This is a genomic window from Micromonospora sp. WMMC273, assembly GCF_027460285.1.
Lineage (GTDB): Bacteria > Actinomycetota > Actinomycetes > Mycobacteriales > Micromonosporaceae > Micromonospora > Micromonospora aurantiaca.
Genome location: NZ_JAPZBE010000001.1, coordinates 1928542 through 1977500 on the forward strand (window position 1 = coordinate 1928542; position 48959 = coordinate 1977500).

At 73.4% G+C, this 48959-nt stretch carries 50 protein-coding genes, 1 pseudogene and 1 riboswitch (1 of these 52 running past the window's edge); of the genes and pseudogenes, 35 read left to right on the forward strand and 16 right to left on the reverse strand.

The window, feature by feature from the left end:
* The 17 genes and pseudogenes from O7611_RS09180 to O7611_RS09260 form a co-directional block, all read left to right on the forward strand.
* A protein-coding gene (locus O7611_RS09180) for a GGDEF domain-containing response regulator (protein ID WP_194802855.1) crosses the window boundary here: on the forward strand, positions 1 to 410 show its final stretch. It extends 547 nt beyond the left edge of the window; 410 of the gene's 957 nt are visible here — the last part of the coding sequence; its start codon lies off the left edge, out of view; the stop codon is at positions 408 to 410.
* Positions 411 to 484: 74 nt separating this feature from the next.
* Positions 485 to 657: riboswitch (FMN riboswitch) on the forward strand.
* Between the two features lie 166 nt (positions 658 to 823).
* Positions 824 to 1885, forward strand: a complete 1062-nt coding sequence (gene ribD, locus O7611_RS09185) for a bifunctional diaminohydroxyphosphoribosylaminopyrimidine deaminase/5-amino-6-(5-phosphoribosylamino)uracil reductase RibD (protein ID WP_269696566.1) — start codon at positions 824 to 826, stop codon at positions 1883 to 1885.
* Position 1886: 1 nt separating this feature from the next.
* A pseudogene (locus O7611_RS09190) lies at positions 1887 to 2652 on the forward strand (riboflavin synthase).
* Complete coding sequence (gene pnuC, locus O7611_RS09195; protein ID WP_442929389.1) at positions 2552 to 3193, forward strand: nicotinamide riboside transporter PnuC; 642 nt, start codon at positions 2552 to 2554, stop codon at positions 3191 to 3193. Before O7611_RS09190 ends, pnuC begins: the two are co-directional and overlap by 101 nt.
* The gene (locus O7611_RS09200; RefSeq protein ID WP_194802851.1) at positions 3190 to 4455 is read left to right on the forward strand and encodes a bifunctional 3,4-dihydroxy-2-butanone-4-phosphate synthase/GTP cyclohydrolase II; all 1266 of its coding nucleotides are present in this window, start codon (positions 3190 to 3192) and stop codon (positions 4453 to 4455) included. Before pnuC ends, O7611_RS09200 begins: the two co-directional genes overlap by 4 nt.
* Before the next feature lie 4 nt (positions 4456 to 4459).
* Positions 4460 to 4957 carry a 6,7-dimethyl-8-ribityllumazine synthase gene (ribH, locus tag O7611_RS09205; RefSeq protein ID WP_091424378.1) on the forward strand — a complete coding sequence of 166 codons (498 nt, stop codon included), beginning with the start codon at positions 4460 to 4462 and terminating at the stop codon, positions 4955 to 4957.
* A gap of 123 nt (positions 4958 to 5080) precedes the next feature.
* Entirely contained in the window at positions 5081 to 5773 is a 693-nt protein-coding gene (locus O7611_RS09210; RefSeq protein ID WP_269696567.1) for an alpha/beta fold hydrolase, read from the forward strand.
* 64 nt (positions 5774 to 5837) lie between these two features.
* The gene (locus O7611_RS09215; protein WP_013285536.1) at positions 5838 to 6101 is read left to right on the forward strand and encodes a phosphoribosyl-ATP diphosphatase; all 264 of its coding nucleotides are present in this window, start codon (positions 5838 to 5840) and stop codon (positions 6099 to 6101) included.
* A gap of 43 nt (positions 6102 to 6144) precedes the next feature.
* Positions 6145 to 6990, forward strand: coding sequence for an ATP phosphoribosyltransferase (gene hisG, locus O7611_RS09220; protein WP_194802850.1), 846 nt, complete (start codon positions 6145 to 6147; stop codon positions 6988 to 6990).
* A complete protein-coding gene (locus tag O7611_RS09225; protein WP_194802849.1) occupies positions 6987 to 7949 on the forward strand; it encodes a DMT family transporter in 963 nt (320 codons plus the stop codon). The genes hisG and O7611_RS09225 overlap by 4 nt, the downstream gene beginning before the upstream one ends.
* Positions 7946 to 8419 (forward strand): PH domain-containing protein, encoded by a 474-nt coding sequence (locus O7611_RS09230; protein WP_194802848.1) that lies wholly within the window; start codon positions 7946 to 7948, stop codon positions 8417 to 8419. Before O7611_RS09225 ends, O7611_RS09230 begins: the two co-directional genes overlap by 4 nt.
* Positions 8420 to 8744: 325 nt before the next feature.
* Positions 8745 to 9392: a translation initiation factor IF-3 gene (gene infC / locus O7611_RS09235; RefSeq protein WP_043324929.1), complete on the forward strand. Its 648-nt coding sequence runs from the start codon at positions 8745 to 8747 to the stop codon at positions 9390 to 9392.
* Positions 9393 to 9411: 19 nt separating this feature from the next.
* Positions 9412 to 9606 (forward strand): 50S ribosomal protein L35, encoded by a 195-nt coding sequence (rpmI, locus tag O7611_RS09240; protein ID WP_007075851.1) that lies wholly within the window; start codon positions 9412 to 9414, stop codon positions 9604 to 9606.
* Positions 9607 to 9638: 32 nt separating this feature from the next.
* Positions 9639 to 10031: a 50S ribosomal protein L20 gene (gene rplT, locus O7611_RS09245; RefSeq protein ID WP_043324928.1), complete on the forward strand. Its 393-nt coding sequence runs from the start codon at positions 9639 to 9641 to the stop codon at positions 10029 to 10031.
* Positions 10032 to 10065: 34 nt separating this feature from the next.
* The gene (locus tag O7611_RS09250; protein ID WP_194802847.1) at positions 10066 to 10950 is read left to right on the forward strand and encodes a TrmH family RNA methyltransferase; all 885 of its coding nucleotides are present in this window, start codon (positions 10066 to 10068) and stop codon (positions 10948 to 10950) included.
* 167 nt (positions 10951 to 11117) lie between these two features.
* On the forward strand, positions 11118 to 12179 hold the full coding sequence (pheS, locus tag O7611_RS09255; protein WP_013474913.1) for a phenylalanine--tRNA ligase subunit alpha: 1062 nt from the start codon (positions 11118 to 11120) through the stop codon (positions 12177 to 12179).
* 26 nt (positions 12180 to 12205) lie between these two features.
* Complete coding sequence (locus O7611_RS09260) at positions 12206 to 14764, forward strand: phenylalanine--tRNA ligase subunit beta (RefSeq protein ID WP_194802846.1); 2559 nt, start codon at positions 12206 to 12208, stop codon at positions 14762 to 14764.
* Positions 14765 to 14834: 70 nt separating this feature from the next.
* Here the strand turns inward: O7611_RS09260 and O7611_RS09265 are convergent, their stop codons facing one another.
* Complete coding sequence (locus tag O7611_RS09265) at positions 14835 to 15719, reverse strand: Crp/Fnr family transcriptional regulator (protein WP_269696568.1); 885 nt, start codon at positions 15717 to 15719, stop codon at positions 14835 to 14837.
* Positions 15720 to 15915: 196 nt separating this feature from the next.
* On the opposite strand from O7611_RS09265, the gene O7611_RS09270 reads away from it, so the two are divergent.
* The 11 genes from O7611_RS09270 (at position 15916) to argH (ending at position 28310) form a co-directional block, all read left to right on the forward strand.
* A complete protein-coding gene (locus tag O7611_RS09270; protein ID WP_269696569.1) occupies positions 15916 to 16698 on the forward strand; it encodes a hypothetical protein in 783 nt (260 codons plus the stop codon).
* Complete coding sequence (locus tag O7611_RS09275; protein ID WP_269696570.1) at positions 16695 to 18935, forward strand: hypothetical protein; 2241 nt, start codon at positions 16695 to 16697, stop codon at positions 18933 to 18935. Before O7611_RS09270 ends, O7611_RS09275 begins: the two co-directional genes overlap by 4 nt.
* Complete coding sequence (locus O7611_RS09280; RefSeq protein ID WP_269696571.1) at positions 18932 to 19750, forward strand: hypothetical protein; 819 nt, start codon at positions 18932 to 18934, stop codon at positions 19748 to 19750. The genes O7611_RS09275 and O7611_RS09280 overlap by 4 nt, the downstream gene beginning before the upstream one ends.
* Before the next feature lie 134 nt (positions 19751 to 19884).
* On the forward strand, positions 19885 to 20886 hold the full coding sequence (gene argC / locus O7611_RS09285; RefSeq protein ID WP_269696572.1) for an N-acetyl-gamma-glutamyl-phosphate reductase: 1002 nt from the start codon (positions 19885 to 19887) through the stop codon (positions 20884 to 20886).
* The gene (gene argJ / locus O7611_RS09290; RefSeq protein WP_194802844.1) at positions 20883 to 22055 is read left to right on the forward strand and encodes a bifunctional glutamate N-acetyltransferase/amino-acid acetyltransferase ArgJ; all 1173 of its coding nucleotides are present in this window, start codon (positions 20883 to 20885) and stop codon (positions 22053 to 22055) included. The genes argC and argJ overlap by 4 nt, the downstream gene beginning before the upstream one ends.
* On the forward strand, positions 22052 to 22939 hold the full coding sequence (gene argB / locus O7611_RS09295; RefSeq protein ID WP_269696573.1) for an acetylglutamate kinase: 888 nt from the start codon (positions 22052 to 22054) through the stop codon (positions 22937 to 22939). Before argJ ends, argB begins: the two co-directional genes overlap by 4 nt.
* Positions 22936 to 24198, forward strand: coding sequence for an acetylornithine transaminase (locus O7611_RS09300; protein WP_269696574.1), 1263 nt, complete (start codon positions 22936 to 22938; stop codon positions 24196 to 24198). Before argB ends, O7611_RS09300 begins: the two co-directional genes overlap by 4 nt.
* Positions 24195 to 25121: an ornithine carbamoyltransferase gene (gene argF / locus O7611_RS09305; RefSeq protein ID WP_269696575.1), complete on the forward strand. Its 927-nt coding sequence runs from the start codon at positions 24195 to 24197 to the stop codon at positions 25119 to 25121. Before O7611_RS09300 ends, argF begins: the two co-directional genes overlap by 4 nt.
* A complete protein-coding gene (locus O7611_RS09310) occupies positions 25118 to 25630 on the forward strand; it encodes an arginine repressor (protein ID WP_071095704.1) in 513 nt (170 codons plus the stop codon). Before argF ends, O7611_RS09310 begins: the two co-directional genes overlap by 4 nt.
* Positions 25627 to 26832 (forward strand): argininosuccinate synthase, encoded by a 1206-nt coding sequence (locus tag O7611_RS09315; protein WP_194802841.1) that lies wholly within the window; start codon positions 25627 to 25629, stop codon positions 26830 to 26832. Before O7611_RS09310 ends, O7611_RS09315 begins: the two co-directional genes overlap by 4 nt.
* Positions 26833 to 26846: 14 nt before the next feature.
* Complete coding sequence (gene argH, locus O7611_RS09320) at positions 26847 to 28310, forward strand: argininosuccinate lyase (protein WP_269698072.1); 1464 nt, start codon at positions 26847 to 26849, stop codon at positions 28308 to 28310.
* A gap of 181 nt (positions 28311 to 28491) precedes the next feature.
* Here the strand turns inward: argH and O7611_RS09325 are convergent, their stop codons facing one another.
* The 3 genes from O7611_RS09325 to O7611_RS09335 all read right to left on the reverse strand — a co-directional run bounded on the left by O7611_RS09325 (position 28492) and on the right by O7611_RS09335 (position 30127).
* On the reverse strand, positions 28492 to 28845 hold the full coding sequence (locus O7611_RS09325) for an MmcQ/YjbR family DNA-binding protein (protein ID WP_194802840.1): 354 nt from the start codon (positions 28843 to 28845) through the stop codon (positions 28492 to 28494).
* 63 nt (positions 28846 to 28908) lie between these two features.
* On the reverse strand, positions 28909 to 29343 hold the full coding sequence (locus tag O7611_RS09330) for a DNA-binding protein (protein WP_225853232.1): 435 nt from the start codon (positions 29341 to 29343) through the stop codon (positions 28909 to 28911).
* Positions 29344 to 29488: 145 nt separating this feature from the next.
* The gene (locus O7611_RS09335) at positions 29489 to 30127 is read right to left on the reverse strand and encodes a DNA-3-methyladenine glycosylase (protein WP_194802839.1); all 639 of its coding nucleotides are present in this window, start codon (positions 30125 to 30127) and stop codon (positions 29489 to 29491) included.
* A 139-nt stretch (positions 30128 to 30266) separates the two neighbouring features.
* On the opposite strand from O7611_RS09335, the gene O7611_RS09340 reads away from it, so the two are divergent.
* Positions 30267 to 31364, forward strand: a complete 1098-nt coding sequence (locus tag O7611_RS09340) for an LLM class flavin-dependent oxidoreductase (RefSeq protein WP_194802838.1) — start codon at positions 30267 to 30269, stop codon at positions 31362 to 31364.
* Positions 31361 to 31987: a CE1759 family FMN reductase gene (locus O7611_RS09345; RefSeq protein ID WP_269696576.1), complete on the forward strand. Its 627-nt coding sequence runs from the start codon at positions 31361 to 31363 to the stop codon at positions 31985 to 31987. Before O7611_RS09340 ends, O7611_RS09345 begins: the two co-directional genes overlap by 4 nt.
* A gap of 50 nt (positions 31988 to 32037) precedes the next feature.
* On the opposite strand, the gene O7611_RS09350 is transcribed toward O7611_RS09345, so the two are convergent.
* Positions 32038 to 32922, reverse strand: coding sequence for a universal stress protein (locus O7611_RS09350; protein WP_269696577.1), 885 nt, complete (start codon positions 32920 to 32922; stop codon positions 32038 to 32040).
* 70 nt (positions 32923 to 32992) lie between these two features.
* A complete protein-coding gene (locus O7611_RS09355) occupies positions 32993 to 33901 on the reverse strand; it encodes a universal stress protein (RefSeq protein WP_269696578.1) in 909 nt (302 codons plus the stop codon).
* Positions 33902 to 34060: 159 nt separating this feature from the next.
* Between O7611_RS09355 and O7611_RS09360 the strand changes: the two genes are divergently transcribed.
* Positions 34061 to 34531, forward strand: coding sequence for a cyclic nucleotide-binding domain-containing protein (locus O7611_RS09360; protein ID WP_013285560.1), 471 nt, complete (start codon positions 34061 to 34063; stop codon positions 34529 to 34531).
* A 3-nt stretch (positions 34532 to 34534) separates the two neighbouring features.
* Here the strand turns inward: O7611_RS09360 and O7611_RS09365 are convergent, their stop codons facing one another.
* The 6 genes from O7611_RS09365 to ppdK form a co-directional block, all read right to left on the reverse strand.
* On the reverse strand, positions 34535 to 34819 hold the full coding sequence (locus tag O7611_RS09365; RefSeq protein ID WP_194802834.1) for a hypothetical protein: 285 nt from the start codon (positions 34817 to 34819) through the stop codon (positions 34535 to 34537).
* A gap of 32 nt (positions 34820 to 34851) precedes the next feature.
* Positions 34852 to 35637 carry a pyruvate formate-lyase-activating protein gene (pflA, locus tag O7611_RS09370; RefSeq protein WP_194802833.1) on the reverse strand — a complete coding sequence of 262 codons (786 nt, stop codon included), beginning with the start codon at positions 35635 to 35637 and terminating at the stop codon, positions 34852 to 34854.
* A complete protein-coding gene (pflB, locus tag O7611_RS09375; protein WP_269696579.1) occupies positions 35634 to 37877 on the reverse strand; it encodes a formate C-acetyltransferase in 2244 nt (747 codons plus the stop codon). The genes pflA and pflB overlap by 4 nt, the downstream gene beginning before the upstream one ends.
* Before the next feature lie 64 nt (positions 37878 to 37941).
* Complete coding sequence (gene adhP, locus O7611_RS09380; protein WP_194802831.1) at positions 37942 to 38952, reverse strand: alcohol dehydrogenase AdhP; 1011 nt, start codon at positions 38950 to 38952, stop codon at positions 37942 to 37944.
* Positions 38953 to 39113: 161 nt separating this feature from the next.
* Entirely contained in the window at positions 39114 to 39569 is a 456-nt protein-coding gene (locus O7611_RS09385) for a hypothetical protein (protein ID WP_194802830.1), read from the reverse strand.
* A 12-nt stretch (positions 39570 to 39581) separates the two neighbouring features.
* The gene (ppdK, locus tag O7611_RS09390; protein WP_194802829.1) at positions 39582 to 42242 is read right to left on the reverse strand and encodes a pyruvate, phosphate dikinase; all 2661 of its coding nucleotides are present in this window, start codon (positions 42240 to 42242) and stop codon (positions 39582 to 39584) included.
* 133 nt (positions 42243 to 42375) lie between these two features.
* Between ppdK and O7611_RS09395 the strand changes: the two genes are divergently transcribed.
* The 3 genes from O7611_RS09395 to O7611_RS09405 all read left to right on the forward strand — a co-directional run bounded on the left by O7611_RS09395 (position 42376) and on the right by O7611_RS09405 (position 45041).
* Positions 42376 to 42879 (forward strand): GNAT family N-acetyltransferase, encoded by a 504-nt coding sequence (locus O7611_RS09395; RefSeq protein ID WP_269696580.1) that lies wholly within the window; start codon positions 42376 to 42378, stop codon positions 42877 to 42879.
* A gap of 9 nt (positions 42880 to 42888) precedes the next feature.
* On the forward strand, positions 42889 to 43524 hold the full coding sequence (locus tag O7611_RS09400) for a hypothetical protein (protein WP_194802827.1): 636 nt from the start codon (positions 42889 to 42891) through the stop codon (positions 43522 to 43524).
* Positions 43525 to 43670: 146 nt separating this feature from the next.
* Complete coding sequence (locus tag O7611_RS09405) at positions 43671 to 45041, forward strand: hemolysin family protein (protein ID WP_194802826.1); 1371 nt, start codon at positions 43671 to 43673, stop codon at positions 45039 to 45041.
* An 86-nt stretch (positions 45042 to 45127) separates the two neighbouring features.
* Here O7611_RS09405 and O7611_RS09410 read toward each other — a convergent pair whose 3' ends face one another.
* The 4 genes from O7611_RS09410 to O7611_RS09425 all read right to left on the reverse strand — a co-directional run bounded on the left by O7611_RS09410 (position 45128) and on the right by O7611_RS09425 (position 47490).
* Complete coding sequence (locus tag O7611_RS09410) at positions 45128 to 45445, reverse strand: PRC-barrel domain containing protein (protein ID WP_194802825.1); 318 nt, start codon at positions 45443 to 45445, stop codon at positions 45128 to 45130.
* Positions 45432 to 45812 carry a hypothetical protein gene (locus O7611_RS09415; RefSeq protein WP_194802824.1) on the reverse strand — a complete coding sequence of 127 codons (381 nt, stop codon included), beginning with the start codon at positions 45810 to 45812 and terminating at the stop codon, positions 45432 to 45434. Before O7611_RS09415 ends, O7611_RS09410 begins: the two co-directional genes overlap by 14 nt.
* Positions 45809 to 47035 (reverse strand): NRAMP family divalent metal transporter, encoded by a 1227-nt coding sequence (locus tag O7611_RS09420; RefSeq protein WP_269696581.1) that lies wholly within the window; start codon positions 47033 to 47035, stop codon positions 45809 to 45811. The genes O7611_RS09415 and O7611_RS09420 overlap by 4 nt, the downstream gene beginning before the upstream one ends.
* A gap of 71 nt (positions 47036 to 47106) precedes the next feature.
* Complete coding sequence (locus O7611_RS09425; protein ID WP_194802933.1) at positions 47107 to 47490, reverse strand: PaaI family thioesterase; 384 nt, start codon at positions 47488 to 47490, stop codon at positions 47107 to 47109.
* Positions 47491 to 47598: 108 nt separating this feature from the next.
* Between O7611_RS09425 and tyrS the strand changes: the two genes are divergently transcribed.
* Positions 47599 to 48882 (forward strand): tyrosine--tRNA ligase, encoded by a 1284-nt coding sequence (gene tyrS, locus O7611_RS09430; protein ID WP_269698074.1) that lies wholly within the window; start codon positions 47599 to 47601, stop codon positions 48880 to 48882.
* Positions 48883 to 48959 lie beyond the last annotated feature (77 nt).

Below are 48959 nucleotides of genomic sequence, written 5' to 3' on the forward strand. Positions count from 1 at the left end.
GCGACGAGTTCATCTCGGCGCTGGCCCGCAGCCTGCACCGCGCGGTGGTGTCGATCGGGATGCCGCCGGCGTTCCTCGGCCACGTCGGCGGCGACGACTTCGTCATCGTCTGCGCCCCCAGCCAGGTCCGGCCGCTGACCAGCCGGGCCGTCGTCGACTTCGAGAAGGCCGCGGACGCGCTGTACGACGCCACCGACCGGGAACGCGGCTTCGTCGAGCTGAAGGACCGGCGCGGCAACATCCGCCGCGCCGCGCTGGTGACGCTCTCCATCGGCGTGTCGCTGTCCGATTCCGGCAAGCGGTTCACCGACCCGCTGGAGGCGATCGCGGTGGCCTCGGAGATGAAGACGGTGGCCAAGAGCCAGCCAGGCTCGTACGTGGCGGTGGACCGCCGGCGCGGCGTCACCTGAGGCGGTCCTGTGAGGTAGCTCGCCTCTGTGGCGCACGCCCGGGCGGAACGTGTAAGACTTCCCGTATACCCACCACGCGCTGGCGGGGCTCGGTGAAATTCCGAACCGGCGGTGATCCACGGTCCGACCGTGGTAAGCCCGCGACCCGGACGGCTTCGGCCGGACGGTGGACCTGGTGAGAATCCGGGGCCGACGGTTGGGGTGCGGCTCGTCCGCCCCCAGAAAGTCCGGATGGGAGACAGCGCGCGGAACGGGGGAGGCCCCTGCCGGCCGCTGAGCACCCTCAGCCGCCGCGTGGGCTCCCCGGGGTCGGCGTCGCCGTCCCCGGGTTCCCGCCGCCGCGTGTCCGCGGCTTTCCTGCCGCTGTTCCCGAACCGCCCGCGCGCGACCGGCGAGCGGGAGGACAGGCGGCCATGGCGAGCGTCTCCGTCGACGAGGCGATGCGTCGTGCCATCGAACTGGCCGCGCGCGGCCTCGGCACCACCAGCCCCAACCCGGTGGTCGGCTGCGTGCTGCTCGACACCGAGGGCGAGGTCGTCGGCGAGGGCTTCCACGCGTACGCCGGTGGCCCGCACGCGGAGATCGTCGCGCTGGCCCAGGCCGGCACGCGCGCCCGCGGCGGCACCGCTGTGGTCACCCTGGAACCCTGCGACCACACCGGCCGCACCGGCCCCTGCAGCCACGCGCTCATCGCCGCCGGGGTGTCCCGCGTGGTGATCGCCGTGCCCGACCCCAACCCGGTCGCCTCCGGCGGCGCCGCCACGCTGCGCGCCGCCGGGGTCCAGGTCGCTCTCGGGGTACGCGCCCAGGAGGCCGAGGCCGGCAACGTGGCCTGGCTCACCTCGATGCGCCGCGGCTGGCCGTACGTGATCTGGAAGTACGCGGCCACGCTCGACGGGCGTTCCGCCGCCGCCGACGGCACCAGCATGTGGATCACCTCGGAGGCGGCCCGGGTCGACGTGCACGCGCTGCGCGGCACCGTCGACGCGGTGCTCGCCGGCGTGGGCACCGTGCTCACCGACGACCCCCGGCTGACCGCCCGCAACCTGCGCGACGGCACGCTCGCCATCCGGCAGCCGCTGCGGGTGGTGGTGGACAGCTCGGGGCGTACCCCGGCCGACGCCCGGGTCCGCGACGGCGCCGCCCGCACCTGGGTGGCCACCGCCGCGGAGGTCGGCGCCGGCCCGGACGGCCGGGTCGACCTGGCGGCGCTGCTGGCGGAGCTGCACCACCGTGGCGTGCGGGCCGCGCTGCTGGAGGGCGGGCCGACGCTGGCCGGCGCGTTCCTCGCCGCCGGCCTGATCGACAGGATCGTCGGGTACGTGGCGCCGAAGCTGCTCGGCGCCGGTCCGACCGCGCTGCTCGACGCCGGCGTGAGCACCATCGCCGACGCCATCGATCTGGAGATCACCGACGTTACGCGGGTCGGTCCCGACCTGCGGATCACCGCGCTGCCCCGGAAGAGGGAGGGCTGACATGTTCACCGGCATCGTCGAGGAACTGGGCGAGATCGTCCGGAGCACCGAGACCGGCGACGACTCCGCGCTGGTCGCCATCCGTGGCCCGCTCGTCACCTCGGACGCCCGGCACGGCGACTCCATCGCCGTCAACGGCGTCTGCCTCACCGTTGTCGACGTCGACGGCGGCGTGTTCACCGCCGACGTGATGGGCGAGACGCTGCGCCGTACCGCGCTCGGCGCGCTGCGCCCCGGCGACCCGGTCAACCTGGAACGGGCCGCCGTGCTGAACAGCCGCCTCGGCGGCCACCTGGTGCAGGGCCACGTCGACGGCGTCGGCGAGATCGTCGCCCGGGAGCCCGCAGCGCAGTGGGAGACGGTCCGGTTCCGGCTGCCCGACGGGCTGGCCCGGTACGTGGTGGAGAAGGGCTCGATCACCGTCGACGGCGTGTCCCTGACCGTCGCCGAGGCGGGCGACGACTGGTTCTCGGTCGGTCTGATCCCCACCACGCTGAAGCTCACGGTGCTCGGCACGAAGCAGGTCGGCGACCCGGTCAACCTGGAGGTCGACGTGCTGGCCAAGTACGTCGAGCGGCTGCTCGGCGACCGGAGCGTGGGGGGTGCCCGGTGATGGGCCCGCTCGGCTGGCTGCTCGACGCCCAGGTGCACGTGGCCGGCTCGCCGGTGCTGGTCCGGGAGATCGTCGGCAACGTCTTCGGGCTCGGCTCGGCGCTGCTCGGGCTGCGCCGCGTGGTCTGGGCCTGGCCGGTCGGCATGATCGGTAACGCGCTGCTGCTCACCGTGTTCCTCGGCGGCGTCTTCGTCACCCCGCAGGCGCACGACCTCTACGGCCAGGCCGGCCGGCAGGTCTTCTTCTTCGCCGTCAGCGTGTACGGCTGGTGGCGCTGGTCGCGCAACCGGCGCGCCGGTGGCGGGGACGAGCCGGCCGTGGTGCCGCGCTGGGCCACCTGGCCGGAGCGGCTCGGCCTGCTCGTCGCGGCCGTCGCCGGCACCGCCGCCGCGTACCCGGTGCTCGCCGCGCTCGGTTCGTGGGGGCCGCTGCCCGATGCCTGGATCCTGGTCGGCAGCCTGCTCGCCACGTACGGCATGGCCCGCGGCTGGGTCGAGTTCTGGCTGATCTGGATCGCCGTCGACGCGGTCGGCGTACCGCTGCTGCTGCGCGGCGGCTTCTACCCGTCGGCCGCCATGTACCTGGTCTACGGCGCGTTCTGCGCGGCCGGCCTGTACAGCTGGTGGCGCACCTCCCGGGCCGTCGCGACCGCGCCCGCCCCGATCCCGGCGACGTACTCGGAGGCCGTGGCATGAGCACGTTCGGTTCGATCGAGCAGGCGGTGGCGGACATCGCCGCCGGGCGTCCGGTGGTAGTGGTCGACGACGAGGACCGCGAGAACGAGGGCGACCTGATCTTCGCGGCCGAGCTGGCCACCCCGGAACTGGTCGCGTTCATGGTCCGCTACACCTCCGGCTACATCTGCGTGCCGCTGACCGAGGACGAGTGCGACCGGCTCGACCTGCCGCCGATGCACCACACGAACCAGGACCGGCGCGGCACCGCGTACACGGTGACGGTGGACGCCCGGGAGGGCGTCAGCACCGGCATCTCGGCCGCCGACCGGTCGCACACCATCCGGCTGCTCGCCGACGCCGCCACCGGCCCGACCGACCTGGCCCGGCCCGGCCACGTGGTGCCGCTGCGCGCCCGCGCCGGCGGGGTGCTGCGCCGCCCCGGGCACACCGAGGCGGCGGTGGACCTGACCCGGATGGCCGGGCTGCGCCCGGCCGGGGTGCTCTGCGAGCTGGTGAACGACGACGGCACCATGATGCGCCTGCCGGACCTGGAGAAGTTCTGCGCCGAGCACGGGCTCACGCTCGTCACCATCGCGGACCTGATCGCACACCGGCGGCGTACCGAGAAGCAGGTCGAGCTGGCCGCCGAGGCCCGGATGCCCACCCCGTACGGCGTGTTCAAGGCGCTCGGCTACCGCGCCGAGCACGACCCGGCCGAGCACGTCGCGCTGGTCATGGGCGACCTCGGCGACGGGCGGGACGTGCTGGTGCGGGTGCACTCCGAGTGCCTCACCGGCGACGTGTTCGGCTCGCTGCGCTGCGACTGCGGGCCGCAGTTGCAGGCGTCGCTGGCCCGGGTCGCCCAGGAGGGCCGAGGCGTGGTCCTCTACGTGCGCGGGCACGAGGGCCGGGGCATCGGCCTGCTGCACAAGCTGCAGGCGTACCAGCTCCAGGACCAGGGCCGCGACACCGTGGACGCGAACCTCGACCTCGGGCTGCCGGCCGACGCCCGCGACTACGGCACCGGCGCGCAGATCCTCTACGACCTGGGCGTCCGGTCGATGCGGCTGCTGACGAACAACCCGGCCAAGCGGGCCGGGCTGGAGGGGTACGGCCTCACCGTGACCGGCCGGGAGGGGCTGCCCGTGCGGTCCAACCCGGAGAACGTGCGCTACCTGCGCACCAAGCGGGACCGGATGGGGCACCTGCTGGACGGACTGGACGAGGTGACCGAGGCGCCGATGGGCCGCCCGGTCGCCGGTGACGAGATCGGAGCGTAGGGCGATGGCGGGTTTCGGTGAGCCGGGCGTGACCGCGGTGGACGCCGCCGGGATGACCGTCGGCGTGGTGGCCGCCCGGTGGCACGGCGACCTGACCGACCACATGACCGAGCGGGCCGTGGCCGCCGCGCAGGCCTGCGGGGCGCGGGCCGTGGTGGCCCGGGTGGCCGGTTCGGTGGAGCTGCCGGTGGTGGCCCAGGCGATGGCCCGCCGCTTCGACGTGGTGGTCGCGCTCGGCGTGGTGGTACGCGGCGCAACGGCGCACTTCGACTACGTCTGCCAGTCGGTCACCGAAGGGCTGACCCGGGTGGCGCTGGACGAGGGCAAGCCGGTGGCGCACGGTGTGCTCACGGTCGACACCATCGAGCAGGCCCGGGATCGGGCCGGGCTGCCCGGCTCGGCCGAGGACAAGGGCTGGTCGGCGACGGTCGCCGCGCTGGACGCCGCGCTTGCCGTCCGCGCGCTGGACGCCCAGTCCGCCCACCGGGTCGGCTTCGCCTGACCCACCGGCGTCCCGGAGCGCGCGCCCAGCCCGGCGATCATGAAGTTGACGGAGACAAAAAGGACAGCGATTGCCGCCAACTTCATGATCGGCGCGTGGCGGGGAGGACGGGGAGGCAGCGCGGTGACGGAGATCGGGTACGCGGACCTGCCGGGGCTGCGGATGGCGTACCGGATCTGGGGCCCCGCCGACGGCCGCCCGCTCGTGGCACTGCACGGCGGCACGGGATCGGGGGAGAGCTGGGCCGCCCTCGCGGCCGCGCTCCGCGCCACCACCCGCACGTACGCCCCCGACCTGCGCGGCTACGGGGCCACCGGGCCTGCCGACGCGTACTCGCTGGAACTGGTCCGCGACGACGTACGAGGACTGCTCGACGCGCTGGCGCTGACCCGGGTCACGGTGCTGGGCCACTCCTCCGGCGCGGTGGCCGCCCACCTGCTCGCCCGGGCGTCTCCGGACCGGGTGGCGGCGCTGGTGCTCGTCGAACCGCCGCCACCGGTGCCGCTCGGCCTGCGGCTGCCACCTCGGCCGGCCGGCCCGCTGCCCTATGACTGGGCCGCCCGCGAAGCGGTCGTCGCGGAACTCAACGCCCCGCCTCCCACGTGGTGGGAGGAGTTGACCGAGATCACTGCGCCCACCCTGGTGGTGGCCGGTGGTCCCGCCAGCCACCTGCCGCAGCACGAGCTGGCGCGGATGGCGGCCCGGATCCCCGCCGCCCGCCTGGTGACAGTCGAGGCCGGTCACGCGGTGCCGGCCGCGCGCCCCGCCGAGCTCGCCACCGTGGTGCGGGACTTCCTCGCCGCGCTGCCCGGGTGAGCCGGACGACGCGGGTGGACCCGGTGGGCGTGCTCACCCGGGGCGGCTGGAAGAATCGCCTTCCGTGAAGACGTTCGAGGAGTTGTTCGCCGAGCTGCAGGCCAAGGCCGCCGCCGGCACCCCGGGCTCGGGCACTGTCGAGGCGCTCGCCAAGGGCGTGCACTTCATCGGCAAGAAGGTCGTCGAGGAGGCGGCCGAGTCGTGGATGGCCGCCGAGCACGAGGGCCCGGAGCGGGCCGCCGAGGAGATCTCCCAGCTGCTCTACCAGGCGCAGGTGCTGATGCTCGCCACCGGCCTGGAGCTGAAGGACGTCTACCGACATCTCTGAGTGCCCGTCCGCTGATCATCCGATCGAACGAAGGAGCACTCCCATGCTGCGTGTCGCAGTACCCAACAAGGGCGCCCTGGCCGAGTCGGCCGCCGGGATGCTGCGCGAGGCGGGCTACCGCCAGCGCACCGACCCGAAGGACCTGGTCTGCCGGGACGAGGCCAACGACATCGAGTTCTTCTACCTGCGTCCCAAGGACATCGCCACCTACGTCGGCTCCGGCGACCTGGACGTCGGCATCACCGGCCGTGACCTGCTGATCGACTCCGGCGCGCCGGCCGAGGAGATCGTCGACCTCGACTTCGGGCGGGCCACCTTCCGGTTCGCCGCCCGGCCCGACGACGTGGCGTCGGTCCAGCAGCTCGGCGGGCACCGCATCGCCACCGCGTACCCGGGTCTGGTCGAGCGGCACCTGGCCGAGCTGGGCGTCAAGGCCGACGTGATCCGCCTGGACGGCGCGGTGGAGAACGCCATCCGCCTCGGCGTGGCCGACGTGGTCGCCGACGTGGTGGAGACCGGCGCGACGCTGCGTCAGGCCGGCCTGGTGGTGTTCGGCGAGCCGCTGCTGCGCTCCTCGGCGGTGCTGGTCCGCCGCGCGGGTGCGCCCGGTGGCCCTCAGCAGGAGCAGTTGCAGCGTCGGCTGCACGGCGTCCTGGTCGCCCGCCGGTACGTGATGCTCGCCTACGACGTGCCGGCCGGCCTGCTGGACCGGGCCAGCTCGCTGACCCCCGGCATCGAGTCGCCCACGGTCTCGCCGCTGCACCGGGAGGGCTGGGTCGCGGTGCAGGCGATGGTGCTCCGCGACGACGTGCACCGGATCATGGACGAGCTGTACGAGCTGGGCGCCCGCGCGATCCTCGTCACCAACATCCACGCCTGCCGGCTGTGAGGCCGCTGCCGCTCCCGGCCGCGCTCGCGGTGGTCGTCCTGGGTGGCGTGGCTTCGGCCGCGCAGGGCGCGGTCAACGCCGAGATGGGGGAGCGGACCGGTGCCCCGGTCCTCGGCGCGGTCGTCAACAACCTCGGCGGCTGCCTGCTGGTGCTGGCCGGGATCGTGACCCTGCCGTCGATGCGCGCCGGGCTGGCCGGGCTGCGCCGCTCCGGGCTGCCGTGGTGGGCGTACCTGGGCGGGGTCGGCGGCGCGGTGATCGTGCTGGTCGCCCCGGTGGTGGTGCCGGTGCTCGGGGTGGCGGTGTTCACGATCGCCCAGGTGGCCGGTGGCAGCCTCGGCGGCCTCGCGGTGGACCGGGCCGGGCTGGCCGCGACCGGGCGGATGCCGCTCACAGTGCCCCGGGTCGGCGGCGCGGTGCTCGGCGTCGGCGCTGTCGCGCTCGCGCAGCTCGGCCGCCCGGTCGGTGACCTGGCGGTCGGGCTGGTGCTGCTCTGCGTCCTGGGCGGGCTGGCGGTGGCCGGGCAGTCCGCGCTCAACGGGCGGGTCGCCGCCTCGGTCGGCCCGGCGGCCGGGCTCGCCGTGAACTTCGCGGTCAGCACCGTGGTGATCGGTGCGGTCGCGGCGCTGACCGGCGCGCTCGCGAGTCAGCCCCGCTGGCCCGGCCAGTGGTGGCTCTACCTCGGCGGCGTCCTCGGCGTCGGCATCGTGCTCTCGCTGCTGGTCGGGGTACGCGCCGCCGGCGTGCTGCGGACCGGCCTGGCGCTGGTGGCCGGGCAGCTCGGCGGCGCGCTGCTGCTCGACCTGGTCCTGCCCGGCGGCCCCGGTGTCCGGCTGCCGGTGCTGGCCGGCGCCCTGCTCACGCTGCTCGCCGTGGTGGTCACCGGGCTGCGCCGGCGCGGCCCGGACCGTGTGGCGGCCGAAGGCGCGCGTGAACCGGATGGCAGACTGGTCGGGTGAGCGATTCCGTGGTGACCGTGCGACCCCGCCGCGTCCGGGTCGTCTGCTGGGTGTCGGCCGTCACGCTGATCGTGGTGTTCAGCCTCGTCGCGACGTCGCTGACCGGCGCCACCGGCAACGGCTACGGCACGTTCCAGCGTGGCGACCAGTTCGCCATGATCGGCCTGGGTGTCTTCGGCGCGCTCGGCTTCCTGCTGTTCACCCGCCCCCGCGTGATCGCCGACGCCAAGGGCGTCCGGGTGCGCAACGTGTTCAGCTCGTACGAGCTGCCGTGGGAGGTCGTCCGCGGTGTCCGGTTCGACCGGGGCGCACCGTGGGCCAGCCTGGAGCTGCACGACGACGACCTGCTGCCGATGGTCGCGTTGCAGGCCGCCGACAAGGAGAGCGCGGTCGAGGCGGTCCGCGCGCTGCGCCGCCTGCACCAGGCGCACCTGGCGGCGCTGTCCGCCGGGCAGTCGGCACCCCGCTGACCAGCGAGCCCGGTTTGGGCGGGCCTGGGCCGAGGGTGTAGTGTTGCGGAGTCGACCAGACTGCCCCCGTCCCTGACGCGCGGGCGGTCGAGAAGCGGAGCGCCCGCTCCCACCCGAGTCGCCGCCACGGTGGCCGGGTCCGGTCCCCGGTTTCGGGCACGTCCCGACGCCGGATGCGCGATCCTGTGATCGTGCCGACCGGTCGAGTGGGCCCTGGCATACGCCGGGGCCTTCTGCTTTCCGGGTCGGCTCCCACCCGGGAGCCCACGGAGTCGGCACCGTAGGAGACTCGACTCGAGGAGGCCCCATCAGCGTCGAACCACGCGTGAACGAGCAGATCCGGGCACGTGAGGTCCGACTGGTCGGCCCTGAGGGTGAGCAGGTGGGCATCGTCCCGCTTGAGCGCGCCCTGCAGCTGGCCGCGGACGTCGACCTGGACCTGGTCGAGGTTGCGCCGATGGCGCGCCCGCCGGTGTGCAAGCTCATGGACTTCGGCAAGTTCAAGTACGAGAGCGCACTGAAGGCGCGCGAAGCGCGGCGTAACCAGCAGCAGACCGTCATCAAGGAGATGAAGCTCCGGCCGAAGATCGACCCGCACGACTACGAGACCAAGAAGGGTCACGTGGTGCGGTTCCTCAAGGCCGGCGACAAGGTCAAGGTGACGATCATGTTCCGCGGTCGCGAGCAGAGCCGCCCGGAGCTGGGTTACCGGCTCCTGCGCCGGCTCGAGTCCGAGATCACGGACCTGGGATACGTCGAGGCCGCGCCGAAGCAGGACGGCCGAAACATGATCATGGTTCTCGCTCCGCACCGGGCCGTCAAGGCCTCCGCGGTCGCCGCCACGGCGTCCCGCGGTGGACCGCGCGACCGGGCGGCGGAGGAACCGGCCGCTCCGGCCGGCGAGACCCCGGCGGCCGGCGACACCGCAGCAGCCGGCGAGACCGGCACGACCGCTGAGACCAGCGGCCAGTAACAGGGGAGAAGACGTTCCAATGCCGAAGATGAAGAGCCACACGGGTATGGGCAAGCGGGTCAAGGTGACCGGCAAGGGCAAGATCGTTGCCCAGCAGGCCGGCCTTCGCCACAACCTGGAGAAGAAGCCCAGCACCCAGACCCGTCGGCTGACCGGCACCGTCGAGCTGGCCAAGGCCGACACCAAGCGCATCAAGAAGCTGCTCGGCCGCTGACGCGAGCCACCTGAACCGAAGAAGGAGTTGAGATGGCACGCGTCAAGCGGGCTGTGAACGCCCAGAAGAAGCGTCGTACCCTGCTGGAGACCGCGAGCGGTTACCGCGGTCAGCGCTCCCGGCTGTACCGCAAGGCCAAGGAGCAGGTGCTGCACTCGATGCAGTACTCCTACCGGGACCGTCGCGACCGCAAGGGCGACTTCCGGCAGCTCTGGATCCAGCGGATCAACGCCGGCGCCCGGGCCAACGGCCTGACCTACAACCGCCTGATCCAGGGCCTGCGCCTGGCCGGCATCGAGGTCGACCGGAAGATCCTGGCCGACATGGCCGTCAACGACGCCGCCTCGTTCGCGGCGATCGTCGAGCTGGCTCGCGCCGCCGTGGCGGCCGAGGGCACCGGTGGCGCCGCGGCTCAGGCCGCCTGACCCACCCCGTACGGCACAGATCGAGGCGTCTCCCATGCAGTCACGTTCGCAGGGGAGGCGCCTCGACGCCGTTCCCGGACCGTTCACCCCGCGTACCCCCAGGGTCGTGGCGGCCCGCCGGCTGCAGCGCCGGCGCGACCGCGACCAGGCCGGCCGGTTCCTGGCCGAGGGACCGCAGGCGGTCCGGGAGGCGCTCGCCCGCACCGGCACCGTGGTCGAGCTGTTCGGCACCCCGGCGGCGCTCGACAGGTACGCCGACCTCGCGGCCGCGGCCGCCCGGGCCGACGTGCCCGTCTCCGAGGTGACCGACGACGCCTTGGCCGCGCTGGCCGAGACCGTCGCGCCGCAGGGCCTGGTGGCGGTGTGCCGGCACCTCGACGTACCCCTGGAACAGGCAGTGGCGCGCGCGCCGCGACTGGTAGCGGTGCTCGCCGGCATCCGCGACCCGGGCAACGCCGGCACCGTGCTGCGCACCGCCGACGCGGCGGGCGCGGGTGCTGTGGTCTTCGCGGGCGAGGCGGTCGACCCCTACAACGGCAAGTGCGTGCGGGCCTCCGCCGGCAGCCTCTTCCACGTCGACGTGGTGCGCGCCGCCGACCCGCTCGCCGCCGTCGAGGCGCTGCGTGCCGGCGGCCTCACGATCTTCGCCACCACCGGGTACGGCGACAGCGACCTCGACGACCTCGCCGACTCGGGACGGCTGGCCGCCCCCACCGCGTGGCTGTTCGGCTCGGAGGCGCACGGCCTGCCCGAGGAGCTGACCGGCGCCGCCGACGCCCGGGTCCGGGTGCCGCTGCACGGGCGCGCGGAGAGCCTGAACCTGGCTGCGGCCGCCGCAGTCTGCCTGTATTCTTCCGCCAGAGCACTGCGTGTCCCCCGGGGCACGCGAGAGACAGCAGGGGAGTCCGCCTCGTCATGAACGCGCCACGGCGTTCGTTTAGCCAGCCCGCCGGTGTCGGCGGGCGGCGGGCCTGACCTTCCCCCTGCACGACTCCCCACCGGCGGGCTGCGGCGAAGCCGCGCGTCCGTAGACTCGCCTAGCCACCCGCGAGGGTCGGCGCCGCCGTGAGGGAGTGCCCGTTCACCATGAGCTACCGCAACGATCCGTACGACCCGAAGCAGGTCGCCCTGCTCGACCCGGACGCCCTGGCCGGAGCAGTGGCCGACGCCGAGAAGGCGTTCGCCGAGGCCGCCGACCCGGACGCGCTCACCGCGCTGCGCCCCGCGCACCTCGGTGACCGGTCCCCGGTGTCGCTGGCGCGCCGGGAGATCGGCGCGCTGCCGCCGGCCGCGAAGGCCGACGCCGGCAAGCGGGTCAACGAGGCCCGCCGGGCGATCGAGTCCGCGTACGCCGCCCGGCAGGAGATCCTGGACCGGGAACGGGCCGCGCGGGTGCTGGTCGAGGAGCGGGTCGACGTGACCCTGCCGTACGACCGCCGGCCGCGCGGCGCCCGCCACCCGCTGAGCGTGCTGATGGAGCAGATCAGCGACCTGTTCATCGGCATGGGCTACGAGGTGGCCGAGGGCCCCGAGGTCGAGCTGGAGTGGACCAACTTCGACGCGCTGAACATCCCGGCCGACCACCCGGCGCGCGGCCTGATGGACACGTTCCACATCGCACCCGAAGGCTCGGGCCTCGTTCTGCGCACGCACACGTCGCCGGTGCAGGCGCGCACCATGCTCAGCCGCAAGCCGCCGATCTACGTGGTGGTGCCCGGCCGGGTCTACCGCACCGACGAGCTGGACGCCACCCACGCGCCGGTGTTCCACCAGGTCGAGGGCCTGGTAGTGGACAAGGGCATCACCATGGCGCACCTGCGCGGCACGCTCGACCACTTCGCCCGGGCCATGTTCGGCGAGGGTGCGAAGACGCGCTGGCGGCCGCACTACTTCCCGTTCACCGAGCCGTCGGCGGAGTTCGACGTGTGGTTCCCGGAGCACCGGGACGGTCCGCAGTGGGTCGAGTGGGGCGGCTGCGGCATGGTCAACCCGCGGGTGTTGCGCGCCTGCGGCATCGACCCGGAGGTCTACTCCGGATTCGCGTTCGGCATGGGCATCGACCGGACCGTGATGGTCCGGCACGGCGTCAGTGACATGCGGGACATGGCCGAGGGCGACGTGCGGTTCACCCGCGCGTTCGGCGCCTGAGCTACGGGAACGGTGGTTTAACAGTCATGCGAGTCTCTGTCAGTTGGCTGCGGGAGTACGTGGACCTGCCGGCCGACCTGCCCACCGGCGACCTGGAGCAGGCGCTGGTCGACCTCGGCATCGAGGTCGAGTCCGTGGTGGACCTGCGCGAGTCGGTCACCGGCCCGCTCGTCGTCGGCGAGGTCCTGGAGATCGAGGAGCTGACCGGCTTCAAGAAGCCGATCCGCTTCTGCCGGGTCGACGTCGGCGCCGCGAACGGCACCGGTGAGCCGCAGGAGATCGTCTGCGGGGCGCGCAACTTCGCCGTGGGCGACAAGGTCGTGGTGATCCTCCCCGGCGGTGTGCTGCCCGGCGGGTTCGCGATCGGCGCGCGCAAGACGTACGGGCGCAACTCCCACGGCATGATCTGCTCGGCGCAGGAGCTGGGGCTCGGCGACGACCACGCGGGCATCGTCGTGTTGCCCGAGGACGTCAAGGCCCAGCCCGGCGACGACGCCCGGCCCGTCGTCGGCCTGGACGACGTCGTGGTCGAGATGGAGATCACCCCGGACCGCGGGTACGCGCTGAGCGTGCGCGGCATCGCCCGAGAGCTGTCGCACGCGCTCGGCGTGCCGTTCCGCGACCCGGCCGACGCGCCCGCGCCCGGCGCGACCGCCGAGCCCGCGTACCCGGTGGAGGTCCGCGACACTGTCGGCTGCGACCGGTTCGCGGCGCGGATGGTGCGCGGCGTCGACCCGACAGTCGAGACGCCCGGCTGGATGCGGCAGCGGCTCACGGTGGCCGGGGTGCGCAGCATCTCGCTCGCCGTCGACATCACCAACTACCTGATGCTCGAACTCGGCCAGCCGATGCACGCCTTCGACGCGGACCGGATCGCCGGCACGCTCGTGGTGCGCCGTGCCGAGGCGGGGGAGAAGCTGACCACGCTGGACGGGGTCAACCGCACGCTGTCCGCCGAGGACCTGGTCATCTGCGACGACTCGGGTCCGATCTCGCTGGCGGCGGTGATGGGCGGCGAGACCAGCGAGGTGCTCGCCTCCACCACGAACGTGCTGTTCGAGGCGGCGCACTGGGATCCGGCCACCGTCGGCCGTACCGCACGGCGGCACAAGCTGTTCAGCGAGGCGGCGAAGCGGTGGGAGCGGGGCGTCGACCCGGCGCTGCCGCTGGTCGCGCTGGAGAAGGCGGTCCGGCTGCTCACCGACCTCGCCGGCGGCACCGCAGGCGAAGAGGTGCTCGACATCGACCACGTCGCGCCGCGTACGCCCGTGACGCTGCCGGTGGACCTGCCGTCGCGCCGCGTCGGCGTGACGTACTCGCCGGACCGGGTGGTGGAGCTGCTGGAGCAGGTCGGTTGCACCGTCACCCGCGGCACCGACCGGCTCGCCGAGGACCCGGGCACGGTGGGCACGGCCGCCGGTGCCGGCTCGGGTGCCGGTGAGGTGCTGACCGTGACGCCGCCGAGCTGGCGGCCCGACCTGACCGACCCGGCCGACCTGGTGGAGGAGGTGGTACGCCTCGACGGCTACGACCGTGTGCCGTCGGTGCTGCCCACCGCGCCGCCCGGCCGGGGCCTGACCTGGCAGCAGCAGCGCCGCCGGGCCGTCGCCCGCTCGCTCGCCGAACGCGGCTACGTCGAGGTGCTGGCGCAGCCGTTCGTCGCGCCGGAGCTGGTCGACCAGCTCGGCCTGCCCGCCGACGACCCACGCCGCCCCGCGGTACGGCTGGCGAACCCGCTGTCGGAGGAGGAGCCGCTGCTGCGCACCACGCTGCTCGGCCCGCTGCTCGGCATCGTCAAGCGTAACGTCGGCCGGGGCCAGCGGGACGTGGCGATCTACGAGATCGGCACGGTCTTCCACCCGCGCCCCGGCGCCGGTGCTCCGCCCGCGATGGGCGTGGACCGACGGCCCACCGACGAGGAGTTCGCCGCCGCCGACGCGGTGGTGCCCGCCCAGCCGCGGCACGTCGCGGTGGCGCTCACCGGCGAGATCGAACCGGCCGGCTGGTGGGGTGCGGGCCGCACGGCCGGCTGGGCGGACGCGGTCGAGGCGGGCCGGGCGGTGCTCGACGCCGCCGGCATCCCCGCCGACCGGGTGACGGTACGGGCCGGCGAGCGGGCGCCCTGGCACCCGGGCCGCTGCGCCGAACTGGTGGTGGACGACGTGGTCGTCGGCCACGCCGGTGAGCTGCACCCGGCCGTGCTGGCCGCGCTGGAGCTGCCCCGGCGTACCAGCGCAATGGAACTGGACCTGGACGCGCTGCCCGCCGCGCCGCTGGCGGCCGGCCCGACCATCTCCACGTTCCCGCCGGCCCTGATCGACGTGGCGTTGGTGGTGGACGAGTCGGTGCCGGCCGCCGAGGTGCGGGCGGCACTGGTCGAGGGCGCGGGCCCGCTGCTGGAGGACGTGCGCCTGTTCGACGTCTACACCTCCGAGCAACTCGGCGAGGGACGCAAGTCGCTGGCGTACAAGCTGACGTTCCGCGCCCCGGACCGGACCCTCGCGGGCGAGGAGGCGGTGGCGGCGCGCGACGCGGCCGTCGCGGTCGCCGCCGAGCGCTTCGGCGCCACCCTGCGCGGCGCCTGAAAGGAGGGGCCCCCTCTTGACGCCTCCGGTAGAGGAGGGGGCCCCGTTTAACAGCCGTCGACCGTACGGCTTACTCGTCGTCGGAAGGCAACTCGCCGAGACCTCGCAGGCCTGGCAGATCCCGGACCGTTATCCGCCGGTAGTCCGTGTCCACGAGCCGCTCAGCGCGTAGCTCGCGCAGGGCCTTCTGAATCGATGTCTCCGCCGCACCACAGATCGTGGCGAGTTCCGGCTGGGTCAGACGGACGTCGATGACCACACCTTCCGGACTCCGCCTACCGTGCGTCCGGCACAGCTCCGCGATCACCCGGGCCACGCGGATCTTTACGTGGTACGAGGTGAAGTCGATGCGGCGCCGGTTGGACCAGCGCAGCCGATCCGCCACCATCGCCGCGAGTTCGAGCGCGGATTCGGGGTGCTCCTTGAGGAATCGGGTGAACCGGTCTCTGGGAATGACGCTGTACCGCGTGGGGCCGCAGGTGGTGATTGTGGCCGAGCGGGGTTGATCGTTCAGGGCGGACATCTCACCGACCAGGTCACCACCGACGCGCAGCGAGAGCAACGCCGACCTACCGTCGGGGAGACTCGCTGTCACCTTGGTCAACCCCTCCTCCAGGAGCACCAGGTGCGATTCCCGGACGCCCTCGTGGATCAGGATCTGACCGGCGGGTACCTGACGTCGGACACCGAGACCCAGGACGATCTCCCGATCTGCCGGGCGCAGCCGCCGGAGGAAGGTCCCGTACGGCCACTCGGCCTGGGGCGGTGCCCCTCGACGCATCGACAACCCCATTCTCGCCAGCCAGCGAAGACCGTCGAAGCGTAGCCGAAGCTGAGCGGAGCGCGACGCGCGGCGCAACAGTGCGGCGGCCCCGACGTAGATCGCCACCACGGACAGCACTGCCGCCGGGTGCCAGCCCGCGTCGAGAAGCAACTCGCTGAGGACGTCGATCATGCGTCCAGTCCATCGCGGCTCCGCCTGCCGAATCCCGGACGAAGACGGGAAGACCGGTTCCGGACAGGCACGGCGGATGCCGTACTTCTACGGGGTGCGGCTCGGGCGAGCCGGATTCGATGTCCCTTGTGATCCCGCCGGTTCCGGCGGGTGAGTGACGAAGGGGCGACACCGGATGCACCATCCCGAGCGACGAATGTTGATCAGCGTGGACATGGAGCGGTACAGCCGCCGCAGCAATGTCCAGCAGTACGAGGCGCAGCAGGAGTTCCGGCGCCTCCTGCATGAGGCCGCCGCGCTGGTCGGACTGGACCGGACGCAGTGGCATACCCAGCAGGCCGGTGACGGGGAATTGGCGATTCTCCCGCGGGACGCCCACGAGGCGCTCATCATCGGCCGATTCGTCCCCGAGCTCAACCGACGGCTGCGTGCGTACAACGTCAGCCGGGTGCCGGCGGCGCGGATCCGCTTGCGGGTGGCCGTCCATCAGGGCCTCGTACACCTGGACGGCGCGAACGGCTTCCCGGGTTCGGCAGTCGTCCTCGTCTGCCGGCTCTGCGACTCCGATCCGCTGAAGCGGGCTCTTGCCGCCTTCCCGGACGCTGGAGTCGCGCTCGTCGTCTCCGACGACATCTACCGGAACGTCGTCCAGGAGTACCCCGAGGAGATGCGGCCCGAGCGGTTTCGCAAGGTTCAGGTGAGCCACCCGGACAAGGGCTTCGAGGAGACCGCCTGGCTCTACGTGGTCGACGAGGACATGTCGTCGTTGCCGGTCGGTGAACCGCGAACGGTAGACCCGGCAGGCGGCGTCGAGTCCGACTCCATCGGCCGTTCGGTCGAACCGCCGCATTCCGGCGACGCCGGCATCCGGATCGGCAGCCTCCAGGTCCACGGGCAGAGCGCTGTCGGCCCGAACGCGACGGCGATCGGATCGGTCGGCCGCGACGCGATCATCGACCGGGACGGGACCGAACGATGATCGCCCACGTGCCCCCGCCGGAGACCGACGGCGTCCCGGTGCCGGTCCCGCCGGTCCACCCGGATGACGGCGGAGAGGCTGCACGCGCCACGGTCGACGGGGCCGCCCCCGGCGCCGATCCGTCGGATGCGGATGAGCAAGGCCTCGCGGAGGAGACGGAGGACGATCCGTCTCTCGACCCGCGCGAGATCATCGGCCGGCTCTCCGCGCTGCTCGGCGCACCGGCGGGGATCGAGGTCGGGGATGTACACGTTCAGGGCCAGAACGCGACCGGGACCGGAGCCACCGCCATCGGCGCGATGCACGTCACCATGGCCGGCGTCGGGGACGGCCGGAGCTGGTCGGAGACGTTGAGTGGAGCCACAGTCCGACAGTCCGCGGACGGGTACGCGCCGGCGTCGAGCGATCAGTACCTCGACCGGCGGCTCAAGCGCCGAGGGCTGCTGTGTCTCTCCGGACCGGAAGGTACGGGCCGCTACACGGCCGCATGTCTGGCCTCCGCCAGACGGCACGGCTACGACCGGGTGGGCCTGATCAACGTGGAGAGCCTCGGAGATCTGATCCGGACCGCCGGCATCCTCCGAGCCGGGCACGGTTACGTCCTGCCCTTGGGCGACGCGGCGATCCGGGACCTGGACGGTATGACCCTGGTCGGCGCGGCAGCTCGGGCCGAGGCGGTGGGCTGCACGGTGGTGCTCGTCGGTGATTTCCAGTCGCGGGGCCGGGAGTTCACCGACCAGATCGTCGAGCATCGGCCTCCCGGCGCTGCGGATGTCTTCCGGGCCCAACTACGGCGGCATCTGCGCGGCCGGTGCGTCGGGCGATGTGGCAACGAGTGCGTCGGAGCGTGCGTCGATCGCTATGTCGAGGACGAAGCCGTCGGGCACCCGCTGATGATCGCCTACCTGCGCGGCGATCCGCGCCCGGGCGAGGTGGTCCGCTTGGTGGAGTCCATCGCCCGGAACCCCGTGAACGGTGTGGATCTGACGCAGCGGTTGGAACGCCTGCTGCCAGGGCAGGTGCGGGAGCGGGCGGCGCGCATTCTCGACTGCTCCGACGGGCAGCACCCGTCGGAGTTCTGGGCTGCCGGCGACCGTCGTGCGTTCCGCCTGTCCTGTGCGGTACTCGCCGGCCAGCCGGTATCGGAGGTCCACCACGCCGCACGACTGTTGACCGGGCCTTCGGCGGATGACCTGCCGCCAGCGGTCATGCCTGGCCGCGGGTCCGCGCTTGACGAGTTGATGGGGCCCGAACTTCGTCAGGCGGTGCGGGTGGTCGACGACGATCGAGTGCCGGGCGGGCGACGAGTGGAGTTCATCCCGGCCAACGACGCGCTTCGTTCCAGCCTCCTGGAGGTCGCCTGGCAGGACTGGTGGCACCCGGAGCGGCTTCTGCGGTGGTGGGTTGATCTCGCCCGCAGCGATGTGCCCGGCGTCCGGCAGGCCGCAGCGGGCGCCATCGGCTGGTCGGCAAGTCTCGCGGTGCGCTCCGCGTTGCAGGCCGTGGACGAGTTGGCACGGGAACGACGCGCCGGTGTGCGTCAGACGGCGGCCATCGCTCTGGTCGCGATGGCCATGCAGCCCTCGCTGCGTCATCGGCTTCGCGCCGAGTTGGACCGCTGGGCCGACAGTGGCACGGCGCATCGCCGGGACACCGTGGCCCGGGCCTACGCTCTCGGCCTCGCTCGTCTCTGGCCCGAGAGCGCGCTGCTCCACCTGCGTCAGGTGGCGGAGGCACGGATGCAGCGCTGGCACAACTCCGTGGTCCGGGGCCTCGTGGAGGTGTACGACGCAGGGCACACGGCGGAGGTGACGGCCACGCTGGCGGAGTGGGCCGTCTCGGCCCACCCGGAGGTGCGCCTGCACGCCGGCCGGGCGCTGCGGATCCTGGCCGACCGGTGGTCACCCGTGCCGCGGGAACACTGGCCCGAACTGCTCGACCTGACACGGCGCGGCACCGTCCAACTACAGGATCTGGCCACCTGCTGGGCCGCCGCGCTCGCCATCCCAGGAACCGCGTTTCGCGCCTGGCGAACGCTCGGTTTCTGGCTCAGCCGCGCGGACGGACAGCCTGAGGTGGCGATGTACTGCGGACAGCTGCTCACGGCGGTGGTGGCCGGCCGAGAGCCCCTCCGGCGTCGCTTGGATCACCAGATTCAGCACGTCTGGCAGCCCCTGATGCCCGGCAACTCCCTACTCGACGACGTACGACGACTCACGAACGAGGAACAGAGATGACCACCCCTCCCGCAGCGCCTTCGAGCACCCCTTCCTCCGCTCCGGATCAGCCGGCACGCCGCTGGTGGCACACCGTCTTCCCGCCCGCCCCGTCGACCATCGCTTCCCCCACCCCGGCTGCTCCCGTCGCCGTGTCGTTTCGCCAGGAGGCCCCGCAGCCCCTCCTGGTGCCGGCGAAAGGTGACGCCTTTGACTTCCGCCTGTACGCCGTCTACGTCTGGACGGCGCACCGGATGACGTTCGAGGAACTGCGGTTCCGGGCCGAGGGCTACCTGACGTGGGCGTGCGGCATTCTCCGGGAACAAGCGGTCGAGTTGGCCCGGCGGCATGAGCCGCACCGCTCCCACGAGCTGGAGCAGGCTCTGAACGCGCATCTGTCCGGCCAGCGCTGGCCCCGGCAGGGGACAGCCCCCTCCTTCACCGCCCAGGTCCGTGTCAGCCCCGACGAGCGGGTCCGCGAGCGGCTGCGGCCGTACTGGGAGGACCGGATCAAGTTGGAGTGCGACCACGAGCTGCAGAAGGTCAGGGCCCGCCAGGCCGATGACCTGACCCGACGGTGGTGCGCGGTGCTCCAGAATCTCGAAGGCGACCCGGTGACGATGCATGCCGCCCGGCTGACCGGGGAGCAGTTCGCCGAGGTGTTCCGTCGGTACGTGGCAGAGCGCCGGGAAACCGTGCCGGAGTTGGTGGAACTGCTCCGGGAGGCGGTCCGGGGTCACAACGACTTGAACATGGGCCCGTCGGAGTACACCCAGGCCTGGGATGCGGCCCTCCGCACCTATGAACGTCAGCACGGGCTCGTCGAGCGAGGTTGATCCTGGCCGGGCGGCCCTTCCGACCCCCTCCCAGGAAGGGCCGCCCGCCGCAGCTTCATGCAGTATGCTGCATGAACTTGCACTGCTCGCCTTGTCGCTGGTAACCTTCTCTGCATAGTCATGCGGAGGTGGGTATGGGCATTCGGGTTGCTGTTGCCGGGGCGAGTGGATACGCCGGGGGCGAGCTGCTGCGCCTGCTCGCCGGTCACCCCGAGTTCGAGCTGATCACCGCCACCGCACACAGCCAGGCCGGTCAGCCCGTCAGCGCCGTACACCCGCACCTCGCCGGCCTCGACCTGGTGTTCGCCGCGACCGAACCGGCGACCCTCGCCGACGCGGACCTGGTCTTCCTGGCCCTGCCGCACGGGCAGTCCGCGGCGCTCGCCGCGGCGCTGCCCGACACGGTCAAGGTGGTGGACCTCGGCGCGGACCACCGGCTGCGCGACGCCGGCGCCTGGTCCCGCTACTACGGCGGCGAGCACGCCGGCGCCTGGACCTACGGGCTGCCCGAACTGCCCGGGCAGCGGGCCGAGATCGCCGCCGCGACGCGGGTCGCCAGCACCGGCTGCTACGCGGTGGCGACCACGCTGGCGCTGGCGCCGCTGATCGCGGCAGGCGCGGTACGCCCCGACGACGTGGTGGTGGTCGCCGCCTCCGGCACCTCCGGGGCGGGCCGGGCTGCCAAGGCCCATCTGCTCGGCAGCGAGGTGATGGGCGACCTGACCCCCTACAAGGTGGGCGCGCACCAGCACGTGCCGGAGATCAAGCAGGCCACCGGCGCGACCGGCCTGTCCTTCACCCCGGTGCTCGCGCCGATGCCCCGGGGCATCCTGTCCACAGTCACCGCGGTGCCCACCGGCGACGCCGACCCGCGCGCGGTGCTGGCCGCCGCGTACGCCGACGCGCCGTTCGTGCACGTGCTGCCCGAGGGAACGTGGCCGCACACCGCCGCCACCGCCGGGTCGAACTCCTGCCACCTCCAGGCGACTGTGGACGTCGACTCGGGCCGGGTGATCGTGGTCAGCGCGATCGACAACCTGGGCAAGGGCGCGGCCGGCCAGGCCGTGCAGAACGCCAACCTGATGGTGGGTCTCCCCGAGACCACCGGTCTGTCCGTGTTTGGAGTGGCCCCGTGAGCGTCACCGTCCCCCGTGGGTTCCGCGCCGCAGGTGTCGCGGCCGGACTGAAGTCCTCCGGCGCCGCCGACGTCGCCCTCGTGATCAACGACGGCCCGGACGCCGGTGTGGCCGGTGTCTTCACCGCCAACCGGGTCAAGGCCGCGCCGGTGCTGTGGAGCCAGCAGGTCGTGCACGGCGGCGTCGTGCGCGCCGTGGTGCTCAACTCCGGCGGCGCGAACGCCTGCACCGGCCCGGCCGGCTTCCAGGACACCCACGCCACCGCCGAGCACACCGCCGCCGCGATCACCGCGGCGAACGCCCGGCTGATCGTCGGCGCGGGCGAGGTCGCTGTGTGCTCGACCGGCCTGATCGGCGAGCGGCTGCCGATGGACAAACTGCTTCCCGGCGTACGCGATGCGGTGCGCGGCCTGTCCCGCGACGGCGGCCCGGCGGCCGCCGAGGCCATCATGACCACCGACACCCGGCCCAAGACGACTGTGGCGCAGGGTACGGGCTGGACCGTCGGCGGCATGGCCAAGGGCGCGGGCATGCTCGCCCCGGCCATGGCCACCATGCTCTGCGTGCTCACCACCGACGCGGTGGCCGGGCCTGATGCCCTGGACGCCGCGCTGCGCGCCGCCACCCGGATCACGTTCGACCGGATCGACTCCGACGGCTGCATGTCCACGAACGACACGGTGCTGCTGCTCGCAAGCGGCGCCTCCGGCATCGAGCCGACCGCCGAGGAGCTGACCGCCGCGGTCACCGCCGCCTGCCACGACCTGGCCCAGCAGCTCCTGGCCGACGCCGAGGGCGCGACCAAGGAGGTCGCGATCGAGGTGGTCGGCGCGGCGAGCGAGGACGACGCGGTCGAGGTGGGCCGCACGGTGGCCCGCAACAACCTGGTGAAGACCGCGCTGTTCGGCAACGACCCGAACTGGGGCCGGATCCTCGCCGCGGTCGGCACCACCGCCGCCGTGTTCGAACCGGACGGCGTCGACGTCGCGGTGAACGGCATCTGGGTGTGCCGGGGCGGCGCCGCCGCCGAGGACCGCGCCAAGGTGGACCTCACCGGCCGCGGCGTCACGGTCCGGATCGACCTGCACGCCGGCACCGACGCGGCCACCATCTGGACCAACGACCTGTCCCACGCGTACGTCCACGAGAACTCGGCCTATTCCACATGAATCTGAGTGCTGACCTCACCAGGGCCCAGGCCAAGGCCGCCACGCTGATCGAGGCGCTGCCCTGGCTGGCCCGTTTCTCCGGCGCCACCGTCGTGGTCAAGTACGGCGGCAACGCCATGGTCGAACCGGAACTCCAGCGCGCCTTCGCCGCCGACATGGTGTTCCTGCGCTACGCCGGCCTGAAGCCGGTAGTGGTGCACGGCGGCGGCCCGCAGATCTCCGCCATGCTCGGCCGGCTGGGCATCGCCAGCGAGTTCCGCGGTGGCCTGCGGGTCACCACCCCGGAGGCGATGGACGTGGTCCGGATGGTCCTGGTCGGTCAGGTCGGCCGGGAACTGGTCGGGCTGATCAACGCGCACGGCCCGTACGCGGTCGGCCTCTCCGGTGAGGACGCCGGACTGTTCACGGCGGTGCGCCGCCCCGCGTACGTGGACGGGGAAGCGGTCGACGTGGGCCAGGTCGGCGACGTGGAGTCGGTGAACGTCTCGGCGGTCACCGACCTGATCGAGGCCGGCCGGATCCCGGTCATCTCGACAGTCGCGCCGGATGCCGACGGGGTGCTGCACAACCTCAACGCGGACACCGCCGCCGCCGCGCTCGCGGTCGCGCTGGACGCCCGCAAGCTGGTCGTGCTGACCGACGTGCCAGGCCTGTACGCCGACTGGCCCGACACGTCCAGCCTGGTCAGCGAGATCACCGCGGACGACCTGGCGAAGCTGCTGCCGTCCCTGGAGTCGGGCATGGTCCCGAAGATGGAGGCCTGCCTGCGGGCGGTGCGCGGGGGAGTGCCGGCCGCGCACGTCGTCGACGGCCGGGTCGCCCACTCCACGCTGCTGGAAGTGTTCACGTCGGAGGGCTTCGGAACGATGGTGATCGACTCATGAGCACGCTCGTGCAGCGGTGGAACGCCACCATGATGGACAACTACGGCACGCCGCCGCTGGCGCTCGTCTCCGGCTCCGGCGCCGTCGTGACCGACGACACCGGCCGGGAGTACGTCGACCTGCTCGGCGGCATCGCCGTCAACGCGCTCGGCCACGCCCACCCGGCGGTGGTGGCCGCCGTCAGCAAGCAGGTCGCGACGCTCGGGCACGTGTCGAACCTGTTCGTCGCCGAGCCGCCGGTGGCGCTGGCCGAACTGCTGCTCGCGCTGGCCGGCCGCCCGGGCCGGGTGTTCTTCGCCAACTCGGGCGCGGAGGCCAACGAGGCCGCGTTCAAGCTGTCCCGGCTCACCGGCCGCCGGCACGTGGTCGCCACCCACGGCGGCTTCCACGGCCGGACAATGGGCGCGCTGGCGCTGACCGGGCAGCCGGCGAAGGCCGACCCGTTCCGCCCGCTACCAGGCGACGTCACACACGTGCCGTTCGGCGACGCCGACGCGCTGGCCGAGGCGGTCACCGACGACACCGCCATGCTGATCATCGAGCCGATCCAGGGCGAGAACGGCGTGGTCGTCCCGCCGCCCGGCTACCTGGCCGCGGCCCGGCGGATCACCGCCGCGCACGGCGCGCTGCTGGTGCTCGACGAAGTGCAGACCGGCATCGGCCGCACCGGCCACTGGTTCGCCCACCAGGCCGACGGCGTCGAGCCGGACGTCGTCACGCTCGCCAAGGGTCTCGGCGGCGGGCTGCCGCTGGGCGCCTGCCTGGCCTTCGGCCGGGCCGCCGACCTGCTCACGCCCGGCTCGCACGGCACCACGTTCGGCGGCAACCCGATCAGCTGCGCCGCCGCGCTCGCGGTCGTCTCCACGATCGCGCACGAGGGCCTGCTCGACCACGTCAAGCGGGTCGGCGAGCGGCTGCGGCGCGGCGTCGAGGCGCTCGGGCATCCGCTGGTCCGCGAGGTGCGCGGCGCCGGGCTGCTGCTCGGCATCGTGCTCGACCAGCCGGTCTCCGCCGCCGCCGCGGTGGCGCTGCGCGAGGCGGGTTTCCTGGTCAACCCGGTGCAGCCGGACGTGGTCCGGCTCGCCCCGCCGCTGATCCTCACCGCCGCGCAGGCCGACGCGTTCGTCGCCGCGCTGCCGGCCGCGCTGTCCGCCGCCGCGCCGCCCACTTCCACAGACGCCGCCACGCCGGCCGGCATCGCCGCGACCGCCGAGGCCACCGCGCCCGACGCCACGACCCCGACGGAGGCTCCCGCATGATCCGCCACTTCCTGCGCGACGACGACCTCACGCCCGCCGAGCAGGCCGCCGTGCTCGACCTCGCCGCCCGGATGAAGGCCGACCGGTACGCGCACCAGCCCCTGACCGGGCCGAAGTCGGTGGCGGTGCTGTTCGACAAGCAGAGCCTGCGTACCCGGATCTCGTTCGACGTGGGCATCGCCGAGCTGGGCGGGCACCCGCTCGTGGTGGACACCCAGGTCACCCACTTCGGCCGGGGCGAGACGCTCGGCGACGCCGGCCGGGTGCTGTCCCGCTACGTCGCCGCGATCGTGCTGCGCACCCACGGCGACGACCGGATCGCCGAGGTCGCCGAGCACGCCACGGTGCCCGTCGTGAACGCGCTCACCGACACGTACCACCCCTGCCAGCTGCTGGCCGACCTGCTCACCGTGCGGGAGCGCTTCGGCGGCACCGCCGGGCGGATCGTGACGTACGTGGGCGACGCGGCGAACAACATGGCCCACTCGTACCTGCTGGCCGGGGCGACAGCCGGGATGCACGTGCGGATCGCCGGTCCGGAGGGGTTCCAGCCGGACCCGGAGATCGTGGCCCGCGCCGAGAAGATCGCCGCCACCACCGGCGGGTCGGTGCAGCTGTTCACCGACCCGATCGAGGCGGTACGCGGCGCGCACGTCGTCGCCACCGACACCTGGACGTCGATGGGGCAGGAGGACGACGGGCTGGACCGGATCACCCCGTTCCTGCCGTACCAGGTCAACGCCGCGCTGCTCGGCCACGCCGACGCCGACGTGATCGTGCTGCACTGCCTGCCCGCCCACCGGGGCGAGGAGATCACCGACGAGGCGCTCGACGGCCCGCACAGCGCGGTGTTCGACCAGGCGGAGAATCGGCTGCACGCCCAGAAGGCGCTGCTGACGTTTCTCCTGGAGGAATCCGCATGACCGCTCCGCTGACCCGCGCCGCGCGGCACGCCCGCATCGTCGAGCTGATCCGCGACACCCCCATCCACTCGCAGACCGAGCTGGCCGACCTGCTCGCCGGGGACGGCATCCAGGTCACCCAGGCCACGCTGTCGCGCGACCTGAAGGAACTGGGAGCGGTGACCGCGCGGGGCGGCGACGGGCGGGGCGTCTACCTGATCCCGGAGGACGGCCACCGGCCGCTGCGCGACGCCGAGGGCGCGCCGGCCCGGCTGATCCGGCTGCTGCGTGAGCTGCTGAACGGCGTCGACTCCAGCGGCAACATCGCGGTGCTGCGCACCCCTCCGGGCGCAGCGCAGTATCTCGCCAGCGCGCTGGACCGGGCCGGCCTGTCCGAGATCGTCGGCACCATCGCCGGCGACGACACCATCCTCGTCGTGGCCCGTGAGGCCGACGGCGGCGCCGCGCTGGGTGAGCGGCTCGCCGCCTGGGCCCGCCGCGACGACACAGTCGAAGGGGGCACCTCGTGACCGAGCGGGTCGTGCTCGCGTACTCCGGGGGCCTGGACACCTCGGTTGCGATCCCGTACCTGGCCGAGCGGACCGGCGCTGAGGTGATCGCGGTAGCCGTGGACGTCGGCCAGGGCGGCGAGGACATGGCCGTGATCCGGCAGCGCGCGCTCGACTGCGGCGCGGTCGAGTCCGAGGTGGTGGACGCGCGCGACGAGTTCGCCGCCGACTACTGCCTGCCGGCGATCCGGGCCAACGCCCTCTACATGGACCGCTACCCGCTGGTGTCCGCGCTGTCCCGGCCGCTGATCGTCAAGCACCTGGTCGCGGCGGCGCGTGCCCACGGCGGCACGATCGTGTCGCACGGCTGCACCGGCAAGGGCAACGACCAGGTCCGGTTCGAGGTCGGCCTGGCCGCCCTCGCGCCGGACCTGACGGTCGTCGCGCCCGCCCGGGACTTCGCCTGGACCCGGGACAAGGCGATCGCGTACGCGCAGGAGAAGGGGCTGCCGATCGACGTGTCGGCGAAGTCGCCGTACTCGATCGACCAGAACCTGTGGGGCCGGGCCGTCGAGACGGGGTTCCTGGAGGACATCTGGAACGCCCCGGTCGAGGACCTCTACGCCTACACCGAGGACCCGGCGTCGGAACGCGACCCGGACGACCTGGTGATCACCTTCGACGGCGGCGTACCGGTCGCCATCGACGGCGAGACGGTCACGCCTTACCAGGCGATCCGGGAGCTGAACCGGCGGGCCGGGGCGCACGGCGTGGGCCGGCTCGACATGGTCGAGGACCGACTGGTCGGCATCAAGAGCCGAGAGGTGTACGAGGCGCCCGGCGCGCTCGCCCTGATCACCGCCCACCAGGAGCTGGAGGCGGTGACAGTCGAGCGGGATCTCGCCCGGTTCAAGCGCGGCGTCGACCAGCGCTGGGGTGAGCTGGTCTACGACGGGCTCTGGTTCTCGCCGCTGAAGCGCGCGCTGGACGCGTTCATCGACGACGCCCAGCGGCACGTCACCGGCGAGGTGCGGCTGCGGCTGCACGGCGGCCGGGCGGTCGTCACCGGCCGGCGCTCCGAGGCGAGCCTCTACGACTTCGGTCTCGCCACCTACGACACCGGCGACACGTTCGACCAGTCGCTGGCGAAGGGATTCGTACGACTGTGGGGACTGCCCAGCACGATGGCCGCGCAACGGGACGCCCGGATGGGAGGGGCCTGATGGGGGGCACCACAATGGGTGGGGTGGACGACAAGAGCCTGACCGAGAACAGCGCCCCCGCCAACCGGACGAGCCTCTGGGGCGGCCGGTTCGCCGGCGGTCCCGCCGAGGCGCTCGCCCGGCTGTCGGTGAGCGTCCAGTTCGACTGGCGTCTCGCCCCGTACGACATCGCCGGTTCCCGCGCGCACGCCCGGGTCCTCGCCGGCGCCGGCCTGCTCGACCCGGACGAACTGGGCCGGATGCTCGCGGCGCTGGACGACCTGGAGGCGGCCTGCGCCTCCGGCGCGTTCCGCCCGACAGTGGACGACGAGGACGTGCACACCGCGCTGGAACGCGGCCTGCTGGAACGGCTCGGCAGCCTCGGCGGCAAGCTGCGCGCCGGCCGGTCCCGCAACGACCAGGTCGCCACCGACCTGCGGCTCTACCTGCGCGACCACGCCCGCGGCGTGGCGGCCCGGCTGGTCGAGCTGGCCGAGGCCCTCGTCGAGCAGGCGGAGCGGCACGTGGACACCGCCGCGCCGGGCATGACGCACCTTCAGCACGCCCAGCCGGTGACGTTCGGGCACTGGCTGCTGGCCCACGTGCAGCCGCTGCTGCGCGACCTGGAGCGGATGCGCGACTGGGACGAGCGGACCGCGATCAGCCCGCTCGGCGCTGGCGCGCTGGCCGGCTCGGGGCTGCCGCTGGACCCGGTGGCGGTCGCCAAGGAGCTGGGTTTCCGCACCTCGTTCGCCAACTCGATGGACGCGGTCGCGGACCGCGACTTCGTGGCCGAGTTCCTCTTCGTCACCGCGATGATCGGCGTGCACCTGTCCCGCCTCGGCGAGGAGGTGGTGCTCTGGACGTCGCAGGAGTTCGGCTGGGTCGAGCTGGACGACGCTTTCGCCACCGGCTCGTCGATCATGCCGCAGAAGAAGAACGCGGACATCGCCGAGCTGGCCCGGGGCAAGTCCGGCCGCCTGGTCGGCGGCCTGATGAGCGTGCTCACCATGCTCAAGGGCCTGCCCATGACGTACGACCGGGACATGCAGGAGGACAAGGAGCCGGCGTTCGACGCGGTCGACACGCTGGAGCTGCTGCTGCCCGCGCTGGCCGGGATGATCTCCACGATGACGGTCCGGGTGGACCGCCTGGTGGCCAGCGCGCCGTCGGGCTTCTCGCTCGCCACCGAGGTCGCCGACTGGCTGGTGCGGCGCAACGTGCCGTTCCGTGACGCGCACGAGATCACCGGCAAGCTGGTGGCGCTCTGCGCGGCCCGCGACTGCGCGCTGGACGAGGTGTCCGACGCCGATCTGGCCACGGTGAGCGAGCACCTGGATCCGTCGGTGCGCGACGTGCTGTCGGTGCGTTCGGCGCTGGCCGCCCGCATCACGCCCGGCTCCACCGGCCCCGGCCCGGTCGCGGACCAGCTCGCCGCCGCGGCGGACAAGCTGACCGGCTGGCGGGATTGGGCCGCCGAGCGGGTCGTCCCCCGCTGACCTGCGCCGCTGATCCGGGGTAGGCATCCGCCTGCCCCGGACCAGTTCCGCGCCCCGCGCCCCGCCCCGCGCCGAGATCTTGGTACGAAATGGCCCCCATAGGGGCGCAAAGCTTCCAAGATCTACAACGGTCCTGCTTAGTGGAACGCGGATCCTGTTCTGAGGGACGTTGTTTCTCCGGTCAGCCGGCGGGGCGCTCGCGTTTCGGGAGCTTGGCGACCACCGCGTCGTACGACCCGTCGACCGCCTCGATCAGCTCGTCGTCCGGGATGCCGCCGGAGAGCCGCAGCGTGTTCCAGCCCGACCGGCCGATGTAGGGGGAGGGGCGCGCGTCGGCCGGGAACCGGTGCAGCCACTCGTCGGCCACCTCCCGGGACGCCCCGCACTTCACCCCGACCCGGGCCTCACCGTCGGGGGAGCCGAGGAACGCGAAGATGCGGCTGCCCACCTTCACCACCTCGTCACCCTCCCACGGCCGGTCGAGCCAGGCTCCCGGCTTGGCCAGGCAGTAGGCCAGCATCTCCTCGCGCCTCATCGCGTCCTCCCGTGCCGTCGTCCGGCACAGTCTCGCCCGCCGCTGTGACAGTGCGCGCCGGCGTCAGTCGCCGGTGCCGGTGCGGACGGTGAGCCGCTCGTAGCGCTGCCGGGCCGCCTGGGCGCTGCCCAGCCCCAGCCCGAAGGCGATCGCCTGCCAGGTCATGCCCCGGCCGCGGGCCACCTGCAGCAGCCCGGCCTCCAGCGCGTCCACCTCGGCCCGTACGTGCGGGATCAGCGTCAGCGCGGCCATCAGGTCGGCCTGGTCGACCGGCTCCTCACCCTCGTCCAGCTCGGCGCCACCGGCGAGCGCCATCACCAGCGTGGCCGCCTCGTACGCGTCGGGCACGTCGGGGTGGGCGTAGCGCCGGCGGCGGGAGTTGGTGCCGGCGTGCCGCTCGGCGATCCGCAGCAGCGCCGCGTAGTTGCGGTGCGCCCGGGCCTGGGCAGCATCCGGAGCGGTGAACGGGTCGTTGTCCACGGTGACCATGTCGTCCATCCCACACCCACGAATGGTCTGTTGTCAACACCCCGTTGAAAGCCCTTCGTGTAAAACACCGTGACCTCAACGCATGGTGAAGGGTCGGCGCGTCATGCCACCACAGACGCGCCGCGGGGTGTCCCGGGTTGCCGGAACGGCCGATTCAGGCCGGAGAGTTCCGCACCGGGGCGGCCGGAGCGGGCCGACGCCGCGGGGCATGCCGCCGGTAGACGCTCACGCTCGGCTCGTCCGCCAGCCAGAACCGCCACGGCAGGTCGTGCGCGGCGGCGACCCCGACGCGCGGCCCGGCCACGATCCGCGCCGGGTCGACCGGGCTCGCCGGTGGCGTCAGCAGCAGCGGGCCGCTGCCGTCGATCGCCGAGGTGCCGTTCGCGTCGCGCCCGAGCCCGAGCGCGGTGACCAGCCGGGCCGGCCCGCGGGCCAGTTCCCGGTCGGCGGCGCGCGGCCGGCGCTCGCGGGCGATCTCGACGCCGTCGACCACCTCGCCCGCGCGCAGCAGCACCGCCGCCGCCTCGCCGTCGCGACCGCAGACGATGTTCGCGCACCAGTGCATGCCGAACACGAAGTACACGTAGACGTGCCCGGCGGGCCCGAACATGACCTTGTTGCGCGGCGTCGGCCCGCGGTGGGCGTGCGACGCCGGGTCCTCGCCGGTGCCCGCGTACGCCTCGACCTCGGTGAGCCGGACGGTGACGCCGCCGGCCGACACGGTCCAGCCGAGCAGCGTCCGCGCGGTCTGCGCGACCTGCGCGGCGGGCGCGGAGAGCCAGGGGTACGTCATCGCGGCAAGGGTAGTCGGCGGGTGGCGCGTGATTCGGGCCACGCCGGGGCGGGCGGCCACCGGAATAGTTGACTCGTCAAATATGTTGTGAGGAGCGATCCCGGGCCGACCGGTCCGGACCCCACGCGAGGAGCTGGTCATGCAGTTCGGAGTCTTCACCGTCGGTGACGTCACCGTCGACCCCACGAACGGGCGACTGCCGTCCGAGCGTGAGCGGATCAAGGCCATGACCGCCATCGCGCTCAAGGCCGAAGAGGTCGGCCTCGACGTCTTCGCCACCGGCGAGCACCACAACCCGCCGTTCGTGCCGTCGTCGCCGACCACCATGCTCGGCTGGATCGCCGCGCGTACCGAACGGCTGCTGCTGTCGACATCGACCACGCTGATCACCACGAACGACCCGGTGAAGATCGCCGAGGACTACGCGATGCTCCAGCACCTGGCCGACGGCCGGGTGGACCTGATGATGGGCCGCGGCAACACCGGGCCGGTCTACCCGTGGTTCGGGCAGGACATCCGCAACGGCATCCCGCTGGCCATCGAGAACTACGACCTGCTGCACCGGCTGTGGCGCGAGGACGTGGTCGACTGGAAGGGCCGGTTCCGTACGCCGCTGCAGTCGTTCACCTCGACCCCGCGCCCGCTCGACGGCGTACCGCCGTTCGTCTGGCACGGCTCGATCCGCAGCCCGGAGATCGCCGAGCAGGCCGCGTACTACGGCGACGGCTTCTTCGCCAACCACATCTTCTGGCCCAAGGAGCACACCCAGCGGATGGTCGGCCTCTACCGGGAACGGTTCGCGCACTACGGCCACGGCTCGCCGGACCAGGCCATCGTCGGCCTCGGCGGGCAGGTCTTCATGCGCCGCAACTCCCAGGACGCGGTACGCGAGTTCCGCCCCTACTTCGACAACGCCCCGGTCTACGGGCACGGCCCGTCGCTCGAGGAGTTCACCCGGGAGACGCCGCTCACAGTCGGCAGCCCGCAGCAGGTCATCGACCGCACGCTGGGCTTCCGCGAGTACGTCGGCGACTACCAGCGGCAGCTGTTCCTGATCGACCACGCCGGACTGCCGCTGAAGACGGTGCTGGAGCAGCTCGACCTGCTGGGCGAGGAGGTGGTCCCGGTGCTGCGCAAGGAGTTCGACTCGCTGCGTCCGGCACACGTGCCGGAGGCGCCCACCCACGCGAGCCTGCTCGCCGCCCGCGACGCCGCCCCGGCCGGGGAGCAGCGATGACCGGCCGTACCCTCGCTGTCGTCTCGGCCGGTCTCGGCCAGCCGTCGTCGACCCGCCTGCTCGCCGACCAGCTCGCCGCGGCCGCCCGCGACGAGCTGGCCGGCTGCGGCGCCACTGTGGAGCTGCGCGTGGTCGAGCTGCGCGAACACGCCCACGACGTGGTGAACCACCTGCTCACCGGCTTCGCGCCGGCCGCGCTGCGGCGGACGCTCGACGAGGTGGCCGCTGCCGACGGGCTGATCGCGGTGACGCCGATCTTCAACGCGTCCTACAACGGGCTGTTCAAGTCGTTCTTCGACGTGGTCGACCGGGACGCGCTGGCCGGCAAGCCGGTGCTGCTCGGGGCGACCGGCGGCACCGCCCGGCACTCGCTGGCGCTGGAGCACGCGGTCCGGCCCATGTTCACGTACCTGCGGGCCGCAACACTGCCCACGGCGGTGTTCGCCGCGCCGGAGGACTGGGCCGGCGACGACGGCGACAGCGCGCTGCGGTCCCGGATCCGCCGGGCCGGAACCGAGCTGGCCGAGCAGGTGGACCGCCGCCCGCCCGCGACCGGCCCGGCCGACCCGTTCGCGCTCACCACCGACTTCGCCGACCTGCTCGCCGGCCGCGACCCGTCCTGACGCCGGGCGGATCGGCGGACCGGGCCGGACCCTGCCGGCCGCGTGGCGCGTCAGTCGTCGGCCGGCTCGGGCCGGTGGGCGACGAGCACCGGGCAGTGGGAGTGCTGCACCAGCGCCTGGCTGACCGAGCCGAGCAGCAGCCCGGCGAAGCCGCCCCGGCCCCGGGAGCCGACCACCACGAGCGACGCCTCGCCGCTGGCCTCCACGAGCGCGGTCTCCGGCGAGGCGGCGGTCACAGCCCGCTCCGTCACGCGCAGGCCCGGGTGCGCGGCCCGGACCCGGTCCGCGGCCTCCACCAGCAGCCCCGCCGCCTCGGCCCGCTCGGCGGTGGACGCCTCCGCCGCGACCTCCGGCGCCACCGCGCCGCGTTCCGGCGACCGCACGTGCATCAGCACCAGCTCCGCGTCGCGCCGGTCGGCCTCGTCCGCGGCCAGCTCGATCGCGTACGCGGCCGAGTCGGAACCGTCCACGCCGACCAGCACCGGACCGTCCACCGGGATCGGCTGCTCCTCCGGGCGGACGATCAGCACCGGGCAGTGCCCGTGCTGCGCGAGCTGCCCGCTGACCGAGCCGAGCAGCAGGCTGGCGAAACCGCCCACGCCCCGGCTGCCCACCACGACCAGCTCGGCGCGGCGGGACTCCTCGACCATCGTGGCGCCGGGGCCGCCGGCGACCTGGCGCACCTGCACCCGCAGGCCCGGGTGCCGCTCGGCCAGGTCGGCGGCGACCGACTCCAGCATCTTCTCCGACTCCGCGGTGGGAGCCGGCACCCCCAGGTCGTACGGGTTGAGCGGCACGCCGTAGCCCATCGGGTGCAGGTAGCCGTGCACGAGCAGCAGCGGCCGGGAACGGGCGACGGCGGTCGCGGCGGCCAGGTCGGCGGCGGCCAGGCTGGACGGCGATCCGTCCACTCCCGCCACGACGGGTCGGTTCATCTGGTGCTTTCCCTCCGGTCGGCTCAGGCCATTGTGGCGGTACCGGCCCCGCCCGGGCCGGGGAACCGGCTCAGTGGGTCCGGTCGCCCCGGTGCCGGACGACGGCGAGCGGGCTGTGGCAGTGGTGCAGCACGGCGTGGCTGACCGAGCCGAGCAGCAGCGCACCGAGGCTACCGCGCCCGTGTGCGCCGACCACCGTCAGCTGCGCGCCGACGGACTCCTCGACGAGCACCCGGGACGGGGTGGCGGCGGCGACCAGCTTCGGCCGTACCGTGACCTCCGGGTAGCGCTCGGCCCAGCCGGCGATCGCCTCGGCCAGCACCCGCTGCTCGTCGGCGCGCAGCTCCTGCGGGTCGTACGCCAGCGGCACGACGTCGCCGAACGCCTCCCGGTAGGTCACCGGCTGCGGGTACAGCCAGGTGTGCACCACGACCAGTTCGGCGCCGCGCGCCGCGGCCTCGGCGAACGCGAACCCGACCGCCGCGTCCGACAGCGCCGAGCCGTCCACGCCGACCACCACCGGGCCGTCGGCGCGGGCCTCACCCCGGGCCACGAGCACCGGGCAGTCCGCGCGGGCGGAGAGCTGCACCGCGGCGGAGCCGACGAGCAGTTCGGCGAAGCCGCCCAGTCCCCGGTGGCCCAGCACGAGCAGCGCGGCGTCGCGGCTCTCCCGCAGCAGGACCGCCACCGGCCCGCCGTCGACGACAGCGCCGGTCACCGCCAGCTCCGCGTCGACCTTGCGGGCCTCGTCCACCGCCTCCTCGACCAGCTTCTCGGCCTCCTGGCGCAGCTCGATGTCGGGCAGCACCGGGGCGACCATGCCCAGCGGCGTGCCGACCAGCGGCCACAGGAAGGCGTTCACCACCCGCAGCGGCCGGTGCCGCAGCACCGCCTCGCGTGCGGCCAGCCGTACCGCGTCCAGCGCGGACGGGGAGCCGTCCACGCCCACCACGACGGGGGCACCGGTTCTGTCGGTCATCACGTCCTCCTTCGGTTCCCCCTCAGCCTGCGCCGACGGCTCCCACCTGGGCAGAGTCGATCCGCCCGGCACGGCCGGGACCATCGGCCCCTACCGGCCGGGGCGGTGGCGGGGTGGAATGGAAGCCAGTGCTCCCCTCCTGTCGACCCTGGAGGCGCGATGACCCCGCTGGAGATGCTCCGCGTCCACCCCTTCCTGGCCGGGCTGCCCGACGAGTGGCTGCCCCGGCTCACCGGGTACGCCCGTCCGGTGGTCTGGCATCCCGGGCACCGGCTGTTCCGCGCCGGCCAGCCGGCCGACCGGTTCTGGCTGGTCCGCGGCGGCCAGGTGGCGCTGGACTTCCCGGTGCCGGGCCGCGGCGACGTGGGCATCGAGACGATCGGGCCGGGCGGGGTGCTCGGCTGGTCCTGGCTGTTCCCGCCGTACCGCTGGCAGTTCGGCGCGGTCGCCACCCAGCGCAGCACCGCTGTGGAACTCGACGCCGACGGGGTACGCCGGCTGATGGAGTCCGACGACACGCTCGGCCGTCAGCTCACCACCCGGTTCATGAGCGTGGTGGTGGACCGGCTCCAGGCGTCCCGGGTCCGGCTGCTCGACCTGTACGGCTACCCGACGGCCGCGGCCAGCTAGGGCTCAGCGGTCGCGGACGACCAGCTCGTCCACCTCGAGCCGGCCGATGCGCAGCTCGCGGATCACCGCGCGGCGCACGGCGAGCCGGCCGACCACGAGCGAACCCACCGCCACGGCGCCGAGCGCGAACGCGCCGAAGGCCAGCGCGCCGATCGCGCTCGCGCCGAGCGCCCGCGCGCCCGTCGCACCGGCGCCGGTGGCCTGCGCCCCGACGGCCCGCGCCCCGGTGGCCTGCGCGCCGGTCGCGGCCAGCGGGCGGACACGGGCGATCGGGCGCAGACGAGACATGCCCCGATCCTAGTGGTGTCATGGCGGGCCGGTCAGGTGACGGTGAGGCCCCGGGCGGCGAACTGGCCGCGTACCCGGGCCAGCAGGTCGGCATCCGGCGGCTCGGTGTCCGCCAGCGGGAAGGTCAGGCCCAGTTCGGCGTACTTGTGCGCGCCGAGCCGGTGGAACGGCAGCACCTCGACGCGCTGCACCGTGGCCAGCCCGGCGGCCACGTCGGCCACCCGCTCCACCTCGTCGGCCGCGTCGGTCAGGCCGGGCACCAGCACGTACCGGATCCAGATCGGCGTACCCCGGTCGGCCAGCCGTTGCGCGAAGCGCAGCGTCGGCGCGAGCCGGCCGGTGCCGGTGACCCGGCGGTACGTCTGCGGGTTACCCGCCTTGACGTCGAGCAGCACCAGGTCGGTGGCGTCCAGCAACGCGTCGTCGGCGCGGACGCCGAGGAAGCCGGACGTGTCCAGCGCGGTGTGCAGGCCGAGGTCGTCGTGGCAGCGGCGCAGCAGTTCCCGGGTGAACGCCGGTTGCAGCAGCGGCTCCCCGCCGCTCACCGTGACGCCGCCGCCCGCCACCTGGATGAACCGGCGGTACCGGCCGGCGAGCGCGATCATCTCCTCCACGCTGCGGCGGCGGCCGCTGCGGCCGTACCAGGTGTCCGGGCTGTGGCAGTAGCGGCAGCGCAGCGGGCAGCCGGCCAGGAAGACCACGAACCGGGTGCCCGGCCCGTCCACCCCGACCGAGGTGTCCCACGAGTGCACGGCGCCGGTGACGGCACCCGGCGCCGCCGCAGTGACCTGCGGCGGCGCCGGCGGGCGGCCGTTCACAGCGACCCGTGGAAGGTCCGCGACACCACGTCGCGCTGCTGCTCCGGCGTGAGCCGGACGAAGTTCACCGCGTACCCGGAGACCCGGACGGTGAGCTGCGGGTACCGCTCCGGGTGCGCCATCGCGTCCAGCAGCGTGGCCCGGTCCAGCACGTTGACGTTGAGGTGGAACCCGCCGGCGTCGGCGTAGCCGTCGAGCACCCCGGCCAGGTTCGCGATCCGCTCGTCGCGGGTGTGGCCCAGGCCGTCCGGCGTCACGGTGCCGGTCAGCGAGATGCCGTCGCGTGCCGCGTCGTACGGCAGCTTCGCCACCGACAGCGCCGAGGCGACCAGGCCGTGCGTGTCGCGCCCGTTCATCGGGTTCGCCCCGGGCGCGAACGGCTCACCGGCGCGCCGGCCGTCCGGCGTGTTGCCGGTGTGCTTGCCGTACACCACGTTCGAGGTGATGGTGAGCACCGACATGGTCAGCTCCGCGTCGCGGTAGGTGCGCTGCCGGCGCAGCTTCTCCGCGAACGTCTCGACCAGCCACACCGCGATCTCGTCGGCTCGGTCGTCGTCGTTGCCGTACGTCGGGAACTCGCCCTCGACCGCGTAGTCGACGGCCAGGCCGGTGTCGTCGCGCAGCACCTTCACCCGGCCGTACCGGATGGCCGACAGGCTGTCCACGGCGACCGACAGGCCGGCGATGCCGGTGGCCATGAACCGGCGCACCGGGTGGTCGTGCAGCGCCATCTCCAGCCGCTCGTAGGCGTACCTGTCGTGCTGGTGGTGGATCACGTTCAGCGCGTCCACGTACGTCTCCGCGAGCCAGTCCAGCGTCCGGTCGTACGCGGCCAGCACCTCGTCGTAGTCGAGCGTCTCGCCGCCCACAGGCGCGGCCGGCGGGGCCACCTGCGTGCCGGTCAGCTCGTCCCGGCCGCCGTTGATCGCGTACAGCAGCGCCTTCGCCAGGTTCGCCCGGGCGCCGAAGAACTGCATGTCCCGGCCGACCCGCATGGCCGACACGCAGCAGGCGATAGCGGTGTCGTCGTCGTACGCCGGGCGGATCAGCTCGTCGTTCTCGTACTGGATGGCGCTGGTGTCCAGCGACACCTGGGCGCAGAACCGCTTGAACCCCTCCGGCAGCCGTGGCGACCAGAGTACCGTCAGGTTCGGCTCCGGCGCCGGGCCGAGGTTGTAGAGCGTCTGGAGGTAGCGGAACGCGGTGCGGGTGACCAGCGGCCGGCCGTCCGCCCCCATCCCGCCGAGCGACTCGGTGACCCAGGTCGGGTCGCCGGAGAACAGCTGGTCGTACTCGGGGGTGCGCAGGAAGCGGATGATCCGCAGCTTGATCACGAAGTCGTCGATCAGCTCCTGCGCGCCGCTCTCGTCCAGCCGCCCCTCGGCGATGTCCCGCCGCAGGTACGCGTCGACGAACCCGGCGGTGCGCCCGAGCGACATCGCGGCGCCGTTCTGCTCCTTCGTGGCCGCCAGGTAGGCGAAGTAGAGCCACTGGATCGCCTGCGCGCCGGTGGCGGCCGGGCGGGAGATGTCGAAGCCGTACGAGGCGGCCATCTCCCGCAGCTCACCGAGCGCGCGGATCTGCTCGGCCAGTTCCTCCCGGTCGCGGATCACGTCGTCGGTGCTGCGCCGCTCGTCCAGCGCCGCCTTGAGTGCGCGGCGCTCCTCGACCAGCCGGTCCACGCCGTACAACGCCACCCGGCGGTAGTCGCCGATGATCCGCCCGCGCCCGTACGCGTCGGGTAGTCCGGTGATGACGTGCGACCGCCGCGCCGCCAGCACGCTCTCCGGGTACGCGTCGAAGACCGCGTCGTTGTGGGTGCGGCGGTACCGGGTGAAGATCTCGTGCACGCGCGGGTCCGGTTCGCGGCCGTACGCGCGCAGCGCCGTCTCCACCATCCGCAGCCCGCCGGCCGGCATGATCGCCCGCCGCAGCGGCGCGTCGGTCTGCAACCCGACGATCAGCTCCCGCTCCCGGTCGATGTACCCGGGTGCGTGCGAGGTGATCGTCGACGGGGTGGCCGCGTCGACGTCGTACACGCCGCGCCGCCGCTCCTCGCCGAACATCTCCCGCAGCCGGTCCCACACGGCGAGCGTGCGCGGCGTCGGCCCGGCGAGGAACGACGCGTCCCCGGTGTACGGCTCGTGGTTGTGGCGGACGAAGTCGGCCACGTCGATCGTCTCCTGCCACGCTCCGGCGTGGAATCCGCGCCAGGGGGCCAGGGGTTCGGTGGCGGTCATGTCGGTCCCTCTCCGGGCGTCGGCGGTGCCCCGGTCCCCGCGGGTGCGGGGACCGGGGCGGGGGTCAGGGTTGGAGCACGAGCCGGGCGGCGACCCGGCCGGCGAGGACGTCGTCCACCGCGTCGTTGATGTCGTCCAGCTTGCGGGTCTCGTAGACGACCCGGGTGCGGCCTGCGGCGTGCAGCGCGAACACCTCGGCCAGGTCGGCGCGGGTGCCGACGATCGAGCCGAGCACCGTGATGCCCTTGAGTACCGTCTCGAAGACGGGCAGGGTGATCGCGTTGTCGGCCGGCAGCGACACCAGCACCAGCCGGCCGCCGCGCCGCAGCGAACGGTGGGCCTGCTCGATCACCCGAGGGCTCGCGGCCAGCACGATCGCCACGTCCACGCCGCCCAGCGCGGTGATCCGCTCGACCGGGTCGGTGGTGGCGGCGTCGACGGTGTGCGCGGCGCCCAGCGAGGTGGCCAGTTCCAGCTTCTCGGCGGTCACGTCGACCGCCACCGTCTCGGCGCCGAAGATCTGCGCGTACTGCTGGGCGAGGTGACCCAGGCCGCCGATGCCGAAGATCGCCACCCGCTCGCCCGGCCGCACCCCGGCGACCTTGACGGCCTTGTACGTGGTGACGCCCGCGCAGGTCAGCGGCGCGGCCTCGAACGGGTCCACGCCGTCCGGCACGCGTACCGCGTAGCGGGCCGAGGCGACCGCGTACTCGGCGTGCGCGCCGTCGATGCTGTAGCCGGTGTTGCGCTGCGACTCGCACAGCGTCTCCCAGCCGGTCACGCAGTACGCGCAGGTGCCGCAGGCCCAGCCCAGCCAGGGCAGCGCGACCCGGTCGCCGACGGCGTGCTCGGTGACGCCGGGGCCGACCCGCTCGACCAGGCCGACGCCCTCGTGACCGGGGACGAACGGCGGGGCAGGCTTCACCGGCCACTCGCCGCGGGCGGCGTGGATGTCGGTGTGGCAGAGTCCGCTGGCTTCGACGCGGACCAGGATCTCGCCCGGGCCGACCTCCGGCACGGGACGCTCGGTGATCTCCATCGGACGGTCGAACGCGGTGACGACACTGGCGCGCATCGGGGGCCTCCCTCGGTCTCGTTCTCACCCTCAGCGTCGTCCGTCCGGGCGCTGCCGGGCAGGGGCGCAGGACCGCGATGACCCGGGACCAACGGCCCGTCCGAGGCCGGAACGGCGGTACGGCCGCCGGTGACGTACCGGCGGCCGTACCCCTGGGGTGCTCAGCGGTCGACGACCAGGCGGCGGGCCCGCAGCAGGCGCGCCCACCAGGGCCTGTGGTCCGGGCGCAGCCGGGGCGCCGGCACGCCGCGCAGGCTGACCCATCCGCCCGGCCCCATCGTGACGGTGCCGACCGACGGCGGGCGGCGCCGCGACCACACCGCCACGGCGGCGGTGAGCGCCGCGACCGCGAACGCGCCGGTGGCGGCCGCGACGAGCTGGTCGGGTTCGACCACGCGGCGGTAGCGGACCCGGCCGCCGGCCGCGACGAACACGCCGACCGGGCGGCCGTCGTGGTTCACCGGAACCAGCGCGGTGTCCCCGGGCAGTTCCAGCACCGGGCCGACCGGCCCGGCCGGCGTCGCGGCCGGGGTGGGGGCGGGCGTCGCGGCCGGCGGCGGCGCGGGCCGGGGGAGCGGCGTGACAGCCGGTCCGGTCGGGTTGAAGATGGCGGTCATGGTGCTGCCCTCCTAGCGGGAGTCGGACTTCTCGGTGCGGGCCTCGACGGCGGCCCGGCCGGCGGCCAGCCGCGCCACCGGCACCCGGTACGGCGAGCAGGAGACGTAGTCGAGCCCGGCGTCGGCGAAGAACCCGATCGACTCCGGGTCGCCGCCGTGCTCACCGCAGACGCCGACGGTCAGGTCCGGCCGGGCCGCCCGCCCCTCGGCGACGGCGAGGCGGACCAGCCGGCCCACGCCCGTGGCGTCGATGCTCTCGAACGGCGACACCGGGAAGATCCCCCGTTCCAGGTACGTGGAGAAGAACGCCCCCTCCACGTCGTCCCGGGAGAACGCCCAGGTCATCTGCGTCAGGTCGTTGGTGCCGAAGGAGAAGAAGTGCGCCTCGGCGGCGATGTCCCCGGCGGTCAGCGCCGCCCGGGGCGTCTCGATCATGGTGCCGACCGGGATGTCCGGTGCATCAGGCACCTCGGCCAGCACTCGCCGAGCCTCGTCCGCCACCGCGGCGAGTTCCCGCACGTCGCCGACGAGCGGCACCATGATCTCCGGGCGCGGGTCAGCGCCGGCCCGGACCCGCTGTGCGGCCGCCTCGGCCAGCGCCCGCACCTGCATCGCGAACAGGCCCGGCACCACCAGTCCGAGCCGTACGCCGCGCAGCCCCAGCATCGGGTTCGTCTCGTGCATCCGGCGCACCGCCGCCAGCAGCACGCCGTCGTGGCCCGGTTCCTCGCCGCGCGCCTGTGCGCCCGCCACCCGGGCGGTCAGCTCGGCGAGCGGAGGCAGGAACTCGTGCAGCGGCGGGTCGAGCAGCCGGACGGTGACCGGCAGCCCGTCCATCGCGGTGAGCAGCCCGAGGAAGTCGGCCCGCTGCAACGGCAGCAGCTCGTCCAGCGCCGCGCCGACCTCGGCCGGGCCGTCGGCCAGGATCAGCCGCTCGACCAGTTCCCGGCGCTCGCCGAGGAACATGTGCTCGGTGCGGCACAGCCCGATCCCGGCGGCGCCGAGCTCACGGGCCCGGCGGGCGTCGTCCGGCGTGTCGGCGTTGGCGCGGACGCCGAGCGTGCGCACCGCGTCGGCGTGCCCGAGCAGCCGGTGCACGGCGGTGACCAGCGGGTCCGCCTCCGGCCGCAGCTCACCGGTCAGGTACCGGGCCACCGGGGACGGCTGCACCGGCACCTCGCCGAGCCAGATCCGCCCGCTGGTGCCGTCGATCGAGATCACGTCGCCGGCCCGCACCACCCGGTCGCCCACCGTGAACTCGCCGCGCTCGACGTCGATGCCCAGCGCCTCGGCGCCGCACACGCAGGTCCGGCCCATGCCCCGGGCCACCACCGCGGCGTGCGAGGTCTTCCCGCCGCGCGAGGTGAGCACCCCGGTCGCGGCGATCATGCCGGGCAGGTCGTCCGGGTTGGTCTCCGGGCGGACCAGGATCACCGGCCCGTCGGCCGCCGCCGCGGCGGCCGAGTCGAACACGACCCGCCCGACCGCGGCGCCGGGCGAGGCGCCGACGCCGACCGCGAGCGGCTCGGGCGCGCCGGCCGTGTCGAAGGCCGGGAACATCAGCTGGGCGAGCTGCGCCCCGGTGACCCGGGTGAGCGCCTCGTCCGCAGTGATCAGGCCTTCCTCGGCCAGCTGCGCGGCGATCACGAACGCCGCCGCCGCGGTGCGCTTGCCGACCCGCGTCTGGAGCATCCACAGCCGGCCGCGTTCGATGGTGAACTCGACGTCGCACAGGTCGCGGTAGTGCCGCTCCAGCGTCGCCATGATCTCCCGCAGCCGGTGGAAGCTGACCGGGTCCAGCCGCTCCAGCTCGGTCAGCGGCACCGTGTTGCGGATGCCCGCCACCACGTCCTCGCCCTGCGCGTCGGTCAGGTAGTCGCCGTACACGCCGGGAGCGCCGGTGGCCGGGTCGCGGGTGAACGCCACACCGGTGCCGGAGTCCGGGCCGAGGTTGCCGAACACCATCGCCATCACGTTGACGGCGGTGCCCAGGTCGTCCGGGATGCGCTCCTGCCGCCGGTAGATCCGGGCCCGCTCCGAGTGCCAGGACTCGAACACCGCGCGCACGGCCAGGAACAGCTGCTCGTGCGGGGCCTGCGGGAAGTCGTGCCCGACGTGCCGGACGAAGATCTTCTTGTACGTCTCGACCAGGTCGCGCAGCTGCCCGGCGCCCGGCCCGTCCGGCCCGGCGGTGGCGCGCAGGGCGGCCAGCTCGTGCTCGAACTCGTCGGCCGGGATGCCGTGCACGGTCCGGCCGAACATCTGGATCAGCCGCCGGTACGAGTCCCAGGCGAACCGCTCGTCACCGGTGCGGGCGGCCAGCCCGGCGACGGTGGTGTCGTTGAGCCCGATGTCGAGGATCGTCTCCATCATCCCCGGCATCGAGTACCGCCCGCCGGAACGCACCGCCAGCAGCAGCGGGTCACCCGGGTCGCCCAGCCACCGGTCCAGCCGCGCCTCCACCTCCCGCAGGTGCGCGTTGATCTCCTCGTACAGGCCGTCCGGCGGCGCGCCGGTGGCCAGGTACGCCCGGCACGCGTCGGTGGTGACGGTGAACCCGGGCGGCACCGGCAACCCGAGCCGGGTCATCTCGGCGAGGTTCGCGCCCTTGCCGCCGAGCAGGTCGGCCCGGCTGCGGTCACCCTCGATGAAGTCGTAGACGTACTTCGACATGGTCCGGCCTCCTCGACTGCGTCGTTCCACCTCCTTGGTAACCGGGCCGCCCGGCGGCGCGGCAGGGCCGGACGGGACACACACCGGGCCGGAGGTCCCGAGAGTGTCGGTGGGTGCCCGTATCGTTCCGGCCGTGACCAACGAGGTGCTGCTCCGCCCGGTGCGCGACGACGACCTGCCCGCCTTCTTCGCCCACGAGCAGGACCCGCAGGCGAACTGGATGGCCGCGTTCGGCCCGAAGGACCCGTCCGACCGGGTCGCGTTCGATGCACACTGGGCGCGCATCCGCGCCGACGAGCGGATCGTCAACCGCGCCGTCACCGTCGACGGCCGGCTGGTCGGGCGGGTCGCCGCTTTCCCGGTCGGCGAGCAGACCGAGGTCAGCTACTGGATCGACGCGGCCCACTGGGGGCGGGGCCACGCCACCGCCGCGCTGCGCGCGCTGCTGCGCGAGGTGCCGCACCGGCCGCTGCACGCCCGCGCCGCGAAGGACAACGCCGCCTCGCTCGCGGTGCTGCGCAAGTGCGGCTTCGTCGTGGTCGGCGAGGACTCGGGGTACGCCCCGTCGCGCGGCACCGAGGTCGAGGAGTACGTGCTGGAGCTGCCCGCCGAGGGGCCTGACCAGGCAGACCGCTAGTCTCCCCGGGTGAACTGGCTGGAACTCGTCGGCTGGGCCGGCTCCGCGCTGCTGGTCTGGTCCCTGCTGCAGACCCGGATCCTGCGGCTGCGCGCGCTCAACCTGGTCGGCTGCCTCATCCTGATCGGCTACAACACCGCGGTGCAGGTCTGGCCGATGGTCGGGCTGAACGTGGTGCTCGCCGTGATCAACGTCTGGTACCTGCGCAAGTTGCTGGCCACCCGGCACGACGAGCAGACCTACCAGGTGGTCGAGGTCGGCACCGGCGACGCCTTCCTGGCGCACACGCTGCGGGTGCACGCCGCCGACATCGCCCGGTTCAACCCCGGCTTCCACTGGGACCCGGCCGCCGCCGACCGCTCGGCGTTCCTTGTGGTACGCGCCGACGAGGTGGTGGGCGTGATGCTCTCGCACGCCGAACCGGGCGGGGTGGCCCAGGTCGACCTGGACTACGTGACCCCGCCGTTCCGCGACTTCACGCCGGGGGAGTTCGTCTACCGGCGCAGCCGGCTGTTCACCGACCGGGGCTTCCGCCGGGTGGTCAGCCCGCCCGGCATGATCGCCCCCTACTACCACCGGCTCGGGTTCCGCCCGGAGGGCGGCGCGTACGTGCTCGACCTGCCGGTCCCCGCCACGCACGGGTGAACCGGACACCCGCCGTCCGGCGCTCAGTGATCGCACAGGATTCAGGCGCGGGCCCGCGGGGCAACAGAGGGCCACGCCGACCGGATCTACCGGCCGGCGAGTCGGCCATCGGCCGACCCGGATCGGGCCGAGGGAGATAACCGGTCGTGCAGAGCTACTGGAGCCAGCTTGCCCTGGTCGGTGTGCTGGTGATCCTCAACGCGGTGTTCGCCGGCAGCGAGATGGCCCTGGTGTCCCTGCGCGACAGCCAGGTGCAGCGGCTGGAGCGCAGCAGCCGCGGCGGACGGACCCTCGCCCGTCTCGCGAAGGACCCGAACCGGTTCCTGGCCACGATCCAGATCGGTATCACGCTCGCCGGGTTCCTGGCCTCCGCCGCCGCCGCGGTGTCCCTGGCCCGGCCGCTCGTCCCGCTGCTGGGCGTCTTCGGCAACGCCGCCGAGACCGTCGCCATCGTCGCTGTCACGCTGGTACTCACGTTCGTCACGCTCGTCTTCGGTGAGCTGGCACCGAAGCGGATCGCCATGCAGTCGGCCGAGCGGTGGGCGCTGCTGGTGGCCCGCCCGCTGGACGTGCTGTCCAGCATCACCCGGCCCGCCGTCTGGCTGCTGGGCGCCACCACCGACCTGGTGGTACGCCTGTTCGGTCTGGACCCGAAGGCCGAGCCGGACGAGATCGGCCCGGACGAACTGCGCGACATCGTGGCCGGCAACCACGGCTTCACCAAGGAACAGCGCACGATCATCGCCGGCGCGGTGGAGATCGCCGACCGGCAGTTGCGGGCGGTGCTCGTACCCCGGTTGCAGGTCTTCACGCTCGACAGCGGCACCACGGCGGAGGCCGCCCGGCTCGTCCTCGCGGCGACCGGCCACTCCCGGGCGCCGGTGGTGCGCCACGGCGGCCTGGACGAGGCGGTGGGCGTGATCCACCTGCGGGACCTGGTCGGCGTCTCGGACGACCGGCCGGTCGACGAGATCGCCCGACCGCCGATGCTGCTGCCCGACTCCCTGCCGGTGGTCGACGCGCTGCGCCAGTTCAAGGCCGAACGCCAGCACATCGCGCTCGTGGTCGACGAGCGCGGCGCGGTCGACGGGATCGTGACGCTGGAGGACATCCTGGAGGAGATCGTCGGCGAGATCTACGACGAGACCGACCGGGACCTGCGCGCCGTACGCACCGAGGCCGACGGCACGCTGGTGCTGCCCGGCACGTTCCCGGTGCACGACCTGACCGACCTCGGCGTGGAGCTGCCGAACCGGCCCGCCGGCGACTACACCACAGTCGCCGGGCTGGTGCTGATCTGCCTCGGGCACATCCCGACGGTGGCGGGGGAGCAGGTGACCGTGGACGGCTGGGAGCTGGCGGTGGCCGACGTCGACCAGCGGGCCATCACCGAGGTGCACGTGCGCCGTCACCGCCGCGGCGAGCAGTCGGCGGACGACGACGCGGCGACCGGCAGTCCGGACGACGACGCGGCCGACCCGGCCGACGCCCCCGAACTCGACGACGCCCGCCGCTGACCGGCGCCGGGCGGTCGCCTCACCGGTGTCCGGAACGCCTGGCGCGCCGCCGCCCGGCTTCCGGGGCCCGGCGTCCGCGACCCGGTTCAGCGGTCTCCGGCCGGCGGGCCGAACGGGAAACCGGGCACCGGCGGGAGCAGCTGTACCGCGTCGGCGGGCAGCTGACGGGTGCTCCGCCCGACCAGCCGGGCGATCACCCGCAGCAGCCACGGCCCGGACGGGTGCAGCTCCGGCCCGATCAGCCGGCTGATCACCCGGGTCCACCAGTGCCCGGCGACGATCACGTCGGTGATCCGCAGCCGGTCCGGCGGCCACCCGCCGCGCACCACCACGTCCACCACCCGGCCCAGCCGCCGCCCGTGCAGGTCGTACGCGGTGCGGCCGAGCAGCTCACCCGCTCGCACGGCCGGACCCCGGAATGCGTTCGATCAGGTGCCGGCGCAGCCACGCCTCCACCGGTGACGGCGGCAGGTCCGCCGCCGGGCAGCGCAGCCGCACCGCGCTGTCCACCCGGGCGACCTGCGACAGCGGTACGCGCAACGGCGGCACCGGCGGGTCGTCGGTGAACCGGTCCGCCACCGCCACCAGCAGCCGCCCGACCCGCCCGCCGATCCGCTCCCCGAGCGCGCCCTGCCCGGTGAGCAGGCAGTCCACGTACGGGTAGCCCTCGTCGTCGACGGCGAACGCGATGTCGTCGACGCGCCCGACCAGCCGCCCGTCAACGTCGACGATCTGCCGGTCGAGCAGCCGCTTGGCGAGCTGAACCCTCATGGCCCCATCCCCGTCATGATCGCCAGCGGGATCGCCGCCACCGAAGCGGCGACGATGAGCAGCAGGAACACCGCGCCGAGCAGGTTCATCCACCGCCCGTTGACCCGGTCGCCGAGGTACCCGCGGTCGTTGGCGACCACCAGGATCGGCAGGTACGTCAGCGGCAGCACCACAGCGCTCAGCACCAGCATGTACTCGGTCAGCCGCACCGGGTCCACAGTCGTCATCAGCATCACCACACCGAGCAGCAGACCGACGAGCAGCACGCTGTGGAACCGGGCCGCCTCCCGCGGGCGGACCCGCTTGCCCCACTGCCATCCGAAGTACTGCGCCGCCGCGTACGCCGCCGACAGTCCCGTCTCCAGCGCCGCCCCGAACGTCACCGCGAAGAACGCCAGCACCGTGGCGGCCAGGCCGGCGCCGCCGAGCGCCGTCGCCACCGGCCGCGCCACCTGGTCGAGCGTGCTCAGCGACGCCTCGGACGGGTGGTAGGCCACCGTCGCCACGGCGACCAGCGACAACGCCAGGAACCCACCCACCGGGAAACCGATCAGCACGTTCGAGCGGGCCCGCGCCAGGTCCGCCGCGCCCCACCGCTCCTCCACGCCGCCGGAGGAGAAGAAGAACACCTCGTACGGGCTCACAGTCGAGGCGAACAGCGCCACCGCCACGAACCAGTACAGCGGCCAGCCGTGCCCGGACGCGCTGACCTGCCACACGCCCTCCCCGAGTGCCGGCCAGTCGGTCGGCAGCGCCACCAGCGCGACAGCGAACACCAGCAGCGCCAGCCCGGCCAGGCCGAAGATCCGTTCCATCAGCTCGAACCGCAACCGCCACAGCACCAGCCAGACCGCCAGCGCTGCGAGCGGCACCCAGAACAGGTGACTCAGCCGGGTCGCCAGTTGCAGCGCCAGCGCCACCCCGCCCAGCTCCGCGGCGAGCGTGACCACAGTGACCAGCCACGACGCGACCAGGTTCAGCAGCGCCACCCGCGGCCCGAGCCGCTCCCGAACCAGGTCGAAAACCGCCCGTCCGCTCACCGCCGCGATCCGGCCGGCCATTTCCGCGTACGCGCAGATGCCGACCACCCCGACCAGCAGCACCCAGGTGTGGGCCATGCCGAACAGCGCGCCGGCCTGACTGGCCGCCACCAGGTCACCGATGTCGACGAAGCCGCCGACGGCCGACAGCACGCCGAGCGTGGCGGCGAACAGCTTCCTCACGTCGGGCCGGGAGCGGACGTCCTCACCGAGGCGACGATATCGCCGTCAGCGCCCGGTTTCGGGCGAATGCGTCAGGAGGCGGTGAGGTTCTGCAGCCGCACCTGACCGCGGGCCACCAGCCGGCCGTCGGCGTCGGTGATCTCCACGAGCCAGAGCTGCTGACTGCGGCCCCGGTGCACCGGCGTGCCGACGGCGGTCAGCTCGCCGTCGCGCACCGCGCGCAGGAAGTCGGTCTGGTTCGACACCCCGACGACGTTGCCCTTGTCGCCCAGCCAGAGCGCGCCGCCGATGCTGGCCGCCGTCTCCACCACCGAGCAGTAGACGCCGCCGTGCTGGATCCCGTACGGCTGGTGCAGCTCCGGGCGCACCTTCCAGCGGATCACCACCCGTTCCCCGCTGACCTCGTCGAACGTCAGGCCCAGCAGGGCCACGAAGCCACCGGTCAGGTTCGGCATGTCCACCGCGGTTCCTCCTCGCGTTTCGACGGCGCCGCCAGCCTAGTCGGCCGTACCTCGGCAAACCCGGTACGGGCCGGGCCCGGTGATGGGGGAGAATCGGTGACCGTGACCGACAGCAACCTCCCGCAGGGGCGGGACTCCCTGACCGACGACCTGCTGTGGCGGGGCCTGATCCAGGACTCGACCGGCCTCGACGAACTGCGCGAGCTGCTCGACGGCGGGAGCACCACCTTCTACGTGGGCTTCGACCCCACCGCGCCGAGCCTGCACATCGGCAACCTGATGCAGGTCGTGATGGCCCGCCGGCTCCAGCAGGCGGGGCACCGGCCGCTGCTGCTCGTCGGTGGCGCCACCGGGCAGATCGGCGACCCGAAGGAGAGCGCGGAACGGACGCTGAACCCGCCCGAGGTGATCGCCGGCTGGGTGGAGCGCATCCGCGAGCAGCTCTCGCCGTTCGTCACGTACACCGGGGAGAACGCGGCGCAACTCGTGAACAACCTGGACTGGACCGGCGAGATGTCGGTGGTCGAGTTCCTCCGGGACGTCGGCAAGCACTTCCCGGTGAACAAGATGCTCGCCCGCGAGGTGGTCAAGGCGCGGCTGGAGACGGGCATCAGCTACACCGAGTTCAGCTACCAGCTCCTCCAGGCGAACGACTACTTCGAGCTGCACCGCCGGCACGGCTGCCGGCTCCAGTACGGCGGCTCCGACCAGTGGGGCAACATCACCGCCGGGGTGGACTACATCCGGCGGCGCGGCGCCGGGCCGGTGGAGGCGTTCACCACGCCGCTGGTGACCAAGGCCGACGGCACCAAGTTCGGCAAGAGCGAGACCGGCACGGTCTGGCTCGACCCGCAGATGACCAGCCCGTACGCGTTCTACCAGTTCTGGGTCAACGCCGACGACCGCGACGTCAGCCGCTACCTGCGGTACTTCAGCTTCCGCTCCCGTGAGGAGCTGGAGGAGCTGGAGAAGGCGACAGCGGAGCGCCCGCAGGCGCGCCTGGCCCAGCGGGCGCTCGCCGAGGAGCTGACCACGCTGGTGCACGGCGAGCGGGAGATGGCGCAGGCGGTCGCCGCGAGCCAGGCGCTGTTCGGGCGCGGCTCGCTCGACGAGCTGGCCCCGGAGACGCTGCGTGCCGCGCTGACCGAGGCCGGCCTGGTGCACCTCGACGAGCTGCCGGACGTGGCCGGCCTGCTCAAGGAGTCGGGCCTCGTGCCGAGCATGAAGGAGGCACGGCGGGTCATCGCCGAAGGCGGCGCGTACGTCAACAACACGCGTATCTCCGAGGTGGACGCCACCGTGTCGGCGGGCGACCTGCTGCACGGCCGCTACCTCGTACTGCGCCGGGGCAAGCGCTCGTTCGCGGGCGTCGAGCTGCGCGGATAGCCGCCTGTCGACTGTGTGACGCGGGACGCGCCCAGCGGATTTGACGATCACTCCGCTGGGCGCGTAACTTTCTCTCT

What these genes read in the sequence shown, in the direction of transcription:
- O7611_RS09340 (WP_194802838.1), top strand. Translation starts at nt 30,267, where the DNA reads ATGCAGTTCGGAGTCTTCACCGTCGGTGACGTCACCGTCGACCCCACG.
- pheS (WP_013474913.1), top strand. Translation starts at nt 11,118, where the DNA reads ATGAGCTACCGCAACGATCCGTACGACCCGAAGCAGGTCGCCCTGCTC.
- O7611_RS09415 (WP_194802824.1), bottom strand. Translation starts at nt 45,812, where the DNA reads ATGAGGGTTCAGCTCGCCAAGCGGCTGCTCGACCGGCAGATCGTCGAC.
- adhP (WP_194802831.1), bottom strand. Translation starts at nt 38,952, where the DNA reads ATGCGCGCCAGTGTCGTCACCGCGTTCGACCGTCCGATGGAGATCACC.
- O7611_RS09200 (WP_194802851.1), top strand. Translation starts at nt 3,190, where the DNA reads ATGAGCACGTTCGGTTCGATCGAGCAGGCGGTGGCGGACATCGCCGCC.
- ppdK (WP_194802829.1), bottom strand. Translation starts at nt 42,242, where the DNA reads ATGTCGAAGTACGTCTACGACTTCATCGAGGGTGACCGCAGCCGGGCC.
- O7611_RS09280 (WP_269696571.1), top strand. Translation starts at nt 18,932, where the DNA reads ATGACCACCCCTCCCGCAGCGCCTTCGAGCACCCCTTCCTCCGCTCCG.
- argC (WP_269696572.1), top strand. Translation starts at nt 19,885, where the DNA reads ATGGGCATTCGGGTTGCTGTTGCCGGGGCGAGTGGATACGCCGGGGGC.
- O7611_RS09425 (WP_194802933.1), bottom strand. Translation starts at nt 47,490, where the DNA reads ATGCCGAACCTGACCGGTGGCTTCGTGGCCCTGCTGGGCCTGACGTTC.
- argF (WP_269696575.1), top strand. Translation starts at nt 24,195, where the DNA reads ATGATCCGCCACTTCCTGCGCGACGACGACCTCACGCCCGCCGAGCAG.
- O7611_RS09335 (WP_194802839.1), bottom strand. Translation starts at nt 30,127, where the DNA reads ATGACGTACCCCTGGCTCTCCGCGCCCGCCGCGCAGGTCGCGCAGACC.
- O7611_RS09360 (WP_013285560.1), top strand. Translation starts at nt 34,061, where the DNA reads ATGACCCCGCTGGAGATGCTCCGCGTCCACCCCTTCCTGGCCGGGCTG.
- O7611_RS09385 (WP_194802830.1), bottom strand. Translation starts at nt 39,569, where the DNA reads ATGACCGCCATCTTCAACCCGACCGGACCGGCTGTCACGCCGCTCCCC.
- O7611_RS09350 (WP_269696577.1), bottom strand. Translation starts at nt 32,922, where the DNA reads ATGAACCGACCCGTCGTGGCGGGAGTGGACGGATCGCCGTCCAGCCTG.
- O7611_RS09365 (WP_194802834.1), bottom strand. Translation starts at nt 34,819, where the DNA reads ATGTCTCGTCTGCGCCCGATCGCCCGTGTCCGCCCGCTGGCCGCGACC.
- O7611_RS09330 (WP_225853232.1), bottom strand. Translation starts at nt 29,343, where the DNA reads ATGGACGACATGGTCACCGTGGACAACGACCCGTTCACCGCTCCGGAT.
- O7611_RS09250 (WP_194802847.1), top strand. Translation starts at nt 10,066, where the DNA reads ATGCAGTCACGTTCGCAGGGGAGGCGCCTCGACGCCGTTCCCGGACCG.
- rplT (WP_043324928.1), top strand. Translation starts at nt 9,639, where the DNA reads ATGGCACGCGTCAAGCGGGCTGTGAACGCCCAGAAGAAGCGTCGTACC.
- O7611_RS09325 (WP_194802840.1), bottom strand. Translation starts at nt 28,845, where the DNA reads ATGAGGCGCGAGGAGATGCTGGCCTACTGCCTGGCCAAGCCGGGAGCC.
- O7611_RS09265 (WP_269696568.1), bottom strand. Translation starts at nt 15,719, where the DNA reads ATGATCGACGTCCTCAGCGAGTTGCTTCTCGACGCGGGCTGGCACCCG.
- O7611_RS09355 (WP_269696578.1), bottom strand. Translation starts at nt 33,901, where the DNA reads ATGACCGACAGAACCGGTGCCCCCGTCGTGGTGGGCGTGGACGGCTCC.
- O7611_RS09345 (WP_269696576.1), top strand. Translation starts at nt 31,361, where the DNA reads ATGACCGGCCGTACCCTCGCTGTCGTCTCGGCCGGTCTCGGCCAGCCG.
- O7611_RS09275 (WP_269696570.1), top strand. Translation starts at nt 16,695, where the DNA reads ATGATCGCCCACGTGCCCCCGCCGGAGACCGACGGCGTCCCGGTGCCG.
- ribD (WP_269696566.1), top strand. Translation starts at nt 824, where the DNA reads ATGGCGAGCGTCTCCGTCGACGAGGCGATGCGTCGTGCCATCGAACTG.
- ribH (WP_091424378.1), top strand. Translation starts at nt 4,460, where the DNA reads ATGGCGGGTTTCGGTGAGCCGGGCGTGACCGCGGTGGACGCCGCCGGG.
- O7611_RS09270 (WP_269696569.1), top strand. Translation starts at nt 15,916, where the DNA reads ATGTTGATCAGCGTGGACATGGAGCGGTACAGCCGCCGCAGCAATGTC.
- O7611_RS09300 (WP_269696574.1), top strand. Translation starts at nt 22,936, where the DNA reads ATGAGCACGCTCGTGCAGCGGTGGAACGCCACCATGATGGACAACTAC.
- O7611_RS09310 (WP_071095704.1), top strand. Translation starts at nt 25,118, where the DNA reads ATGACCGCTCCGCTGACCCGCGCCGCGCGGCACGCCCGCATCGTCGAG.
- hisG (WP_194802850.1), top strand. Translation starts at nt 6,145, where the DNA reads ATGCTGCGTGTCGCAGTACCCAACAAGGGCGCCCTGGCCGAGTCGGCC.
- O7611_RS09260 (WP_194802846.1), top strand. Translation starts at nt 12,206, where the DNA reads ATGCGAGTCTCTGTCAGTTGGCTGCGGGAGTACGTGGACCTGCCGGCC.
- argH (WP_269698072.1), top strand. Translation starts at nt 26,847, where the DNA reads ATGGGTGGGGTGGACGACAAGAGCCTGACCGAGAACAGCGCCCCCGCC.
- rpmI (WP_007075851.1), top strand. Translation starts at nt 9,412, where the DNA reads ATGCCGAAGATGAAGAGCCACACGGGTATGGGCAAGCGGGTCAAGGTG.
- pflB (WP_269696579.1), bottom strand. Translation starts at nt 37,877, where the DNA reads ATGACCGCCACCGAACCCCTGGCCCCCTGGCGCGGATTCCACGCCGGA.
- argB (WP_269696573.1), top strand. Translation starts at nt 22,052, where the DNA reads ATGAATCTGAGTGCTGACCTCACCAGGGCCCAGGCCAAGGCCGCCACG.